Annotated in this window: 50 protein-coding genes, 1 pseudogene and 1 riboswitch (1 of these 52 running past the window's edge); of the genes and pseudogenes, 17 read left to right on the top strand and 34 right to left on the bottom strand. The window is 37.7% G+C overall.

Going from position 1 to position 57,671, the window contains the following annotated elements; genetic code table 11:
* Positions 1–496, bottom strand: partial view of an oxygen-insensitive NADPH nitroreductase gene (gene nfsA / locus BM000_RS15550; protein ID WP_091500139.1) — the 5' portion only. 242 nt of this gene lie to the left of the window's left edge; the window shows 496 of its 738 coding nt (coding positions 1–496); its start codon is at positions 494–496; the stop codon falls past the left edge of the window.
* Between the two features lie 455 nt (positions 497–951).
* Between nfsA and BM000_RS15545 the strand changes: the two genes are divergently transcribed.
* Positions 952–1,467, top strand: coding sequence for a nucleotidyltransferase family protein (locus tag BM000_RS15545; protein ID WP_091500157.1), 516 nt, complete (start codon positions 952–954; stop codon positions 1,465–1,467).
* Between the two features lie 239 nt (positions 1,468–1,706).
* On the opposite strand, the gene BM000_RS15540 is transcribed toward BM000_RS15545, so the two are convergent.
* The 13 genes from BM000_RS15540 to BM000_RS15480 form a co-directional block, all read right to left on the bottom strand.
* Positions 1,707–2,903 (bottom strand): MFS transporter, encoded by a 1,197-nt coding sequence (locus BM000_RS15540; protein ID WP_091500137.1) that lies wholly within the window; start codon positions 2,901–2,903, stop codon positions 1,707–1,709.
* Entirely contained in the window at positions 2,900–3,787 is an 888-nt protein-coding gene (locus tag BM000_RS15535) for a PRD domain-containing protein (protein ID WP_091500136.1), read from the bottom strand. The genes BM000_RS15540 and BM000_RS15535 overlap by 4 nt, the downstream gene beginning before the upstream one ends.
* Before the next feature lie 29 nt (positions 3,788–3,816).
* The gene (locus BM000_RS15530; protein ID WP_091500134.1) at positions 3,817–5,229 is read right to left on the bottom strand and encodes a glycoside hydrolase family 1 protein; all 1,413 of its coding nucleotides are present in this window, start codon (positions 5,227–5,229) and stop codon (positions 3,817–3,819) included.
* A gap of 26 nt (positions 5,230–5,255) precedes the next feature.
* A complete protein-coding gene (locus tag BM000_RS15525; RefSeq protein WP_091500133.1) occupies positions 5,256–7,130 on the bottom strand; it encodes a beta-glucoside-specific PTS transporter subunit IIABC in 1,875 nt (624 codons plus the stop codon).
* Between the two features lie 358 nt (positions 7,131–7,488).
* A complete protein-coding gene (locus BM000_RS15520) occupies positions 7,489–8,931 on the bottom strand; it encodes a glycoside hydrolase family 1 protein (protein WP_091500131.1) in 1,443 nt (480 codons plus the stop codon).
* The gene (locus BM000_RS15515) at positions 8,931–10,805 is read right to left on the bottom strand and encodes a beta-glucoside-specific PTS transporter subunit IIABC (protein ID WP_177178328.1); all 1,875 of its coding nucleotides are present in this window, start codon (positions 10,803–10,805) and stop codon (positions 8,931–8,933) included. The genes BM000_RS15520 and BM000_RS15515 overlap by 1 nt, the downstream gene beginning before the upstream one ends.
* Before the next feature lie 105 nt (positions 10,806–10,910).
* Positions 10,911–11,744 (bottom strand): BglG family transcription antiterminator LicT, encoded by an 834-nt coding sequence (licT, locus tag BM000_RS15510; protein ID WP_177178327.1) that lies wholly within the window; start codon positions 11,742–11,744, stop codon positions 10,911–10,913.
* A 291-nt stretch (positions 11,745–12,035) separates the two neighbouring features.
* A complete protein-coding gene (locus BM000_RS15505; RefSeq protein ID WP_091500126.1) occupies positions 12,036–12,674 on the bottom strand; it encodes a YesL family protein in 639 nt (212 codons plus the stop codon).
* 23 nt (positions 12,675–12,697) lie between these two features.
* Positions 12,698–13,579, bottom strand: coding sequence for a carbohydrate ABC transporter permease (locus BM000_RS15500; RefSeq protein WP_091500124.1), 882 nt, complete (start codon positions 13,577–13,579; stop codon positions 12,698–12,700).
* Positions 13,572–14,447 (bottom strand): carbohydrate ABC transporter permease, encoded by an 876-nt coding sequence (locus BM000_RS15495; RefSeq protein WP_091500123.1) that lies wholly within the window; start codon positions 14,445–14,447, stop codon positions 13,572–13,574. Before BM000_RS15495 ends, BM000_RS15500 begins: the two co-directional genes overlap by 8 nt.
* A 74-nt stretch (positions 14,448–14,521) precedes the next feature.
* Positions 14,522–15,853, bottom strand: coding sequence for an ABC transporter substrate-binding protein (locus tag BM000_RS15490; protein ID WP_091500121.1), 1,332 nt, complete (start codon positions 15,851–15,853; stop codon positions 14,522–14,524).
* Positions 15,854–15,876: 23 nt separating this feature from the next.
* Entirely contained in the window at positions 15,877–18,222 is a 2,346-nt protein-coding gene (locus BM000_RS15485) for a glycoside hydrolase family 2 TIM barrel-domain containing protein (RefSeq protein ID WP_091500119.1), read from the bottom strand.
* A gap of 94 nt (positions 18,223–18,316) precedes the next feature.
* Positions 18,317–19,339: a LacI family DNA-binding transcriptional regulator gene (locus tag BM000_RS15480; protein WP_091500118.1), complete on the bottom strand. Its 1,023-nt coding sequence runs from the start codon at positions 19,337–19,339 to the stop codon at positions 18,317–18,319.
* A gap of 254 nt (positions 19,340–19,593) precedes the next feature.
* Between BM000_RS15480 and BM000_RS15475 the strand changes: the two genes are divergently transcribed.
* Positions 19,594–20,094, top strand: a complete 501-nt coding sequence (locus tag BM000_RS15475) for a GNAT family N-acetyltransferase (RefSeq protein WP_091500116.1) — start codon at positions 19,594–19,596, stop codon at positions 20,092–20,094.
* A 41-nt stretch (positions 20,095–20,135) separates the two neighbouring features.
* Positions 20,136–20,366 (top strand): hypothetical protein, encoded by a 231-nt coding sequence (locus BM000_RS15470; protein WP_091500115.1) that lies wholly within the window; start codon positions 20,136–20,138, stop codon positions 20,364–20,366.
* Between the two features lie 416 nt (positions 20,367–20,782).
* On the opposite strand, the gene BM000_RS15465 is transcribed toward BM000_RS15470, so the two are convergent.
* From BM000_RS15465 to BM000_RS15435, 7 genes are read right to left on the bottom strand one after another with little or no spacing between them, the layout of a single operon-like run.
* Positions 20,783–21,625: a class II fructose-bisphosphate aldolase gene (locus BM000_RS15465; RefSeq protein WP_091500113.1), complete on the bottom strand. Its 843-nt coding sequence runs from the start codon at positions 21,623–21,625 to the stop codon at positions 20,783–20,785.
* Between the two features lie 14 nt (positions 21,626–21,639).
* Positions 21,640–22,026, bottom strand: coding sequence for a tetratricopeptide repeat protein (locus BM000_RS15460; RefSeq protein WP_091500111.1), 387 nt, complete (start codon positions 22,024–22,026; stop codon positions 21,640–21,642).
* 15 nt (positions 22,027–22,041) lie between these two features.
* Positions 22,042–23,325, bottom strand: coding sequence for a PTS sugar transporter subunit IIC (locus tag BM000_RS15455; RefSeq protein ID WP_091500109.1), 1,284 nt, complete (start codon positions 23,323–23,325; stop codon positions 22,042–22,044).
* A gap of 17 nt (positions 23,326–23,342) precedes the next feature.
* Positions 23,343–23,633 (bottom strand): PTS sugar transporter subunit IIB, encoded by a 291-nt coding sequence (locus BM000_RS15450; RefSeq protein WP_091500107.1) that lies wholly within the window; start codon positions 23,631–23,633, stop codon positions 23,343–23,345.
* Between the two features lie 4 nt (positions 23,634–23,637).
* Complete coding sequence (locus tag BM000_RS15445) at positions 23,638–24,639, bottom strand: 6-phosphofructokinase (RefSeq protein ID WP_091500105.1); 1,002 nt, start codon at positions 24,637–24,639, stop codon at positions 23,638–23,640.
* Positions 24,636–25,079, bottom strand: a complete 444-nt coding sequence (locus BM000_RS15440; protein ID WP_091500103.1) for a PTS sugar transporter subunit IIA — start codon at positions 25,077–25,079, stop codon at positions 24,636–24,638. The genes BM000_RS15445 and BM000_RS15440 overlap by 4 nt, the downstream gene beginning before the upstream one ends.
* Complete coding sequence (locus BM000_RS15435) at positions 25,076–27,025, bottom strand: BglG family transcription antiterminator (RefSeq protein WP_091500101.1); 1,950 nt, start codon at positions 27,023–27,025, stop codon at positions 25,076–25,078. The genes BM000_RS15440 and BM000_RS15435 overlap by 4 nt, the downstream gene beginning before the upstream one ends.
* A gap of 230 nt (positions 27,026–27,255) precedes the next feature.
* Positions 27,256–27,362, top strand: a riboswitch (TPP riboswitch).
* A gap of 77 nt (positions 27,363–27,439) precedes the next feature.
* Between BM000_RS15435 and BM000_RS15430 the strand changes: the two genes are divergently transcribed.
* The 3 genes from BM000_RS15430 to BM000_RS15420 all read left to right on the top strand — a co-directional run bounded on the left by BM000_RS15430 (position 27,440) and on the right by BM000_RS15420 (position 30,146).
* Entirely contained in the window at positions 27,440–28,039 is a 600-nt protein-coding gene (locus BM000_RS15430) for a YkoF family thiamine/hydroxymethylpyrimidine-binding protein (RefSeq protein ID WP_091500099.1), read from the top strand.
* Between the two features lie 161 nt (positions 28,040–28,200).
* Positions 28,201–29,481, top strand: coding sequence for a hypothetical protein (locus tag BM000_RS15425; protein ID WP_091500098.1), 1,281 nt, complete (start codon positions 28,201–28,203; stop codon positions 29,479–29,481).
* On the top strand, positions 29,478–30,146 hold the full coding sequence (locus BM000_RS15420; RefSeq protein ID WP_091500096.1) for a hypothetical protein: 669 nt from the start codon (positions 29,478–29,480) through the stop codon (positions 30,144–30,146). The genes BM000_RS15425 and BM000_RS15420 overlap by 4 nt, the downstream gene beginning before the upstream one ends.
* 59 nt (positions 30,147–30,205) lie before the next feature.
* Here the strand turns inward: BM000_RS15420 and BM000_RS15415 are convergent.
* The 3 genes and pseudogenes from BM000_RS15415 to BM000_RS15405 form a co-directional block, all read right to left on the bottom strand.
* Positions 30,206–31,421 (bottom strand): annotated as a pseudogene (locus BM000_RS15415) (IS3 family transposase).
* Between the two features lie 374 nt (positions 31,422–31,795).
* Complete coding sequence (locus BM000_RS15410; protein WP_091500095.1) at positions 31,796–34,054, bottom strand: ATP-binding protein; 2,259 nt, start codon at positions 34,052–34,054, stop codon at positions 31,796–31,798.
* On the bottom strand, positions 34,051–35,316 hold the full coding sequence (locus BM000_RS15405) for a TRM11 family methyltransferase (protein WP_091500093.1): 1,266 nt from the start codon (positions 35,314–35,316) through the stop codon (positions 34,051–34,053). Before BM000_RS15405 ends, BM000_RS15410 begins: the two co-directional genes overlap by 4 nt.
* 331 nt (positions 35,317–35,647) lie before the next feature.
* On the opposite strand from BM000_RS15405, the gene BM000_RS15400 reads away from it, so the two are divergent.
* From BM000_RS15400 to BM000_RS15390, 3 genes are read left to right on the top strand one after another with little or no spacing between them, the layout of a single operon-like run.
* Entirely contained in the window at positions 35,648–37,297 is a 1,650-nt protein-coding gene (locus BM000_RS15400) for a DUF2075 domain-containing protein (RefSeq protein ID WP_091500091.1), read from the top strand.
* The gene (locus BM000_RS15395) at positions 37,290–37,631 is read left to right on the top strand and encodes a nucleotide pyrophosphohydrolase (RefSeq protein WP_091500089.1); all 342 of its coding nucleotides are present in this window, start codon (positions 37,290–37,292) and stop codon (positions 37,629–37,631) included. Before BM000_RS15400 ends, BM000_RS15395 begins: the two co-directional genes overlap by 8 nt.
* A gap of 18 nt (positions 37,632–37,649) precedes the next feature.
* Entirely contained in the window at positions 37,650–38,369 is a 720-nt protein-coding gene (locus BM000_RS15390) for an HAD family hydrolase (RefSeq protein ID WP_091500087.1), read from the top strand.
* A 1,720-nt stretch (positions 38,370–40,089) separates the two neighbouring features.
* On the opposite strand, the gene BM000_RS15380 is transcribed toward BM000_RS15390, so the two are convergent.
* Complete coding sequence (locus tag BM000_RS15380) at positions 40,090–41,094, bottom strand: GTPase (protein WP_091500084.1); 1,005 nt, start codon at positions 41,092–41,094, stop codon at positions 40,090–40,092.
* A 450-nt stretch (positions 41,095–41,544) separates the two neighbouring features.
* Between BM000_RS15380 and BM000_RS15375 the strand changes: the two genes are divergently transcribed.
* Positions 41,545–42,378, top strand: a complete 834-nt coding sequence (locus BM000_RS15375; RefSeq protein WP_091500082.1) for a hypothetical protein — start codon at positions 41,545–41,547, stop codon at positions 42,376–42,378.
* A gap of 76 nt (positions 42,379–42,454) precedes the next feature.
* Here the strand turns inward: BM000_RS15375 and BM000_RS15370 are convergent, their stop codons facing one another.
* Positions 42,455–42,952: a hypothetical protein gene (locus BM000_RS15370; protein ID WP_091500080.1), complete on the bottom strand. Its 498-nt coding sequence runs from the start codon at positions 42,950–42,952 to the stop codon at positions 42,455–42,457.
* Positions 42,953–43,138: 186 nt separating this feature from the next.
* On the opposite strand from BM000_RS15370, the gene BM000_RS16885 reads away from it, so the two are divergent.
* A complete protein-coding gene (locus BM000_RS16885) occupies positions 43,139–43,288 on the top strand; it encodes a hypothetical protein (RefSeq protein WP_177178326.1) in 150 nt (49 codons plus the stop codon).
* Between the two features lie 192 nt (positions 43,289–43,480).
* Here the strand turns inward: BM000_RS16885 and BM000_RS15365 are convergent, their stop codons facing one another.
* The 4 genes from BM000_RS15365 to BM000_RS15350 form a co-directional block, all read right to left on the bottom strand.
* Complete coding sequence (locus BM000_RS15365; protein WP_091500078.1) at positions 43,481–44,233, bottom strand: ABC transporter permease; 753 nt, start codon at positions 44,231–44,233, stop codon at positions 43,481–43,483.
* Positions 44,226–45,152 carry an ABC transporter ATP-binding protein gene (locus tag BM000_RS15360; RefSeq protein WP_091500076.1) on the bottom strand — a complete coding sequence of 309 codons (927 nt, stop codon included), beginning with the start codon at positions 45,150–45,152 and terminating at the stop codon, positions 44,226–44,228. The genes BM000_RS15365 and BM000_RS15360 overlap by 8 nt, the downstream gene beginning before the upstream one ends.
* Positions 45,153–45,231: 79 nt before the next feature.
* On the bottom strand, positions 45,232–45,927 hold the full coding sequence (locus BM000_RS15355; RefSeq protein ID WP_091500074.1) for a response regulator transcription factor: 696 nt from the start codon (positions 45,925–45,927) through the stop codon (positions 45,232–45,234).
* Entirely contained in the window at positions 45,894–46,838 is a 945-nt protein-coding gene (locus tag BM000_RS15350) for a sensor histidine kinase (protein ID WP_091500073.1), read from the bottom strand. Before BM000_RS15350 ends, BM000_RS15355 begins: the two co-directional genes overlap by 34 nt.
* A gap of 176 nt (positions 46,839–47,014) precedes the next feature.
* On the opposite strand from BM000_RS15350, the gene BM000_RS15345 reads away from it, so the two are divergent.
* Positions 47,015–48,460: a DEAD/DEAH box helicase gene (locus tag BM000_RS15345; protein WP_091500071.1), complete on the top strand. Its 1,446-nt coding sequence runs from the start codon at positions 47,015–47,017 to the stop codon at positions 48,458–48,460.
* A gap of 327 nt (positions 48,461–48,787) precedes the next feature.
* Here the strand turns inward: BM000_RS15345 and BM000_RS15340 are convergent, their stop codons facing one another.
* Positions 48,788–48,997: a hypothetical protein gene (locus BM000_RS15340; protein WP_091500069.1), complete on the bottom strand. Its 210-nt coding sequence runs from the start codon at positions 48,995–48,997 to the stop codon at positions 48,788–48,790.
* A gap of 358 nt (positions 48,998–49,355) precedes the next feature.
* Between BM000_RS15340 and BM000_RS15335 the strand changes: the two genes are divergently transcribed.
* Complete coding sequence (locus BM000_RS15335; RefSeq protein ID WP_091500156.1) at positions 49,356–49,988, top strand: pentapeptide repeat-containing protein; 633 nt, start codon at positions 49,356–49,358, stop codon at positions 49,986–49,988.
* A gap of 142 nt (positions 49,989–50,130) precedes the next feature.
* Here the strand turns inward: BM000_RS15335 and hxlB are convergent, their stop codons facing one another.
* The 3 genes from hxlB to BM000_RS15320 form a co-directional block, all read right to left on the bottom strand.
* Entirely contained in the window at positions 50,131–50,694 is a 564-nt protein-coding gene (hxlB, locus tag BM000_RS15330; RefSeq protein ID WP_091500067.1) for a 6-phospho-3-hexuloisomerase, read from the bottom strand.
* Entirely contained in the window at positions 50,691–51,332 is a 642-nt protein-coding gene (gene hxlA, locus BM000_RS15325) for a 3-hexulose-6-phosphate synthase (RefSeq protein ID WP_091500066.1), read from the bottom strand. Before hxlA ends, hxlB begins: the two co-directional genes overlap by 4 nt.
* A gap of 70 nt (positions 51,333–51,402) precedes the next feature.
* Positions 51,403–52,155 (bottom strand): DeoR/GlpR family DNA-binding transcription regulator, encoded by a 753-nt coding sequence (locus BM000_RS15320; protein ID WP_091500064.1) that lies wholly within the window; start codon positions 52,153–52,155, stop codon positions 51,403–51,405.
* 288 nt (positions 52,156–52,443) lie between these two features.
* Between BM000_RS15320 and BM000_RS15315 the strand changes: the two genes are divergently transcribed.
* The 4 genes from BM000_RS15315 to BM000_RS15300 are packed head-to-tail and all read left to right on the top strand — an operon-like array spanning position 52,444 to position 57,018.
* Positions 52,444–53,247, top strand: coding sequence for a sorbitol-6-phosphate dehydrogenase subunit (locus BM000_RS15315; RefSeq protein WP_091500062.1), 804 nt, complete (start codon positions 52,444–52,446; stop codon positions 53,245–53,247).
* A 13-nt stretch (positions 53,248–53,260) separates the two neighbouring features.
* Positions 53,261–55,171: a PTS mannitol transporter subunit IICBA gene (locus tag BM000_RS15310; RefSeq protein WP_091500060.1), complete on the top strand. Its 1,911-nt coding sequence runs from the start codon at positions 53,261–53,263 to the stop codon at positions 55,169–55,171.
* Between the two features lie 24 nt (positions 55,172–55,195).
* Entirely contained in the window at positions 55,196–56,353 is a 1,158-nt protein-coding gene (locus tag BM000_RS15305) for a mannitol dehydrogenase family protein (protein ID WP_091500058.1), read from the top strand.
* Entirely contained in the window at positions 56,350–57,018 is a 669-nt protein-coding gene (locus BM000_RS15300) for an HAD family hydrolase (protein WP_091500056.1), read from the top strand. Before BM000_RS15305 ends, BM000_RS15300 begins: the two co-directional genes overlap by 4 nt.
* Positions 57,019–57,671 lie beyond the last annotated feature (653 nt).

Genomic DNA, 57,671 nt, shown 5'->3' with positions numbered 1-57,671 from the left:
GATCTGGGTAGCCAACCGTAAGACCAACAAGTGGAAAAACATATTTGGGAAGCTGCAGCAATTCACTGACTTGCTCAGGCTGATTACGTATACCACCAATCATGACGCCACCTAGACCTAATGACTCTGAGGCAAGCTGCATATTCTGCGCGACAAGTGCTGCATCAACAGCACCAACAAGTAATTGCTCAGCTCCACCAACATCAAAGGTTGTTTGATGCTTTTCGCTCGCATACTTGTGACGGGAATAGTCGACACAAATGACAAAAAAGACTGGACACTGTTCGACCCAGCTTTGCCCACCTGCTAGTTCGGCTAGACGCTTCTTTTTCTCCTGATTTCGAATGGTAATTACCGTATAAGCTTGAACATGATTTGACGTCGAAGCCCAGCGCGCCGCCGTTGTAATTTCTTCAATCTGCTGTTCTGAAAGCGCCTGATCTGTATAGGCACGAATCGAACGGTGGGCCGACATTTGGTTAATCACTTTATTCATTTGGATCGTCCTCCTTTTACAATAGCGTACTCAATATTTACTAAAAAGCAAGTGACTTGCTTTAAAAAAGTAACCATACACAGCAATTAACTGCTTTGCACTAAACATGCTTCCATTTGATTTTTCAAACTAGACACTGGCTATTATAAAAGATACAACTACTATCTATAACAACAGTTAAAGCAACAATACCGTTGTCCATTCAAAAGAAATAACCACCCATTTACTTCTTTTAATATAGTACAGCCTCAATTAGGGGGGCTTCCTTCTTTCCACTTACCATACTTAAATTACGCCGCTTATGCTTAAAGTACAGGTCTTCCAATCAGTTGTTCTGCGATAAATAAACAGTAGTTTATTTTATGCTAAAATAGCAGAGAAGCTTAAAAAAGGGGGAGAATCGTGTGCTTAGTAGTGAAAAGGATATTATTGATATCATTCAACAAGACGAAAGAATGATGGCCATTATCAACGCTGCTGATCAATTGGGTTTAACAGATTGGTCTGTTTGCGCTGGATTTGTCCGTTCAAAAATCTGGGATACTCAGCACAACCATAAGCAACCAACACCACTTCAGGATATTGATGTTGTCTATTTTAACCCAAACAATATAAGTGAGGCAGCTGAGAAAGCACTAGAAGATGCGTTGCGGCGAATTATTTCTGATGTGCCTTGGTCCGTTAAGAATCAAGCAAGAATGCATCTCAAGAATAATTTTCCACCTTACTGTTCAACTGAGGATGCCATCTCCAAATTTCCTGAAACAGCTACAGCATTAGGCATAACAATGGATGAATGTCATAAGCTTGTTCTTATTGCGCCTCATGGGATTGAAGATGCTATTGCGATGAAGCTACGGCCTACTCCACACTTTAGAACATCCGAATCACGCAAGGCTATCTTTTATAAGCGTGTCCACCAAAAGAATTGGCAAGCTCATTGGCCAATGGTCAGCATTGCTAATGAATAATTCTTGCCCATTAAGATATCTTTTAAGCAAGAATACCGGAAAAAATAAAGACTAAATGAATTAAGATAACTTTGGCAGTAATTAATGACTTACTAGACATAACCTAGAGAACGTCATTGTTATCCACTTCGAACAGCTTCTGAACAAATTGAGCTGTTACTGACTGTTAGGCTACGAAAAATAACAAACACCTAAGCTGTCACAATGTGCTTAGGTGTTTGTTATTAAAAATCGCCACTCTACTCGCTACCATTTACTATCCGTCCTTGCACGACAGCTATAGTCTGCCGCTTTTTATAAAAAATCGTCACCGCTAAACAGCCCACTAAGGCAATGCCTGCCAGAATCGTATAACCCACTACAATACTATAATGGGTAACAGCATAACCTGTGAACATTGGAAATAGTGACATCCCAAGCGCATAGAAAGCTTGGTAAAAACCCATTGCTGTTGATTTTTTTTCATCGGGTATTCCTTTCATTGCCTCCGAGGTAGCAAAGGAGAATAAAATGCCCGTGGACATACCAGGCAGAATTTGCAGAATGAAAATCAGCCAGATTGCATTCACTCTTGGAACAAAGAAACAATATAGCGAGACAACAATGAGTACCAATGGAATCCATATTCGCGGCCTTTTTTGACCACCAAATTTTGCTGAAGCAAAGGCAGAGAATAACACAGCAGCAATCATATAAATAGTTGATGCCAAACCAACCGCTAGACTTGTCGCCCCCAAATCTTTGAGAATCTGCGTCGTAAACGACATCGTTGTGGTAAGCTGAATGCCCTGCTGAATAAGGGCAATAAACGAGAACATCCACAGCCGCCTTATTGACAAAACTTTTACCAGTTCGCTAATTGCAACTGGCTGATGCGATACTGGCTCTTCCTTTAACCATAATCCCAGTCCAAACGCAAGAAGCCCTGCAAGCAAACTAAGTAGACAAATCCATTTCATCCCAAAATAATCAAAGGTTAGCATACTGATGATAAACCCTAGTAGCATACCAGCATTGTTAAACAAAATAATTCGACCTGTTGCAGCTTGCTGATCCTCATTTGCTCGCTGATTCATATAGAAAACCATAAAAGAAATCCACATAGAGGAAGCTAATCCTGATAACAAATTAGCCAGCAAAAAGCCTATTCCTCCAGATGGATAGATACGAAGCAAAGAAGCAAGTCCTGAGGCAAGAGCACCGATGAGAATAAACGGCTTGTGCACACCTGATCGATCGGCAAATAGACCGACCGGAAAGCGTAGAAGCAGCTGGGTAATACCGTATGCACCAATTACGACACCTGTAAAGCTACTTGAAACACCCGTTAGAGTCAAAAAGGTTGTCTGATAAGGAATGTAGACATATTGAGCAAACCAGAATAGGGTCACAATCGTGAAGAAAATAAGATCTTGCTGTTTTACAAACTTCTTCATAACGACTTACCGTCCGTTTTATTATTACAACCATCTTTCCGGTGCTTATTCTCTTCTAATACCCGATGAATATGAATAGTGAGATATAATTCCTCGGTTTGCGTCAGCTCTGTTGAAAACTTCTCAATAATGTATTTTTCAAGCTTGTTAACACATTTATATTCAGCCGGACAATTATTAATAATCTGTTCATAGAGAAAGTCATCACCTTGTTCAAACTTTTGTCGATCCGTTAACAGCCGCTGAGCAAATAACCTGAGATGCGTGGTAAACCTCGAATATGAAATGCTATCCTCATCATAAGTAAGGCTAAAATTATACTTCACAATATCAAGCATATCCTTTAAGCTTTCGGTAATAATTCGATTATTAACATTATAAGGATTGTTCTGCTGTGCATTAATAAAATGGAAAGCAATATTACCCGCCTCATCAATTGGGAGCTTAATCTTTAATCGTGCCTCTACCAATTCAAGGCCAAAAACACCGACCTGATACTCATTTGGGCTAAACTTCTTCATCTCAGCTACGTAGAAGTTCTCAATCACAATGCCTTGTTCCATCCGTTTCACAACAAACGATAAATGGTCGGTTAACGATAGATAAATATGCTCCATTAAATCCATATTGTACTGTTCAATCGCATAATCAATAATGGTTTTAGCTAGTTCAAAGAAAGTACTATCAATTTCAGAAGCGAGCTTAATAATATTACGCCCAATCGCTCGGTCCTTCATGACAAACACCTTTTGGACTTCTTGCTTTCTAAGTCGATAACCAATTGCTTTATTAAAGCCAATGCCTTTACCCATTAAGATCATCTCATGCCCCTGATCATCAAGTGCCAGTATTAATGAATTATTTAACACCTTTACGACTCGCATCCTAACACCTCTTGCTTTCTGTGCTTTGCTTATAAATCAGCTCCATTTGATTTAATAACCTGCTGATACCAGAAGAAGCTATCTTTTTTAATTCGCTCCAATTGCTTTAAATTATGATCATCGCGATCAATATAAATAAAGCCATACCGTTTCTTAAAGCCTTGATGTGAACTAAGAATATCCATCACTGCCCAAGGCGAGTAACCGAACAGCTCTACACCATCCTCAATCGCTAATGCACAGGCTTTAATGTGATCTCTAATATAATCAATTCGATAGTCATCATGGACTTTTTTATCCTCAGTCAACACATCGCCAGCACCTAAACCATTTTCAGTGACAATCATTGGTAACCGGTAACGCTGGTAGTATTCATTTAAAACAATCCGCAATCCCATCGGGTCAATCTGAGCACCATACTCGCTTGCCTCTAAGTGCGAGTTCTTGTCATCTTTAAAATAACCATATTGATCAAAATCAACTTGATTTGTCCGAAAAGCACGACTTCCAATTGGATGATCAGCATCTACTGGCAAATAGCTTGCCGATAGGGTCCGATAATAATTCACAGCGATATAGTCCATCTTTGCGCTTTTTAATAGGGCTTGATCGCCATCTTCCATAGTTGGGACAATATCCCGTTCCTGTAAATAACGCATATAGTAGCCCGGGTACTCACCAGTAAAGTGGATATCAAGGCAATAATTTGTTTTAAACCAATCATTGAGCTTGGCCGCCCACACATCCTCTGGCTTGTTGGTAGATGGATAGGTACAGGTTGACGATACCGCAGGACCTACCTTGCCATCAATCACTAAGTCATGACAGGCATTGACCGCTAGAGCGTGGGCTAAGAACATATGGTAATCCATTTGCGCCCGAATTTTGTCTGCCTTCCAAGGGTCTGTCTCAGTTATATTCATCCGCTCATCGACACGGATCATTAAGTTTTGTTCATTGTGCACCTGCCAATACTTGACCCTGTCACCGAACGCCTCAAAGCAGACCTTCGCATAACGTTCAAACGCATAAATACAAGCTCTTGCTTCCCAACCATTATACTTCTCAACAAGTGCATACGGTAAGTCAAAATGATAAAGTGTCACCATTGGCATAATATCATGTTTAATTAAACAGTCAATGACTTTATTATAAAAGTCAATTCCTTTTTGGTTAATATCACCATCGCCACCAGGAATAATCCGTGCCCACGAAATTGAGAAGCGATACACCTTAATCCCTAATTCTTTCATTAAAGCAATATCTTCTTGATAACGGTGGTAAAAGTCACTCGCTACCTTGCTGTCTGCCTGTAAATGCGACCGTTTAAATGCATTATGATCTGCAACAGTCTTACCTTTGCCATCTTCATCCCAAGCACCTTCAATTTGAAAGGCTGATGATGAAGCACCGAATAAGAAATGATCTGGAAAATTAGTCATGCTGATTGCCCCTTTTTTTGTTTTTATTATTTTTTAATTAAAATGACGTCACTCGTTAGATCAGCCCGAGCTGTAGCGGCGCCATCTACCTGTTGATAGTCTGCTGTGTTACTGACTACAATTGGGGTCACCGTATCAAAGCCCGCTTCATTAATTGCTTTTATATCAAAGGACAATAGCTTTGTCCCCTTCATAACATGCGTCCCTTCATCTACATGCTTTTCAAAAAAGCGGCCCGCTAAATTGACTGTATCGATCCCTACATGAATAATAAGTTCTACACCACTATCTAAGCGCAAGCCGAGTGCGTGTAGTGTTGGATAAATCATTAGCACGGTACAATCAGCAGGTGCAATAACTTCCCCTTTTTCAGGAATAACAGCAATCCCTTTGCCAAGCGCTTCTGACGCAAATACTTCATCACTTACATTAGCTAGCTGTACCGCTTCACCTGCTACTGGTGATGGAATGACAATGTCTGAATCACCGGTGAATGGAATTTTCATTTTGTTCTCAGCACGATCATTCGTTGCTTCGTTGGTTACAAGATCATCGAACCCAAGAACATACGTTAAAATAGCTGCACCGAAAAAGGCAACCCCGATACCAGCAAGATAGAATAAAAATTTAGTCAAACCAAAAGCAGCATAGGTCGCTAACGTTAACACCCCATTGTTAGCAAACGAATCGCCATAAACACCGCCAGCACCCATAATGGCGCCACCAATCGTACCACAAATAATCGCATAAACCATTGGCTTCTTTAAACGTAGGTTACAGCCATAAATAGCCGGCTCAGTAATCCCACAAATCGCTGCTGACAGCATGGAGGAAGCAGCAACCGTTTTCAAGTTCTTATCACGTGTACGCATCATCACACCTAGCGCTGCACCACCTTGCGAGAAGTTAGCCGCACCTGCAAATGCTAATAGATTCTGTTGGCCATAAAGCGCAACATCATTAATTCCAATCGGGAGTAACGCACGGTGCGCACCAAAGACGACAAATACGCACCACATACCACCAATAAAGGCTCCGCATAGGATAGGACTAATATTCATCATACCCGTATACAAAAAGCTAATACCGTTACCAATGTAAATACCAATTGGACCAAAAACCATAAATGTTGCTGGCACCATAACAAATAGTGATATACCTGGGACCACAACAATTTTTAAAACCTCAGGGGTGATCTTTTCAAGAAACTTTTGTACATATGACAGAATAAAAACACCAATAATAATCGGAATAACGGATGAGGCATAGTTTGCTTGGGTTAGACCAACACCAAACATCTGCACAGCTTCTTCACCAGTCATCAGCCCAACAATCGCCGGATAACACATCGTTCCACCCAGTGCCATTGCGATAAACTCATTTGCCTTAAATACCTTGGCACTTGTGTAGGCTAATATAATTGGCATGAAATAGAAAATAGCATCGGTAGCACCAAGTAAAATAATATACGTCTGATCACCAGTAATATCAATCCCACGGTCAGCTGCAATGATTCGAGCAACCGTTAAGAGACCTTTCATCAGTCCTGATGCCGCAATAGCTGGTACCATCGGCGTAAACATGGTTGAGATTGCAATTAAAATGCGATTCCAAATGTTTCCCTGTTCCTGAGGCTCTTCAGCAGCAGTCTCATCAATATCAACCAGTGGTGAAATAGCTTCAAACACCTTGGTTACTTTTGCTCCTAACACAACCTGAAGCTGCCCGCCACTCTCTACAACGGAAATAACACCCTCTAAGCGCTCTAGCACATCTTTGCTTGCCTTTTTCTTATCCTTCAGAACAAACCGTAACCTTGTAAAGCAATGTGTTAACCCTCTTACATTATTCGCTCCACCTACATGCTCAAGAATATCTTGAGCAATTTTTTGATAATCCATCTCTTTTACCTTCTTTCAATGAATTACGCCCTTCACCAATGGCCAATTAGCGAAAATAGCGCACAAAAAAAGATCCAACTGAAATACCGCCTTCACAAAGAGCTGACTCCTTGACAAAGTATTTCAATCCGATCTTGCCTGCATCACCAGTAACACGTCGACTTGTTATTTGATTAAGGTCATATTATCATGCTTTTTGTCGTTTTGCAATACCCTTTCATAAATTCAATCAATTCCAAATTTCATTGTCAATAAACGCTACATACTAGCTTCAGAATTCTTCATTTCTATGCTTCTTCATCAACTATCAAAAAATAACCAGCTATGAAAAATGGTCTTAGCTGGTTATTTTGCTATATTAGATTAACGCACCATTAGATTCAATTACTTTTTGATACCAAAAGAACGAATCCTTTTTTTGTCTGGCTAAAGTACCGTTTCCTTTATTATCTTTATCCACATAGATCATGCCATATCTTTTCTCCATTTCTCCAGTCGAAACACTCACTAAGTCAATACACCCCCATGGTGTATAGCAAATCAAGTCGACTCCTTCTTCGATCGCCTTACCCATTTCAACAATATGGTCTCTTAGATAAGCAATTCGATAATCGTCGTGAATACTGCCATCTGCCTCAACATTGTCCTTTGCACCAAGACCATTTTCAGTAACCATCACAGGAATTTGATAGCGATCATAGACGTGGTGCAGTGTCCAGCGTAGACCCATAGGGTCAATTTGCCAATCCCAATCTGATGTTTCAAGATATGGATTTTTGAATCCCCCCATAATATTACCATCAACCTTTTCTTCCTTACTTTCTTCACTTGTACATACAGACATATAATAGCTCAGTGAATAAAAATCTACTGTGCCCTCTTTGAGAATACGATCATCTTCTTCATTTGTTATGATATTAATACTATTCTCTTTAAAATATTTCTTAATATAGTAAGGATAGTTTCCAAAAACCTGTACATCTGAGCTAAATAAATTTAGAACATGATCTTCTTTTTGCGCTTTTAAAATATCCGCTGGGTTACAGGTCAGTGGATACGTCGTAATATAACAGATCATACAGCCCACTTGATAATGATCATCTATCTCGTGGGCAAGCTTGACCGCTTTTGCACTCGCGACAAACTGATGATGTAAAGCTTGGAACCTCATATTAACGTTATCTTTTTGATGAATGAAATACTCGGTACCTTCATGTATTATCGCACCGTGGTTCCAGTTCCCTAACGGACGCATCAAGGCATTAATTTCATTAAAAGTAATCCAATACTTTACTAAGCCTTTATAGCGCTTAAAGACTGTTTCACAATAGGTTGCAAAGAAATTAACTAACTCCCTTGAAGCCCAACCATTATAGGCTTTCACTAAGTTTAATGGTGTTTCATTATGCCAAAGTGTGACTAATGGTTCAATATTGTACTTTTTCAATTCTTTAAACAAGTCTTCGTAAAACTGTAATCCTTTTTCGTTTGGTTGCGCATCGTCTCCATTTGGAAAAATACGCGACCAGGCAATGGAAACACGCAATGTCTTAAAGCCCATTTCGGCAAACAGTGCTATATCTTCCTTGTATCGATGATAGAAATCAATTGCTTCATGCGTTGGATAGAACGCCCCTTCTTCTAAATCCATCGTAATTCTTCTTGGTGTGTGCTTATCACCTGCTGTCATAACATCCGCAGTTGATGCACCCTTTCCATCGATATTCCAAGCACCCTCACATTGATTGGCAGCTATTGCGCCACCCCACATAAAGTTTTTAGGAAATGTTATATTATTCATTAATTCGTCCCTCTTTCTATATTTATTTTCATAATAGGCTCTGCTCTACTCGTATTTACCGTGTCACTAATAAAGTGCTCAGGAAACGTCTTGCTATTGGTAACGACCATAATGGCTGTAGCAGCAAATCCTTCTTCTCTAATTTTGATATAATCATATTCACCAATTAGATCCCCCCTTTCAATTGTATCCCCTTCCTTCACCATTGTATTAAAGTACTTGCCGTCAAGTCTGACCGTATCAATGCCCAAATGAATTAAGATTTCTACTCCTTCATTGGTCTTTATTCCAATTGCATGCTGGGTCTTAAATACAAGTTCAACAACGCCTGAAGCTGGCGCATATACCTTATTACTGCTTGGTTCAATTGCGACACCATTTCCAATCGACTTTGATGAAAAGACTTGATCATTAACTTCTTCAATTGGAACGACCTTGCCCTCAACTGGAGAAGCTAATTCTATCCACTCATCACCAACAACGCCTAATTCTTCTTTTCTTTCTGACTTATGATCGTCAATAATTTCTTCGAAGCCCAATATGCAGGTAAGAATCGCTGCCACAATGAATGAAACGGTAAAAGCACCTGCAACGACAATTACATTGTATGGATTCGTGTCGCTAATAAACATTGGCAGGGTCACAAATGATGGCCCCCCAATTGCATATGCTTGTGCGCCAAATCCACCGGCAATTGCCCCACCAGTAGCAGCACCAATAGCCGCCGCTAAGAATGGGCGCTTTAATCTTAACGTCACACCGTAAACTGCTGGTTCGCTAATACCCAATAATGCCGAAATACTCGCACTGGCAGCAACTGATTTATTGCGAATATTTTTACTCTTCAACCATACTCCAAAAGAAGCGCCGGCTTGAGCGACATTGTTATTTCCTGAGATCGGTGAGTATAAGTTGTAGCCTGTCCGTGCAATTGCATCTATTTGTAATGGCAGAATACCATGCTGTAAGCCTGCGACGACGATAGTAGACTGGAGCCCACCATAAATAATTCCGGCAAGGATACCGCCTCTTTCCACTAGAAATTCAATTCCACCACTAATATAGTTACTTATATAAGTAGCCACAGGGCCGACAACCATTAACGTAATAGGTACGGCAATCAATAACGTAAACGCTGGAACGAAGACAATTTTAAAGGCATTCGGTACAAATTTATTGAAAAAGCGTTCCACATAAGACAAGAACCATACCCCAAAAACCGCCGGTAACACACTCGATGCATAGCTCATTAAATTAATAGGTAACCCAATAAAACTGAGTTGCGTTGTGCCTTCTGCCATTAGGTTGGTAAAACCGGGGTGCATTAATGCACCTGCCAGCGCCACCGCAACAAAGGTATTACATTTAAAAACTTTTGATGCTGAGTAAGCTAAAAGAATCGGCAAGAAATAAAATACTGCATCTGACACGGTATTAAGAATAAAGTAAGTCTCACTTTGATCAGATAGAATTCCTGTTAACCGGAAGATAACCAGAAAGGCTTTAAGCATCCCAGATCCCGCTAATGCTGGTACAACAGGATTAAAGATACTAGCAAGGTTATTTAGCCCTTTCTCTAACAAATTCCCTTTTGTTTTTGCTGAACTATTTTGAACAGCATTTTCATCAAACTGAATAAATTCTGTGAATTGGTTATATGTTTGTGCAATGTTATTTCCAATAATAATCTGCACTTGATTTCCTTTTAAAACTGCTCCCATACTACCTTCTAAATTATTTAGTGCCTCTAAATTTACCTTTTTGGTATCTTTCAAAGCAATTCTCAAACGTGTCATGCAATGAGCAACATCTGAGATATTTTCTTTACCGCCAATATTATCTAAAATATTTATATATAAACTTTGATTTTTCATGTTCATTTCCTCCCTTAATATTTATCGAAAAATAAAAAACACCTAGGAATAGCTATAGTTAATAGCCTTCATCTAGGTGTTGCCTGCATGACCAGTGACAATCCTCTAATTATTCGTATCGATTAATCTTTGAATATGGATCGTTAAATAAACTAATTCCTCTTCAGTTAACTTACAATCATATTTCTCTAACATGAACGCTTTGATCTGACACGAGCACGCAAAGGGCTCTACATAATTGCTGCGAATGACATCCAACAATATGTTTTCCTTATCACTGTATGGTGTACCATTTAGGACACGCTGAGCAAAAAATTTCAAATGGTTAACTAATCTTAAATAAAACAGACTATCTTTATCTAACTCGATTTTGAAGTAGTACTCAATAATCTTAACCACTTCATTAATAATGCGCGTCATGGATTCCATCATATCAATACCTACATTAAACTCTGCATTCATGACATGAACAGCAATGAAGGCGGCTTCTTCTTCCGTAAGTTGCACGTCATAGGTTTCATTTAATAACTGCACACCATATTTACCAATCTCAAACTCTTTTTTATACAATCTTTTAATATCCCACAATAACACATTTTTGATTTCCTGCTTTTTTCTATGTCGCTCGAGCGCAAAGGAAATGTGGTCGACCAGTGTGAAATAAATACCATTATTCAACTCTCTACCTATATCTTGCTCGGCTTTCTTCACTATCTTGACGACAATATCAATAATTTCTTCAGGGACATCTTCCATCTGTTGAATCGTTTGTTGGGCTAGAGTATTGTTAGCTGGGTAAAACTTATTCTGAATTTTACTTTCGTCAATCTCGTCGTTTTGTTTTTTCTTGAAACCAATACCAGTCCCAATGATAATGATCTCTTTTCCATCTACTAAAGAAGTAACAACATTATTGTTTAGTACTTGATATAGTTTCATTCTTCCCCTCCTAAAAAACATAAAAAGGCAACACAAAAAGTAATCATAAGCTGATTATTTTCAGTGTTGCCTGTTTCCAGTGACAATCCGAATTATGTTTTATTCATTTAATAATTACACAATAACGCTTTCAAAACTAATTGTCAACTAGATTTTTAAACCATTTTCACAAAAGTGCTGGTAGCTTATCATTGCGTTTTAGTTATAGGATTACTTAAATGGTTCGTTCGCCAACTCTTTTTATTATCTAGCTAATGAATTGCAATTATACATTTTTTGCTTCCAATAAGACTAAGTGTTTTCTAGTCGTTCATTTTGTATTGCACGCGTTTTAGCTATTGCTTTTTTCATGCGTAATACGACAACAAAGGTGATACCACTTCCTGAAAAAAAGAAAAGCAGCCCAGGCATAAACAACTGTATGATAATTAATCCTGCTGCCGTCACAGCAATAATAATCGAGTTTACCGGATAACCAACTACAAATAGAGCACTCGTTTTAAATAACGTCACAATACCAACATCATTATTGGTGTATAACGGAATGATGATGATACTCATTAACAGATGGATTACACCCATGGCTAGGGTGACGACACGGTAAAAAACAGGCAGATTATTTGCTTCAATAAACGCGTAATTGTAAACAAGCACACTCGCTATTAATGCTAAGCTCAAAAAAATCAGATTGGTCTTAAAGAAATACTTGCGAAAAACGCTAACAAAAACGCGTACAATAGAGAAGCTAATGTCACTATCTATCCAGCGACTAATGACCGCACTCATTGCCGCTGTGGCAGGGCCGATACCAAATAAACCTAAGCCTAGCACAGTAAAGCTGAGCCAAAGTAAGTTGACTGTTGCGAGGCGTGATATCCAGATTGCTAATGTGTACAGCTTTTGTAGGATCGGTTGATTTTCTAAATACATAAGTGTCGTCCCCCCTAATCAAATTATCCTTTGATGGAACCACCGATCTTTATTCCAGCCATCACGTGCTTCTGTAGGAAAACAAATAAAAACATTGGTGGGATAAGCGCAACAATTGAAGCGGCAAATAACATCCCAAAGTCAGTAATACCCTGGCGCCCGGCATCCAATGTATAAAGAGCAAGCTGTAATGGATACTTAGCCTGTGTACTTAAATAGATTAATGGTCCCATAAAGTCGTTCCAGTTACTATTAAAGGTAAACACACCAATGGTGATAATTACCGGCATACACAGTGGCACGATAATTTTTGTTAATATTTTAAATGAATTGGCTCCGTCCATATAGGCAGACTCATCTAAACTCCGCGGTATCCCCATAATAAACTGTCGCATGAGGAAAATGTTAAAGGCATTGCCAAATAAATTAGGCACAATTAACGGCAAATAGCTATCTACCCAGCCTAACTTGGAAAAAATTAAGAACTGGGGAATTAAGGTGACCTGTGGCGGAATCATCATGGTTGCTAGCACAAAAATAAACAATTTCTGATTCCATGGATGTCTAAAACGGGCAAAACCGTATGCAACAAGTAAGGACGAAATGATGGTAAAGACCATATTAAATCCAACTAAAACAAGGCTATTTAAAGCAAATCGAAAAAACGGAAAACGATCAAGTAAATTCGCATAATTCTCCCAGTGAAAGGTTGCTGGAATCCACTGAATTGGCAAAGTGAAAATCCGTCCTGACGGCTTAAACGAACCAGATAGTGTCCAAACCAAGGGAATTAAAAACACAATGGTTAATCCAATTAAAAAACCATACTTTAGCGCTATTAATAGTTTGACTTTCAGTGGTAATACTGATATTTCCTTCAAATTCTTTATTTGCTTATTATTCATAATGCACCCACTTCTTCCCTAACCCCAATTGGATAAGGGTGAAGAACATAATGATGACAAACATGACCCATGCTAAAGCAGAGGCATAGCCCATCCGATAATTCTCAAAGGCATTGCTATATAAATGGACCATTAACGTATCGGTCCACTGCCGATCAGCTCCGGGTAAAATCATGGGCTCATTAAACATTTTAAAGGTATTGATCATCCCCATTGTGAGCATAAAGAACAATGAGGGGCTTATTTGAGGAATAACGACTGAGAAGAACTTTCTAATTGATGACGCACCATCAATGTCTGCCGCTTCAAGCTGATCTTGCGGCACACTTGCTAGTGCTGGCAACAGAATCAGCATATTGCCACCCACACCCCATAGCTGCGTCATAATAATGGCGGGCTTTGCCCAATTTGGATCACTTAACCAGCCTGGTCCATCAATGCCAACCATTGCTAACAGGGCATTAATAACCCCAACATTTTCGCCCTGGAAGCCCGGCGCAAGCATGTAATTCCATAAGATTAAAATCGCAACACCACCAAAGATTGATGGTAGGTAAAAGGTTGTTCTAAAAAAAGATATTGCCGGGATGTTCCGATAGAGAACAAGTGCTACAATGAGTGATGCGACAACATTAATAGGTACACCTATGAATACATAGTAAAGCGTATTGCCAAATAGCGTCCAGAAGCGATCATTCTGAAACAGGCTTGTGTAGTTACCAATCCCGATCCACTCAGCAGAGGTCAGTACATCATAGCGGGTAAAGCTTAAGTAAATTGATGCAAGCATTGGTCCGAGTGTAAATAAAGTAAAGCCAATGATAAAAGGAGCGATATAGAGCCAAAACTTCTTTTTTTCATTATTCATAAGAAAAACCCTCCCTTGTGCAATTTAGCTAATTACTAGAGGTTATACCCCTAGTAATTAGCCATTCTCACGCTTTATTGAAAGCTTTCTAGTAGTCTTGCTTGTTCTTCAAGAATCGGTTCAACATCCCGTCTAAGCGCCTCCATTTCAGCGTCAACAGGCTCTTCCAAATTCACAATTCTCGATAACCGATTTTGCACCTCTTCGTTAATTTCACTCCACATTAATGAAGCCTCGGGCGGGAATGCACCTTCAACCGCAGCAAGAGTGGAAGCAAAGTTTTCCGGGCCGATATCACCAATGGCTAAGTAGGCATCTGATTCCGCCACTGAACGGCGCGATGGGGTCTCCGCATGCTCACTGGCTAGAATCTCCTGCGCTTCAGTTCCTGTCCAGAATTTGATAACCTCCCAGGCAGCATCCTTATTAGCCGATGCCTCGGCGATATGAAAAGCGTTTGAGAATGTTGGGGCAGTATCCGCAACACCAGTCATGGTTGGCGCACTTGTCATATCCCACTCAAAGTCCATGATGTTTGCTCGACTAGATAGAATATGCCATGGCCCATCAATTAAGAAGCCTTGTCGTCCACTGGTCCAAAGATCAATCCCCTCTGGAATTTGCGAGGTATTTGGCGCCACATTTAAATCGTTAACTAAATATTGCATTTTCTCAATTACTTCAATACCTGCTGGCGAATCTAATTGAAATTCTGTGAAATCCTCACTCAGCATTCTCACGCCATGGGAGCGGGTAAACTGACTTGTACTTGCCCACCAGCCACCTAATGGGTTCATACCAAATGTGCCCTCAGCTGGGTTGGTAATCGCTTCAGCCATTTCAATAATCTCTTCCCAGGTCGAATGCTCATCTGGATAAGCTAAGCCTTGTTGATCAAGTAAATCCTTGTTATAAAACATCATGACCGTCCCCAGCCGAAGCGGTAGCCCATATAACCGATCATTATGGGTATAGCCTTCAATCCCCACTTCATAGAAATCATCCAAATCAAAATTCGCATCTTCTTCAGCCCATGGTGTTAAATCCTCCAACACACCTCGAGCAGAGAAATAATAAGAATTTTCGGCAAGCTGAACAATGTCATAGACATCACCAGACGCAAAGCGGGTTAACAGGTGCTGGTCATATTCACCATCTGGAACATTGACGAGCTCGACATGAATCGTATCATTTTGTTCTTCAAAGGCAGCTTTAATCTTCTCCATCCGTTCTTGATCAAAGTCGCCCCCCCAATAAGAGAAACGAACAGTGGTTTTATCCCCACTCACATTGTCTGACCCATTGTCAGAAGTACCATCATCACCAATCGTAATATCATCATCCCCACACGCCACTAAAACAAACATAACCAGCAAAAGCAAGACCCAACCAATTTTCTTCAACATTACTAACGCCTCCCTTTTATCATTTAAACAATGGTAAACTTAACGTTTGTAGCTGTTGCACCTGTACTACTGATATGAACCGTGGCCTCACCAGGCTCCGTTTTACTCCGTACGTAAATCAAGACACGTCCATGATAAAATTTCCGATGTGCGGCAAAGTATGGTGTCAAATCAGTGAGGTCACCATTTTCAATGCCTAATACTTCAATTGGACCAGCAGTGCTCACTTCAATCTGTTCTTGATCTTTCTGCACTAGCCTCCCCTCGTGATCGGTAAGCACCACTTCTATATGAGAGATATCTTCACCATTCGCTACTAATCTTGTTTGATCACTTACGGCTTTTAGTAAGCATTGATCATGGCTTGGTGTGGCTATCACCTCCTCAAAGGACTCACCCGTTTCGCTTAAGACGATTAGCTTAACTTCTCCTGCTTGATAGCTTGTCTGCCACTCAGGCACTTCGCCAATTTGCCATCGTTGTTTAACTCCCAGCGATTGACCATTAACAAAGCACTCCGCTTTGGATGCATTGGTATAGCCTCGAATAATAACTTGATCGTTAGTGGCGTAATCCCACATGAATGCTTCTCGGTGACTCCCCAACTTCTCAACAGTCAATTTACCGAATAACATCTGTGACCATAAGCTTTTACGCAAATAGTAGCCCGGTTTTTCATAACCAGCCAAGTCAAGTAGACCAGCCATTGAACCCCTAATTGGCCACCCCTGCGCCTCGCCAAGAAAATCAATGCCAGTCCATAAGAATTGACCTGAAATGTAAGGACGATTGACCACCTCTAACCAATTGTCAACACTGTGGCTATTTTCACTACCGTAGATAACTTGGCTTGCCTTTCGCTCGTGATCCTGTTCATAGAGGTGTTCTTTGTAGTTATAGCCAACAATATCTAATGTATCTGACAGTCCAGTTAAGCTCGACAGCTCGGGATAAGCTAACGCTGCGGTGACCGGTCTGGTCTGATCAATTTCCTTAACATAACTGACTAGTTTTTTGGAAATGCTGACAAGCCGCTCTGCATTTGGCTTATTGGGATCGTACCTGCGCTCTTCAACTGGTTTATCCTTATCATTGTTACCGGTCATTTCCTTAAATGATGGGTGGCAATACGGATCATTGGGATAATCGATTTCATTACCAATACTCCATGCAATAATTGACGGGTGATTACGATCTCTTCGCACCCAGTCCTTCAAATCACGTTCACCCCAATCCGGAAAATGCTCAAAATAGCCATCATGCTTTGGAGGATAGACGTTATGCCCTGTTGACCATTTGTTTTTCGGGCCTTCCCATTCATCGAAAATTTCATCAATAACCAAGAAACCCAGTTCATCACATAAAGCCAATAGGTCTGGGGCCGGGGGATTGTGACTCATTCGAATCGCATTGGCACCAAGGTCTTTAAACTTTTCCAGTCGCCGACGCCATACCGCCTTAGGCACAGCAGCACCTAACGTACCGGCATCATGATGGACACATACCCCTTTTAATAGTGTTGGCTGCTTATTTAAGAAAAAGCCCGTTTCCGCATCAAACTTAATGGTCCTAATTCCAACTGGGATTGTTTGCTCATCAACGAGTGCTTCCCCTTGAAACACACAGGTCTTTAATTGATACAAGTACGGCGTGTCAGGCGACCATAACTGAGGCTGTTTAACAGCTAACTCGAATGCCAACTGTTCCGTCACACCAGCCTGCAAAGTCACAATCTGAGAGCTTTCAGCTTTCAGCTGCCCTGTTTCACTGTATAGAGCGCTTACAATTTCAAGGTCCCTCTGCTGAGCAGTCGCATTTTCAACTACTGTTTCGATTGCAACGGTTGCACTATTTTTGTCAGCAGCTTCTGTATAGTAGAAGGTGCTTTCTGGTACAATCCGTGTTTGAGCTTGAACCGTTAAGTAAACATTGCGATAAATACCAGAGCCGGTAAACCAGCGTGAGTCACTTGTTGATGGGTGATCCAATCTAATCGCAAGCACATTGTCTCCCGCTGTAATAAAATCAGAAATATCATAGCTGAACGTGCTGTAACCATAGGGGCGATAGCCTAAGTAATAGCTATTAACCCACAGCTTTGCGTTCTGATAAGCACCTTCGACTGTCAACGTGACTTTTTTATCTTCAATGCCCTCTGGTAATAGAAATGACTTGCGATACCAACCAAGCCCACCTGGTAAATAGCCCGTTCCACTTGAATGCGCCTTTGAGAAGGGGGATTCCACCGACCAATCATGCGGGAGCTGGACATGGCGCCAATGCTGATCATCAAACCCTTTATACCAAGCCTTTTTCTCTTCCCCTTGTAAAAAACGCCAATCAAGGTTCATGTTGTCCTTATTTGTCATGTTAATCACCTTTCTTATGTAGTAACCAGCAGCCATAGTAACCGGTTACTATAATAGTAAAATTAACTACGAAGTTTACTTCGCGAGGAAATTTTTATACTCTATTTATCGATTTTACCGTTGACTCCTTAACGACCAATGATGGTGCGAGCATGACATGCTGCGCCTTCGCATTCGCTTCCATCATCTCAATTGCGCGCTTCCCTAGCTCCTCATAAGGATGACGAACACTCGTCAGCTCTGGTGAAGATGTCTGAGCTAAGCTTGTGTCATCAAAACCAACAAAAGCAAAGTGCTGATTCGGATAACGCTTAGAAGCTTTAATCATCCCAACCCCAACCATGTCATTAATACCAATTAAAGCTGTGGGTACCTCTTTGTTCAAGCTCATTAATTGTTTAAAACCATCCTCTCCGCCTTCAATACTGTATTCACTGTAACACTGCCACGATTTTCTGAAAATTAACTGATGTTTCTTGAGCTCTGCTTTAAAGGTGCTCACCTTAATATCTGTTGTTGTGATGCCTTTAACACCACCAATCAAGCCAATTTTTCGGTGGCCTTGCCTTACTAAATGGTCAATGATTAGTCGCATGCCCGCAGCTTCATCTGTACTGATTGAGCAATTACCCATCCCCTCAACACTGCCATTAATCATCACTAGCTTGGTGCGTTTCTGTATCGCAATGAGTTCCTGTACCCGCTCTAGATCTGGATTGCTATCATTAATCAACCCCCCTAATAGAATAATGCCCTCGGCCTGTTGCTCCAAAAGCATGCGAATATAGCGCGCCTCGATCTCGCGGTCATTCAGCGAATTGCCAAGCAAAACGGAATAGCCTTTTTCTAGTGCAGATTTCTCCACCTCGACAAACACCTGTGAAAAAAATGGATTAGTAATTGCAGGCGTAATAAAGCCAATTAACTTTGACTTTTTATTACTGAGGGTTCTCGCAAGCGCATTGGGGTGGTAATTATAATGATCAATAATTTGCTGTACTTTCTCGCGCGTTCCTTGACTAACTGGATAATTACCAGCAATGACACGGGAAACCGTAGCAGTGGAAACACCTGCCTCTCTTGCTAAATCGTAGATTGTTACTTTTTTATGCTCCATTCAGATCGACTACCTTTGTTTGTATTAACCGTTAATAAGTAACCGGTTACCTTACTTTGGATTTTAAATGAAAGCGCTATCTTTGTCAATGCATTTTTAGTAAAAGTTTATTATTTTTTACCTGTTAATATTTTAGGTTTTCATCAGTGGGAAGCTAGTGATGGTATTGATTTCGTTCATGGGTACACACATACAAGCTGGATACTGTATAATATAGCAAAATAGCTTTTACCTAGAAGGGCAGGCTCGACGTTATGGAAATTAGACAACTCAAATCAAATGATGCTGAAAGCTATTTAGCTATTAGACTAGAAGCACTCCAAAATAGTCACGAAGCATTTGCCACTAGCTACGGGGAAGAGAAAAATCAGACTGAAAATAGCTATCACGATCGCCTTTCTTCTGAAACTACTTTTACCTTTGGGGCATTTATTGATAAACAGCTAGTTGGCGTTATTACCTTAGTCAGGGAGACCTTAGTCAAGCTAAGTCATCGTGCTAACCTTGTTGCGATGTATATAAAACCAGAAGCACGAGGTAAAGGGATCGGAAAGCTGCTTGTTAACAGTGCAATCGGACAAGCTGCTCAACTCGATGGATTAGAACAAATCTATTTATCTGTGGTAACGACTAACCAATCAGCTAAGCAGTTGTATCTAGCAACTGGTTTTGAGGTGGTCGGCAAGCAACTGCGAGCATTAAAATGGCAAGATAGATATTATGATGAGGAGCAAATGGTTTATTATTTGAAGTAAATAGTTTAATTTTAATAAAAGGCTTTATAGGAGGTGACTAAATGAAGAGGGTTATCATTGTAAATATAATTGTAAGCTTCATCATCATTGCCTGCGCTATTGGTTACGTATTGTCTTTGTTCTTTCAATTGGGTATTCTTGAAAGTATGACAGTATATGGCGGATGGGTTTTGTTAGCAGTGAATCTCGGTTGCTTCGTTAACCTGCTCAGCGCAAGTAAGAAACTTAGCTTTTTTCAAAAAATAAAAATTAGGGGACTTACTTCACTATAAGTTCTTATTAGTACTTACATTTTACTTTTTTCAATTTCTAGAACAATAACACTCTCAACGCTTGCCTTGGATTTAACTGAGGACGGAGCAACATTTTCATTCACTTTAGTTGAACCAGATGAGTTTCTAAACACTACACTTAATAATAAATCAGGATCGGATCAAGCAATTATCTTCGCACAAGAACTCATTCAGGATTATAATTCAGACGAGCAATTTTTTGTACATTTAACATACATTGACCTTGAGCTGTTTGGGTTTTACTACAAGGTTCACTATGTTCTCTAGTACGGAAAAATAGCCATGATAAAGCCAGATAAGATGAGAATGGTTCTCCTCATCTTATCTAACCCTTCTTATGGTAACTCTCTTTATCTTACACTGTAAATTTATTAATTTTTATAGTATAATACTCCTTACATAAGTTGGAACAGCCTTGATTTCTCTATAACAATATCTTTTATTCTATTATTTGCAGGTAATAGAAGTTTACGCAATGAGGTCAACGGTGTTGCTGAAGAAAATGTCCCGTTGACTTCTTCAATATAAGATTTATTCAATTCTGTTCCAACGTTTACTTTTTTCATACCTTGAGCGACACAATTGCGCATATCCTCATCTGAGACCCCTGTACCACCGTGTAATACCAGCCCGACATCCTGAAGGTTAGCTGAGAGTTCTGTCAATAGATTAAAATTAATCTTGGCTTTTGATTTGTATTGGCCGTGGGTTGTCCCGATGGCTACTGCTATTGCGTCTACTTTTGTTTCCCTAACGAATCGATAAGCATCTTCTGGATGTGTGTAACTAGCATCTTCTGCAACTACAACCAAACCATCCTCTGCGCCACCAATCGTTCCTACTTCACCTTCTACTGAAACCTGTTTCGATCTTGCATAATTGGTCACGATTCTTGTGTTCTTAATATTCTCTTCCAGATCTAAGCTAGAGCCATCATACATAACTGAAGTATAGCCGGCATCAATCGCTTCCTTCAAGAACTCGATTGATTTACAGTGGTCCATATGCAAACAGGCACTAATCCCCAACCGTTCCACTAACGTGTTCATGCTAGAAACCAATAGGTCCAAGCCGATATATTCCGCTGTCCCAGGAGATGTTTGAATGATAATTGGCGCATCAAGCTCCTTTGCCCCTTCTAACATAGCTGGTAACATTTCCAAGCAATGGACATTGAAAGAGCCAATTGCCCGCTTACCTTCATTCTCTTTAAATAACTGATCTAAACTTTTTAACATGATTGTATCCCCTCTCACATGTTTTCTCTAATCGAATCTTTGGTTAACTTCATTAATTCATCAGATTTCTGTAAATAATATTGCACTGCTTGATGATCCTTTGCGTTGGATGCTTGTTTTCGCTTAACATTGTACAGTTTTACCAAATCAGTAAACGCCTTGCCAATTGCTTTTTTTTGCTCAATGCTTTGCTCATAAAAATGAATAGCTTGATCATAATCTTCAAGTTCAAAATAGAGACTACCTAGCATATTGAACAACGGAACACTATCTTCATTATCACCATTTGCTAGCCTGTTTTGATAGGTTTCGATTTCTTCCAAGAGATGCTCTTTTTTTACCGTTTGTTGTTCTTCTGTCTTTGGCTGCTGTTCTTGTTTTTTTCGTTTAAAAAATGGCACTGGCTCCCTCCTCAATTAGCCGAATAAACTCATGAACGGCTGAATTAACCATTCAAATAACAACCCTGCTGTTACCGTATCAACATCAGTAGCGGTTGTGTTGACAAAACCCAAGCTATTAAAGCTAGGAACAAGCAATGCTGGAAGTAATGTAATAAAGAAGCCATGCGTAATACCTCCAATTAACACCCCTCTTCTACCACCTACAGCGTTCATGAAGATACCAGCAGTTCCACCAGCAAAGAAATTCGTTAACATACCTGGTAAAATCATAGCTAGCCCGAACCATGGTAGGACGAACATCGCGATCACGGTTCCGATAGTTGTCGTAATGAAACCAGCAGTGACAGCGTTAGGAGCATATGGGAATAGGACTGGGCAGTCTAAAGCAGGCTTCGCATCAGGAACAACCTTAAGCGCAATTCCTCTAAAAGCAGGGACAATCTCACCTAGTAACAGCCGAACTCCAGACAGTAAAACATAGACACCCACAACAAATTGAACCGCCTGTAAGAAAGCAAACACGATGTAATTGACATCACCTGATAGTGCGGTACCAAACTCTCCTCCCGCAAACGCTGCTGTTATGACATATAAAGGCACCATAACAATTGCAACAGAAAGGTAGGTATCAGATAAGAATCCTAGCCCTTTCGGAAATTTAATATTTTCGGTAGAGTCGGAATTTTTACCAACTAATTTAGCCACACCAGCTGCGAACAGGTAACCAATGGTACAGAAATGGCCTAATGCAATATCATCGCTACCCGTTATTTTCTTAACAATCGGCTGTGCAATGGCCGGCATTGCTACTGCAAAGATGCCACCGACAAGGCCACCAATTAAGATAAGACCTATTCCTGTGAAACCGGCTGCGCTGCCGAATACGGTGGTAATGGTAGCCATCCAAAGCAGAGCTTGTCCTGTTAAGAAGATATATTTCCATTTAGTCAGCCTAGCTAATAAAATGTTAAAAATAAAGATAGCTAGAAATGTCAAGGCAATTTGATTGGCTAAGCCTAATTCATTCATGGCCTGACCATTAATCGCCTCAATTGAAGGAACAATCCCCTCCATGCCAAAGCCTTCAGAGAATATTTCACCAAAGTAAAGCAAGGAACCGACAATAATTGATGATCCTGCTGATAGGACAAGGAAACCAAGCATTGTTTTAAAACTACCTGACATCACCTCACCAAAAGGTCTCCGTTGCAATAAGAGCCCGGCAAAAGCAATTAATGCAATCGTAATTGAAGCCTGCGTTAAGATGCTATTAATAATAAAATCAATAAACCCCATTTTATTACCTCCTTAATTTAGAGCGCTCCCTTTGCTTTTAACACTGGAACGAGCTTTTCTTCTATTTCTGTCTTGTCCACTAGTCGGTCTAAAAAGATTAAATCCATGGGTAAATCATAACGTTGGAATTGCGATTCGAAATTTTTGCCTGAAATAATAATATCTGCTCTAGTGCCAGCTGCCGATGCAATATCTGAGTGATCTAAATCGGCTTCCACGCCAATATCCTGCAAGACACTCTCTACACTCATCTGACAGGCAAAGCTACTCCCTAATCCTGCACCACAAACAACTAATATCTTCAACACATGCTCACCTCCCCTCACTTATGACCTGATGATGGTACTTAGCAACTTCAACGGTTTGCGCACTAAGCGTGATTAATGACTCGGTTATATCCTGATAGGCTTGTGCTATTATTTGATCACCAGTCACACCAACCATGTGGCCAAATCGTTCTTTTAGAATGCACTGGGCAGCTTTTGAGCCTATTTTTGCACCTAGCGAAGCATCTCGAAATGAGGGCCGACCAGCTCTCAGATAAAAGCCAGCAATTGACTTTCTTACTCTAATACCAGTAGCCGCTTCAATTGCATGAGCTATTTCAAAAGAAACGCCTTGCTGACCTGACTGGTAATCCTTGTTCTCATAAGCTGATTCTGAGCAAACAATAATTAGCGACTTTTGCTTAGCTAGCTTTTGTTGGACAACACGAGTAATGTCGCTCATTTTCGTTGAATATTCCGGTACAATAGCTAAATCTGCCGCACCAGCAATCGTACTTTCCAATGCCAGATTGCCCGAATTCCCTCCTAGTACCTCAATAAGAAAGATCCGCCCTGGCATATTGGCCGCCGTATCATGGAAACCGTATAACAGCTGAATTAATTGATTTAATGCAGTGTCATAGCCAATGCTATAATCGCTTCCAATTACATCATTATCGACGGTCATTGGAATAAACAGTGTCGGCATCCCCTCATCATGTAATAGCCGCGCAGCTCTCTGCGAGCCATTACCACCGCATACAATTAAACACTCAAACTCTTCTGACTGAAGCTTACGTATTAATTTACTTCTTCCTTCCTGTGTATAGGGAAGATCACTCCTACCTGTCTGTACATAATGCACACCACCGAGAGCCTGGTGTTGAGCCACCTCTCTGGTTAGTGGGACAGGCTCACTAGTAAGAATGCCTTGATAGCCACCATTAAAGCCAAACAAATTAATGTCTGGATGACTGGCGATGATATGAATGACGGCATTAATGCCCGCACCATCTCCTCCACTGGTAATTAAAGCAACCTTTTTCATGGCTGTTCACCTCTTATTAAATCATTTAAATCAAACAGTGAATTTATTTGAGAAATCTGGTCAATTAGGCCTTTCTCAACAATTTTTACAATAATTTTAATAATATTGAGATGCTTCTCACTATCCGTAGCAGAGAAACTAATTAGCACCTTAACCGGAGCGGATGTGTCGTTAAAGTAGACGGGTCTCTTTAATGTTATCAGGCTCATCCCTACCTTTAAGGCACCATTCTCTGGCCTCGTATGGGGAATCGCTATCCCAGGTGCTAACACGATATACGGGCCGTACTCCTTCACATTGTTGACAACTTCTTGTGCATAATGCTCATTGACTAATCCATTCTTCTTCAGCAACGCCACACTTTTATAGATTGCGTCCTCCCAATCTATAGCTTCTACATTAAATGCAACATTTTCCTCGGTAAAATAGATTTCTTTCATAAATTTTTCTCCTTATACTTACTTAAATTTTTGATAAAGTCATTGTAGGAATACGTTGATATTAACTTCGTAATACCAAACTCTTCTATCAAAAAGAGATACAATTGTCTAAATAAAGTCTCCCACGTCTTTTGTTGATGCTTCGGTACACTTAAGACAACGACAACCTGAACCTTTTCTCGATCCCAAGTAATGGGCTTTGCTAGCACACACACCGCAATACTCGGCTCGGTCATACTATTATCGAGCGGATGGGGAATAGCAAGCAAGTTACTAAGCTCTGTCGAAGCCATCGTCTCTCTGTCATAGATTGATTGCTTGGTATATGCATCAATGTAGCCTTTGGCAGCCATCAGGTTTGTTACATAGTGCAGGACATCATCCTTTGAGGATAGCTGCACATCTTTGACAAACAAGTCCTGCTTAAAAATAGAATAAAAATTAGCAACGTCTGGCATATGGTTGCCCGCTAATAGTTTTCGTTTAAGTGTTTTTAAATCTTCTGAGCTTAACACAGGGCTGATCGTAAATATCTTATTTGATTCGATCGGAATAGGGACTGTCGTCACTATCATATCTACTTTGTCAATTAGCTCCTTCTGAAATTCGGTAAAACGAATGGTTTCTACCACACTCACCTGTGCACCATAGCTATTTAATAATCGCTCTCTAATTAAGGACGCTGTAGCAAGACCTGATCCACAGACAATGATGATTTTTTTTAGCTCTTGTTGGTTTAATCCTTTTTTCTCTAGAGCAACACCAAAATGAATTGCAATAAAACCAATCTCATTCACATTAATATTGAGTTTGGTCAGCTCACTAATCTTGTTACTAGCAATTGCTGCAAGCTGAAACGCTAATGGATAGTTATTTTTGATACTGCTCAGTACTTCATTCCTAATATTCATCTGATATTCAATGCGCTTAAGCGCTACGCTTAAATGAACAATTAACCCATCAATCAGCTTCTGATCATCCGATAAATCTATTGACGTCTTTTCGCTTATTTCCCAGAAAACTTTATTAAGCAGAGACACCATTTTGCTGTATTCTTCTCTATTAATATCCTTCATATAGAGCCGGCCACTGGCCAGTAAATGCTGAGTAAGATAAAAGATCTCACTTTCAATATTAATCTTCAGTACTTCTTTTATTTGTTCAATTAGTTCACTAGCAACTTTATATTCCTTGGTACTCTTCAACTGCTCGGTGACATGCACATGATAATCTGACAACCTATTATTTAAGTATCGTCTAATCGTTATTTCAATATGAATAATTAAGTTTTCTAAAGCGACATCTGTTAATTGCAGCTGATTACTTAGCAGGACATGTAACGTCAAATCTTTAATTCGTTTAATTTCATTATCAGGAAATATGTCATTATAAACCCCGATACTCTGATGATTAAAGAGATATTGGGATATACAGAACCTGATCTTATCTTCATTACCGGTTACCTTAATTCCATGTAATCTGTCTGTGGCCAACACCAACCCATATGTCGCTATTTTTTCTCTAACTGAAGCAAGATAGCTTTTTAATGCCGACAAACTAATAAACAGCTCTTCCGCTAACTCTTCCTGATAGATACTGGTATCGGTTAAACAGTTCATTAATATCTTTTTAATAATCTGGTTCTCTAGTTCATTTTCAGATTGGGTTTCCGTAATCGCTTTACGGTCTTGGATAAGCGCTACATGACTACTATATAATTGCTGAAAAGCATCCCCCTCTCTTATCTCCAACTCATAGCCTTTTCCTCTATATGAGACGATTTCTGCATCATATTTGGAGATAGTTATATTTAACCTTTTGACATCATTTCTAATTGTCCGTGTTGTGACACCCAACAAAAGAGCAAGACTTTTTCCTGTTTGCAAGTCCTTACTGTTTCGTAACAAATGAAGAATTTCTACTTCTCTTTTCGTTAGTAGTTTCATTTTTCATTTGCTCCTTTCTATTTATAGTATAAGAAAGCACTTACATTTTATTAAGCTGTTCTTTTTCCTATGAAGCGGAAACTGTATTACTTCTAAATTATACGCTAGTTATGAGCCAGAACGAAAACGACAGATAGCTGCTGATCTCTATTATTAGATTTATCTAGTATGCATAACCCTTTACAATCAAGAAAGATTGATTTACGATGAAGCTAATCAAAAAAATAGCGAACATGCACTAGGGGTGCCTACCAAACGGCTGAGAGGAACTATCGTGTTCTAACCCTTTGAACCTGATCTAGATAATACTAGCGTGGGGAAGTGTAGTCGAACCGGTGTGTTTTTCATAGTTATCCATTCGGCTGCATCTCCTTGGGGGTGCAGCTTTTTCGCGTCTTTATGGAGGTAATAGTTATGACTAACTTTGTATGTGGAAGTAATCGGATTGCAGGGTGTAGCTTTTCAATCCACCCAATGAGCGATGACTTTATTAATATCATCCTAGGAGCATTAAAAGAAGTCGACACTTCGAAGGTCTGGATGGAGACCGATGATGTGACCACCTTAGTGAGGGGGAGAATTCCACATATCTTCGATATCACGAAAGCCATTCTTCTTCATGCTGCAAAAACTGGCGTTCATGTTGCCTTTGAGGCTACTTATTCAATTGGCTGTCCAGGTGATACTGCCGGTGATGTCTATCTGGCTGAGGACGATCATGTACTAAACAAGGAAAAAGTTGACGTAATTAAGCAAAAAGCCGCCACTAAATTCGCCTTATACCCATTAGGTGGGGGCGATTATATGGAGCAAATTTATGCCCAAATTGAAGCAATGAAGGGTCGGGGTGTTGCGGTTAGCAGTACGCATTATGCCACCCGTTTAGATGGCGAAGTGGTCAATATCTTTAACGGATTAGAACAGGTATTTATTGATATGGAGGAGAGCGGGTCTTCTCATACGGTGATGACTGTGTCAATGTCGGTTAATAGTCCTTTAAAGAGCATGAAATAGTTTTATTAATCTATATTTTTTTCTAGAACTTTCATAAAATATATTTAGATAGAGCATTTTTTTATTTTTCACAGAATCTTTCTGCCTAGTTCAAATTAATTATTTACATTCAAATTCCTAAAATGTAAGATAAATGTATAATAATTACTGGAGGGATAACCTTGAAAAAATTGTTGTTGTTTTTGCTTTTTTTATATTTAATATCGATAGACACACTAATTGCTGCGGAGCCATCCTTGAATAATTTTTCTCTAGAAAATGTATCACTTGAAAATTTTACTGAAAACGTTGAAGATGAAATTAATTCGAATCTTACTTCATCTTCCTTAGTAGATTTTGAAATTATAATTAATGAAGATTCTTATGGAAATGATACTATTCAGGTAAGCGGTAACCTTAGAGAAAAATCTGGTATGAGCAAATTCGAGTACACAGGTGAGTTAGAGAAAAAAATTGTAGAAAATGGTTATTTTTACGAAGGACCTTTAGAAGGCTACATTATCAAGGATAACAATAAAAAATTCTCTCTTTTAGGACTCTTATATGACCCTGAATTAAACGAAGCAACTGTTACATTGACTATTGGAAAATTAGGTGAAGATTTCGAAGGTATTTATTTTTTTGGAGAGATTTCTAATGACCTCAAAGAACGCATTGATACTTATTCTTCAAAAACATATATAGATGCTATACAAAATCATACACTTTCCAATAACCTTGTAAATAATATAGAAGGACCATATACCTTTTTGGGACAAACTCAAACAGGGCTAATGATTGACGAGGAAGACCTCGGCTTTGGTGGTCGTTTTGTAACTGATATTCTGCATGCAACAGACTGGTTTCTGTTAGATGAGGGTCAAGAAAATAAAAAGGTTAGAGGTAGAATGTTTACTAATACCAGTCTAGTAGAAGAATACATTGATGAGGTCATCGGAATTGAAAATTTTTCAACAGCTTCAGTCACTAAAGTACTATTCGATGTTTCCGGCTCTGTAAACATTGATATAAATGATCAGAGAGTTTATCCACAAGAAGACGTTGTAGAGCACTCTGGTTGGATAATAAAGTTCTTAGCAAATGGGACGCCTTTGGATAAACCTATAACTATACTATCTAATTTCATTAGTATTGAGAGTAGAAATATTGAACATAACTTTAATTCAAACTCTACTGGTAATGTTAATCAATATGAGATTATTTTCAATAAAAATTTTGGGAAAGAACTAGATTATGACGGGAGATTAGAGAGAGGTACTAGAACTTACGATTTGGAGGGGGGGCTTACTGTACACCTGCCCTTCTATATCTACCCTACTGAATCCATTCTTGGAACAAGTATATATTTAGATCAATCTGTTACTTATGGAGTTTCAGCGCTACCCTACTATCATGGATATGTCAGATCAAGCACTAGTTGGTTGCGGGTTCCTTTCAGATGATTCGAATTACTATTACTATTTTATCACTTTTATTAATAGTTTTTACAAGTTTGATAATATGGGGTCATGTTCAATCAAATCAGCATAAAGAGTTAATAGATCAATTGAGAACTAAGCAGGATTATCAATTTATTCTATCAATACATGATGCAAATCCAGAAGTTGTTATTAAGATAATTGAAAAATTTAAAAGTGACTCAAGCTCAATCTCAGCAGCAGAAGAAATGGAATACAACGAATGGAAGAAAAAAGTATACAATAGCTTTTACGCTGCAGATACTTATGAAAATTACGAAACGCTTCAAACTAGTTCTATTTTCTCAGATCTTTCTATTCCATTAGCTTCAAAGGAACAGGCTTTACTTTTTGGTGAGTTCTATAGCTTCACACTCATTGTTGATCAGCTCCTTGATAAAGATAGTACATTAGACAATACAGGTAATTACTTACTATCCGAATTAAAAGAAGAATTAGAATTGTTAGATGCTAATGTATCAAATTTAAATAATCTGTATACTCCTTATCGCTTTTTAAATTTAGACATTGAATATAAAAATAATACAAAGCAGGAATGGATAGAGATTTGGGAGCAAAGTTTGGAAAATATGCTTAATTTATTTGATGCTGAAACCACGGAAAATGTTTCACGAAAAATAAACAAATAAAGTGACTAAATCAAGTGTGCACTGACCCCTGTCAAGTAGATAACTAAAAAAAGAGTAAATCAAGCTGCGGCTTTTTCCCGATATTCTATCGGGGAAAGGCCGTTATGTTTTTCTTGCAACCGTTCTGTGTTGTAGAAAAAGATGTATGCTTCAATCATTTGAGCAGCTTGTGCATAATTTTTTGGGTGCTCCAAATAAAGCTTCTCCGTTTTCAAATGGGAAAAGAAACTCTCTATACACGCATTATCATGGCAATTGCCCCGTCTGGAATGACTGCCATTCAAACGCATTTCACTCAAGCGTTTCGCGTAAGTGTTCGTGGTGTACTGAAAACCCTGATCAGAGTGAAGCAGGGTGCCTTTATAAAGCGGTTGACTCTCTAATTTCGTCAGCGTATTCAGTACTAAGTCCAAATCATTTCTTTCGGATAAATGCCATGCCACAATCTCATTATTATGCAAATCCATAACAGCGGATAAATACACAAATTGCTCATTTATGCGCACATATGTAACGTCCGTCACAAGCTTTTGATACATTTTTTCTGCGTAGAAATTCCGATTCAATACATTTCTGAAAATCACGGATCCTCTTCTGCCTTAGAAAGGGCGTTTCTTACGAATGACCGATCGGATCCCTAAATCACGCATCATCCTTCTAGTGCGCTTATGATTTACAAGTAACCCTTCTTTTCGTAAGACTCGTGTGACCTTCTAGTGCGCTTATGATTTACAAGTAACCCTTCTTTGCGTAAGACTCGTGTGACACGCTTGTATCCATAATAAGGGTACTCCTTATGAATGGTGAGAATGTGTTCTTTAAGGAGCGCTTCTGCTTCCTGACGTTGTATCCGCGCTGGATGGCACAGTAGCCATTTATAGTAACCTGCCTTAGATACTTCCGCTATGCTGAACAGCCATTTTAAAGGGTGTTTGGAACTAATCTGGTGAATCACTTCGAATCTTTTAGCCTTTGAGATTTCTCCTCTCCGTGTAGATTTGGATTTTGCTTTTTTAGATAATCCACCTGCGCTTTCAAATACGCATTTTCTTCTTCGAGACTGGAGAACGTTTTCCGATTCCAAAGTCCGCGCTGATCTTCAAAAGACATGCCCATTTGCGTCTTTTTCACCCATTCTGCAATTTGTGCGTCGCTTTTAATGCCAAACCTTTCTCTAAGTTGTCTGTACGTCCAGCCTTCCTCTCGTTTCAACCGAACAACTTCCTGTTTTAGTTCGGGTGTATATTGTGTAAAGTGCTGCCCTTTCTTTGCCATAGAAAAATCCCCTCCAAGTAAGACTGTTAAGAACATGATAACATGTTCTCTTTTTTTATCAGTCTACTTAAAGGGGATACTACCAGTTTGCGAATTAGTTTAGTCACTTTATTACGATAAAATAATAGCAAAATTCACTAGGGGTGTTTTACAAAAACTGAAAGAAACGATTGTATTCTTACTCTTTAATAATGCCTTAGATAATACCAGCGTGGAGAAGTGCAATCGCTATTTAAGAATTGTAACCTTTTTTACAGTATCTTAAAAGTATTAAACAAATTCTTTTTCACCATGGGATTGAAGCAGAACTAATACTTTAGATTATAAGAGTAAGAGGGTTAATTATCTATAAAAGTTAAATTGCACTTAAATCATCAATCCTTCGATAAATAATTTAAAAACTCTAAAAGCAATCTAATTTCGGTACTTTTAAGTTCTACTTGTTTCTTAGTTATAATTCTCGCACTGCCATGAGTACTAAGGTTTAGGAAAGCAATAAAACCATCTCTGTCTCTCTGAGTATTAATTGTACGAAATATGTTTGTAATAACTTGTTTATCTTTAGCATTTGCAATTTCTTGAATAAATTCACTATAAAGACTGTAAACTGTTCTATAGTTTTCTGCTAATGATTCTTGCTTTTCAATTTCTTTTTTATCAAGAATATCATTTACTATGAGTTCTACTAGAGTTCTAACCGAAGAAACAAAGGTATAATTATAGTTAACTTCCTTACATAACAAATTAAGTTCATTTATATATTCTGCTATGCTTGATGAAAAATATACTGAACTAGAGACAGCCATTTCAATAAAATCAGAACTTCCTTCTGAAGTATCAAGAATTTTTTTTGACGGATTAATTACTCGAAAATAAAATTCACCTAAGTATTCAAGTTGCGTTTTTTTATCAATTACTTTTACTACTAATTTGGCTTCTCTAACTGTGCTGAAAGTGATTTCCATATTCTTGTCTTCAATATCAGCACCTCCGTCATTCTGCAACTCTGGTTTTACTCCTTTATCCTTTTCTCCAAAGCTATTTTTAATTAAAAATAGTTCATCGTATTTATATGCTTGATGTATATTTAAGTCAGTAATTAATTGCTCAACTTTTGGCTTTTGAGGATTAACAATTTTAATTACATATTCTTTTATTTCACTATCACTTTCCTCAGTAACTTTCCATATACCCGGTACATTTTCATTAAACCCTAATTCTGTATTCCCATTCAATGTTACTATGTTATTAGAATTATATATACTTTTCAAATCACTTTTAGGCTTATTTCCTAACTTCAATTCGATTATCTTCTCTATTCTCTTTTTTTCTTTAGGAATAATTCTAACAATTCTTTTATTATCAAATAATGTATAGGTTATTTCTTGTTCAGTTACAGAGTGAGCAACTAATTTTTTTAGCAAAAAACCCTTAATAAGCAAACTTTCTTCCTTGAAATCTTTTGTAATATTTTCTTCGCAAATTTTGTTTGAAGTTAAAAAATTGTAATTAAAATTTAACTCCCGTTTTAATTGTGATCCGATTTCTTGTATTTTTTTGTTTATTGATTCTAAAAAATTAACAATTCTATCCGTTAAATTATTTTGAGAGAATTGAGTTCTATCTGAGTTAAAGCTTATCTCTTTATCACTACTTTTTATACATATGTATCCTATCATCTGGGGTAAAACACGTTCATATTTTACTGCTTTCATAACTTCTGGATTAAAAATGGAATAGTTATTAAATAAGTTATTATTCACGTATAATAATGGAGTTAGTTGACCTTCACTTGACTTGTGGAATAAAGGATTAATATTGATTCTTCTCCCACCTGTTAAATCATAAATTTGTATATCAATATTCAAAAAATACCTTTGTTGCCCATCAAATGCATAACCTACTTCATGAACCATCCTATTCTTATAGTAAAAAACAATTTTCTCATCAGCATCATTATATCTAACTCTTAACAATTGTTTTTCCTTATATTCCTTATCTAAATCAAGAGAAGTGTCTGTAGAGTATTTTTCTCCGTCAATATTCAAATGAATAAGGAAATTTTTATCTATAAAAGAATTTAAAATTTTATTCAGATTTACCTTTTTAGATAAATATTCAACTAAAGATCTTAAGGAATAATCATTCATTTCTATAATGATCCTTGTTCCATTATCATTTTTCTTTGGTGAATGCTTGATAGGTAGAGAATATTTTGTAATATCATCTTTTTTTAATAAATCAGAAAAAACAATTGAGAACTCTAAATTCTCATACTTTGTAGTTACCCACCTTACTTTATCTCCAAATTTAAATACAGATAAAAACCCCAATCCTTTTGATCCTTGAGTCAACCTTTTATATCCGTTAACAGTAATTTCTTCACCGTATTTTTTTTCACTTGATGATATATGAAAAAGTCTTTCAATATCATCCTTATCCATCCCAACACCGTTATCAATTATTTCAAGCGTCTTGCTCTCTGAATTAAGAACTATTCTTACCATTGGTGCTCCAGCATCGTAAGCATTTTTTATTAATTCGTTTAATGCTATAATATTTGTTGGAATTTTTTCTGATAACTCACTAATAATATTACCACTAACTTTAATTTGCGAATGTGTTAAGTTCATTTGTTTGCTCCTTTTCTCAGTATCAATATGTATTCTACATTCATAGAACTAACAGACTGATTATTTACTTTAGAAACTTTCCGAGGCATTTTCTTGTTAGGTATATTTCTCTGGATTTCTGATACAACTTCAAAACCATCTATGGATAAAAATTGTTTTGTAATTTCGGTCAAAGGTAACACTTTATTATCTACCCTTCGATTACCTAATGTTAAAATTAAATATTTACCATCCTTTAAGACCACAGCTAATTTCTCTAATACTTCCAAATAATCAATTACAAACCTCTTTACTTTTTTTTGCTTAGCTTCACAAATTTCCTTTAAATAATTGTTCAATACTATTGATTTATAATTACTATCTTTTAAATTACTCCTAATCCCACCTAAACTAGCAGAGTCTATGCTTGAATAGTTCTCCAATAAAGTCTCCTCAAAAACACCTAAATCTTTTTTATCAATCCAGTAAAGCGGAAGCATAGAAAATTGTCCGTATGTTACTGTTGTTCCATTATCTCCATAAGGTGGTGAAGTACAAATTAGGTCTATGCTTTCTTCTTTGACTCTCCCTAACAACTTCTTACTATCACCAATTAATAAATCAATTTTTTTACTTCGTGAATAGTCAGGGATAAATTCATAATTAGAATCTATAGATTTTAGAAATTCGTCAATTACCTTGTTATTCATTGAATTTATATCTTCAGCAATTTTTATATGTAATTTAAAAGTTGAACTTCTGGTATTGCTATATTTTTTTATTATATCTATTAAGCAAACCCAATAATATTGTCTTATATTCTTACATGTTTCGCTTTGAATCGCAGATCTAATTTGACTTAGACTTTTAATTACATCACTTCTAAACCACTTATTTATATTGTTAAAATAGTGAATTGAATAATCTTGATTCGAGTAATAAAGAAATTTTCTTATCTTTTTATTTGAATAAGCAATTTTATTTTTGTTTATCCCTTGTAGCTTTACTCGTGTCATTAGATTAGCCAATGGATTAATATCGAATCCAATTGGTGTTAAACCTAAACTTTCACCTTCAACCAAAGTTACACCTGATCCATGAAAAGGATCTAAAATATTTTTGACTGATTTATCTCCATCAATTACAATTTCTATCAGCTCTTTTTGCATGTCTGGCACCATTGTAGCAGGATAAGAACAGATCTTATGTATGCCTTTTCCCCTGGTATTTGTAAAATCCCAATATCCTTTACTTTTACTGTTTAATACTGTGTTAATTGTCAAATTATCACCCCTTAAGAAATATGACTTTATAATTACGACTAAATTTCTACTTAATATTCTTCTAATCTTACCTTATAATTTTTTTACACTACTAGAAAATTAAATATTTTAATATATTATACAACAATTTGTCAAATTTTTGTTGCTTGAATTGAAATTTTTAAAGTGAGAATTAAACTTTAACAAATTGGTTTAGAGCGATCTCCATAATTCTTTAAACTTATCTACTGTTACCCTTTCTAATTTTTTGGATATTCCATATAATTCACCCAGTCCCCACCCCAATTATGCTATGATAGTCTTGACAATACTTGGTTAGGAGCTTTCAATCATGTCAGATATTATTTTTAAAGAGCAACCTTTCACTCAAGCGGCAATTGATCAGATTAAAGGGACGTTTATTGACGATTACCCTGTTGTCTACATTATTTATAACAATGACCAAAAACCAATGGCTTATATCGGACAGACGGTCCATGCTAAGCAACGGATTCAGCAACACTTGAAGGATCAGCAACGGAAAAAACTAAAGGCTACTTTAATTATTGGCTATCAGAAATTTAACCAATCTGCTACCTACAATATTGAAACAAATCTTATAAACTACTTTATCGCAGACAGCAAATATCAGCTCCAAAATGTCAGCCAAACAACCAAAAATCAAGTACATAATTACTATGAGAAACCCTATTTTCATCGTAAGATTTTTAGTGAAATCTGGGCTGGGCTACAAACTAGAGGAATTGTTAAAGAAGATATTGATATTCTTGAAAACAAAGATGTTTTTAAACTATCACCCTATAAATCGTTATCAGATAGTCAGCTACAGGTTAAACAAGATATTATTGACTATTGCAATAAACACATTCACAAAGATGGTCGGCATGTATTCTTAATTAAAGGCGAGGCCGGTACGGGCAAAAGTGTCGTGCTCAGCTCCTTGTTTAATACCTTACAGGATTATACGAAGGACACGAGCTCGCCACTTTATAAAACAAGCAACTACTTATTAGTTAATCATGGGGAAATGATTAAAACCTATCAGAGTATCGCGAGTAGTTTGCCTAATCTGAAAAAGAGTCATTTTCTAAAGCCCACATCATTTATTAATAAAATTGATAAGGGGGCAATTAAAGCGGCTGATGTCGTCTTAGTTGATGAGGCACATCTGCTGTTAAGTAAGGAAGATAGCTATAACAGTTTTCACTACAAAAATCACCTCGAGGAAATTATTAAACGGAGTAAGGTTACCGTGATTATTTTTGACCCAAAGCAATTTCTTAAACTAAAAAGTTACTGGAACGAAGCTACGATTAGAGAAATGACCAAGCAGCACAGAACAACCGTCTATCACTTAACCGACCAATTTAGAATTCAGGCTAGTGAGGCGGTGCCAAATTGGATTGATGCATTTGTCGACAGTAAGCTGTTGCCTATCCCTAACGAATTAGGTGGTTTTGAACTAAAGGTATTTGAAAGCAGTGAAGCTATTAAACGGGCTATTTTCCAACAAAATGAAGTGCACGGCTTATCAAGGCTTGTTTCTACCTTTGATTATTTGCATAAGAAGGACGGTAATAGCTATTTAGTTGATGAAGGCGGGATTCATTTACCATGGAACAGCACCAGCGATAAAACGACTTGGGCTGAGGAAGCAGCTACAGTTAAAGAGGTTGGTTCGATCTATACAGTCCAAGGCTTTGACCTGAATTATGTTGGGGTTATTATTGGCCCATCAATTAGCTATGACCCGCTAACTGATCAGCTTGTAATTGATACTAAAAAATATCAGGATACAGAAGCCTATCGTAAAAGACAGGACTTAACTGATGAAGAAAATGAGCATTTAAAGATTAAAATTATTTTAAATTCGCTTAATGTGTTAATGAAGCGCGGCATACACGGGCTATACATCTATGCGACTGACAATAATTTAAGAAAAAAATTGCTAGAACTTCAACAGGAGGGCCAACATGTCTGATATCGATTCATTAATTAAAGAAGTCAATGCATTCAGAGAGGCACGGGATTGGCGGCAATTTCATAACTCAAAAGATCTTGCTCTATCCCTGTCACTAGAAGCAGCTGAATTACTTGAAAATTTTCAATGGAAAACAAGCGAAGAAGCCGTAGCTAGCAATTTGTCTGGAATTAAGGATGAGCTTGCAGATGTCCTTATTTATGCACTCATGCTTTGTTCAGACTTAGCACTTGATCCAAAGGCGGTTATTAAAGACAAGCTTGAAAAAAATAATGACAAATATCCCATTGATAAAGCTAAAGGTAGAAAAGATAAGTATAGTGATTTATCTTAATTCGGAAAGGACACAGCTATGAAAACGATTATCTTTGATGTTGACGATACCTTATACGATCAAGCGCTATCCTTTCACAAGACATTTAAAAGTTTGATTGACCCCACCTATAGCTATACCGATATTGATACCATCTATCGAACTAGTCGACAATACAGTGAAATTTTATTTGATCAAAGTGAAGCTGGCGAAATTTCAGTTTTGGAGTGGCAAGTAGGTCGCATTTCCAAAGCGTTAGCCGATTATGACATTCAGATTAATGATGAACAGGCACTTGCTTTCCATGCACAATACAAGGATGCTCAAGCTAATATTAGCTTGTTTCCTGAAGTGAAGGAGCTACTTAATCACCTTGCACAGCAAGACATACAGCTTGCTATCCTAACAAATGGTGAAGAATCTCATCAACTCATGAAAATAAACCAGCTCAAATTAACCAACTGGATTCCAATGGAAAATATCTTTGTCTCAGGAACATATGGAATCGCAAAGCCCAAGGCAGGTATTTTTAAAATTGTTGAAGATAAACTACAATGTGAACCAGGTCAGACCGTTTATGTTGGTGATTCGTTTGAGAAGGACATTGTTGGGGCAAAGCAAGTTGGGTGGCATGTATTGTGGATGAATCATCGTAAGCATGAACAACCTTCTAATAGTAGCATTAAGCCTGATAAGGTTGTGGATAGTGCGGCTGAGCTACTAAGATATTTTAAGGAAACTAGTTTTCGGAGGGTATAATACTTACAGGAGGGATATGATTGGAGTTTTGGTAATCTAAGTTAGGTAAGTAATAGTGGTTTCCTCAATAAGAGGTTATTATACCTTAATAACTTTTGCGGTATAGTAATGGTTATTATTACAAATTTGATAACATTTCAACTTATACGACAAACTAGAATAACTTAATTAACACCGTTACGGATATAACGTAGCTACAATTAGTAGATATTAAGCCTCCTTTATCTATACCACTGTTACTTTAATGATCGTTGCTTTAAAATTCATAATCATATAATCATCAAGCTTACTAAATTGCAATGATAGCATAAAAAATCATTACTGTTGGTGTAAATAATAGATTACTCTAAGAGCTAGATGCTAAGGATGGAATATTTTTTTAAACAAACTCTTGTTAAAAATTTTTATGTTTGGCATGCTTATCGGCATCTTATATACTGATAAATATTTTGTGTTTGCAAATGTTTTTTAATAATTTCATTCAATGTCACATAGGCACGCCAAATATTATGAAGATTAGAATAAGACATAACTCAATACATATAAGATGCATTTATAACAATGTACATGTTGGCATTTTGTCTAACAACAAATTTAAAACAATTTTTATCCGTACATTATTCATGTTGTTAAATTAATTTTTTTAGAAAGGTTGTTTATATGGGAGTTTTTATCGCTATAGTAATTTCTATTATTATTATTACTTATCTAGGTTTCACTTTTTTGTGTTTTAAATACCTAAAGTTTGCTCTCCATTGGGCTGTTGACTCTTTAAATCCGCTTTTTTTAATTGCTTTAAATGTACTTTACGTCTATATTAAAATAAAAATAACTGATGATTATAATTACATTATTTTTATTATATACTGTGTTCCAATTATAGTTTTAGTAAGTATAGCACTTACATTTAGTAAGATCATTGTGCTCTTTTTTTTAAAACTGAGACCCGCTAAATAGGCAGTAAAATACACACTTCTTAAAAATGATAGTCGATGATGTATAAAACCTAAACTGTAATAATAAGCTATGAGAGATGGACGTATGTTATTTAATTCTGCTCCACTTTGAACAACTTAAGTATGGTGCTTAAACTGCCGTATTTTATTTTGGTACTTACTTTAATAGTTCTCGACAGGCTCAGAATTAATTATTTGATTAACCCCTAATAATACTGCTTATGGCTGTATTTGTTTCTTCTTCTCCCCATAAATGTTTCATAAATTAATTTTAATCCATTTTTATCGAGATCAATTCCATACTTGTAAGCATATGACATCTAGTGTTCTACACTCAATGTCATAAAGTGGTTCGATTCAAACTCTTTCAAATATGGTTAAAAGTTTGTAACTCATAACAGGCCTCTGTGTACGTGTTTGTGTCGTTACTTACATTTAGCACGAAGCTGTTATAAGTTACTTTCTCTTCTGCTTTTTTAGGTGTTGCAATTAATATTACAATTCGTCAAATAAAAAAACATAAATTCAATTGGAAAAATAACCATATTCAAAAGTGCGCACTGGTTATAAACCGGCTTCTTCCATCCATTGTAAATTCAAATGGATACGTCACTCAAATCTTTGAAAATAATTAATTTAATTAAAGATATAAAAAAAGGAGCATAAACAACAGTTCACTAAAAATTCTTCTTTAAAAAATGGATTATTAGAGACCACAAATTGAGCGGAAATACAATAAATTACCTTAGTAAAATAATATTAATTTATGACTCCAACTGTTTCTGTTTATCCCGCATAAACAAAGCATAAATAGATTTTAATCCATTCGTATCTAAATCAATATTATTCTCATAGGCATATTTAATTGAGTGTCCTAAACCCAAGGTCATACTACCAGCAATACTAGCGCCTGCAATTGATCCCGCACCTGGAATGAACTTCGTTACTTGCCGAAATACACCTCTACCGATATTACCTGTAAAAGTTGCAATTGCTAATTCCTTGGCGCGATCCTTTGTCATTGGCTTTTCATATAAGGTAGCTAGCTTTACCATTAACCCTACTTGAATGCCAGTTAGCGGAATAATGTCTGCTCCAGGCAATGGTGCCGCTCCGACTGCTGTTGCTGAGACTGCCGCTGCATTTATCCATTTGTTAGCTACTGTCGCTTTTTCTTTTAAATATTTTGCGAACAAAACGTCTTTTTTTTTGCTTTTCAAAACAGCTAAAATATGAATAGCTAAGATATCAATATTTTCCCCAGTTCTAGAAGAAACCGGTGTTACTTTATATTTAGCTTTGGTATGCGCTTGAATATAATTAACCAAGTCAGGAATATTGTCAGCAGCATCTATTTTATTTAAAACAATAATAATATTTTTATTAACTGCCTCTATTTTTTCTAAAGCCTGCTTCTCCCCATCCGAAAAAACCGTTCCGGCGGCATTTAGAAAAAAGAGCACAATATCTGCTTCTTTATAGAAAGCGAGCGTTTCCTTTGAATGTGCTTGATTAATATCATCTAAGCCTGGTGTATCTGCAAAGATAATCTTGTCTTTGTAGTTATACTTTTTTATGCCTCTTGTTTCACCAGGCTGCGCTCCCACCCTCGCAACATCGTCACCCATTAATTGATTAATTGTTGAAGACTTTCCAGAGTTAACATCACCAATTAATGCCAAGACAATCTCTTGCTCAAGCTGTTCATTAATAGCATTTATTTCTTGCTCATAGATGTGATCGAATTCTTTATCATCAAAGGTTGTCATTGCACGATACCTCGCTCTCTGAAAAATACCTTACCTCTATAGTTTACAACTGATTTGACAATTTTCATATAGTTAAGCTTAAGTATGTCCCTATGGTTAATATTTTTAATCAAGCTATTCTTACCCGTTCTAGAATGTAAACAGGTCTTGTACTCCTTGAGGCTTGAGATCTACTACTGTTTGCCTTTATGGTTTAGGAATAATGAGTTCTGAATCAACTATTTCATGACGAGATTTCCGTAGTGATAGGCAATCTGTATTTCCCAGTACATTCATTTGGCCAGGGGCATTTGCCAATGTGCAAAACTATCCCTCACAAAAAAAGTTATTGTGTTCACCTTAACATTATTATACATTTAATTAAAGCCTTTTCATTTTGCATGTATGTAATAGGCAGAATCACTTTAGATCTAGAAAAGGTACTTAAACAAGGAGTTGGTCAGACAATGTGTGGGATTGGGAACTAAACATGGAATAAGAGATTTAGCGCTACCAAAAAGTCGAAACTTGATTATCAAAGCTATTAATGAGGATTTATTACAAGACCCTAACATTCTAGGTCTGTTTTATGGCGGATCTATTGGCAACGACACTACCGATCTGTACTCGGATATTGACCTCCGTCTGATTATAGCAGATGCGTTTTATGAGTCATATCGACTCAATAAAAAGCAACGGGCTACCAATTGGGGCGAAGTGCTATTTTTTGAAGACGTACCTTCGGCTTCTTATAGCACTGCGCATTTCAAAACATTTGTTAAAGTAGACACGTTTTATTATCAGACCAGAGATATTCACCCCTCTATTTGGTTAAAAAACATTAAAATCATTCACGATACTAACGGCTTTTTAGCAACAGCATTGGAGAAATCTAAGCTTTTAAGCTACGAACTACGCGAAGATAAGTTTGAAATGTGGAGGAGCAAATTTTTTGCATATTTACACGAGGGATATCGGCGCTTGAAGAGAAAAGAAAACTATTATGCACTTCAATGTCTGGATCGGATGCGCTTATTAATGGTTGCCGGGTGGTATATGGATGCTGGCATTGAACCTAATTCACCTACAGATTGGGCCAAGCTTGAAGGTGAACGAAGCCAGCTACTTGATTGGCAACTGGAGCTCCTAACGCACTGGGATAGCGGGAGAGATGCACGTCAAATAACGTGTGTCATTCAATCCATTATCCCTGAATTTAGACATGTGCAGCAAAAATTATCTGACAAACTAAACTTAGCAGAGAACCCGAACGATATAGACGAGATTATTAAGCTAGTTTTTTAGCACCTCAGCAGTGGTAGGCGGCAGGTGTGTTTAGTCTTGCTACTGCTAGAGCTTGCTCTTGAGAGCTGGCTTCGGTTTACATGAGTTCATAGAAAGACGCTTTGCCTAAATGCGGCGCGTATTCATGAACCAACTCACCTAAATCAGCAGAACTATCTAAATCTATCCAGTCATCAATACTCCCAAGATAACAAAAGCGTTCAACCGTAAAAATCCGGGCCTCACTGTCTACCAAACGAAAACGCAATTGTGTTCCATAATGCCATTTTTGTACTGGTACGATAGATTCTAACTTGCCATTTTCATTTGTGTAAATATCAACACTTTCCTTTTTTACATCTAACTTAAAGTCTTCAATTTCACAAAAACGAAGCATGCCATCATTCACAACAGCAATCTCTTCCGGCGTTATGAGCGTTGTTACTTTCTTCCTCGCATATACCTTACCGTTAGGTTCTTCATATATTTCATAGCCAGCGGGCATAATGTCCCAGCAACTATCGATATTCAATTTTTTCGAGAAGTAATAGCGTAATTTACCCGCTTTTGTGTTGGTCGCATGTAAGTAATACATGTCCCACGGAAATTCTCATAGCTAACAATCATTTAAATTACCCTTTCTCTACTTTATAGATACTGTAACATTTTTTATGAACGTTAAACCGGTTTATTTAACTCTCCTACTTTTATCTTCTTGATAATATATTTCATAGAAATATGTTAAACTTAATAAAAGTATTCGGAAGCGAGCTGATAAATAATGAATGATACAGTCATGATTATTTTACCAATGGTTGGTGTTCTTCTGTATTTTCTACTAGACAAAACGAAGGAACTGAAACGATTGGAACAGAAAATTGACAAACTTACTGAGATGATTAAGGACATGAAGCAAACCAATCAAAAATAAGTTAGCACCAATGACTCGAGTGGTAAGATCCAAGCATCCGATTCTTATCATCTGTTCCTAGTCTGAAATTATTATTATGTCAATCCACTTAATTCTTCGGCAATCATAATGATAGAATTGGTTAAAATTACTAGTAATCGTTTAGTATTATCATTCTAAAAATTGTCCATTCACACCTCACCAGCTGCGGTTCTACTTTAGATCTTCCCTCTGCTTATAAAAGAATGCAACCGCCCCAAAGCCCAACAAATAAACAAGCCCAACTGCGATAACATGACTAACATCTGACAGCTTAGCAAAATCCTTTATAGTCATCGCCGTATTAATCAACAAGTAGGATGCTAAATCTGTATCGCTAATAAGCGCTTCAATTGAGCCAATGATCATACCAAAGACATTTAAAGATAGCAGAATTCCAATAATTATACAGGTGATCGTATTTTTTATCATAATTGTCATGCAGAGCACCAGCACTGCAGCCGCCCAATGGAGCAGGAACTGACCCATAATTAATCGACTGAAATAGCCCCAGTCGCCAATTGAGGTGTTATTAAAAAATAAGCCTCTGCCAATTAAATCGGCAATCATTAAGCTGATAAACATTAGTCCGGTGAATAGACCTAAAATAATTATTTTTGAAAAAACGGTATTTCTTCTGGCGTTCGGCAAGGATAAATAATTCTTATAAAATCCGGAGTTATACTCGCTCATATAGAAATAGACGGTGAAAACAGCGATATAAATAAGTATCCATAGGGGTGCTTGGGCCAATACGATTTGAATGTATGCACTGCCATTTAAGCTACTGACAGGCAGTTCCGGCTGTTCGTATTGTTTCTGCATAAACGTGCCAAAGATTTGAAAAGCCATAAAGATTAAAATTAAGAGATACATCAGTTTATTTGAAAAGAAACGATGAAAATCCATTTTGAGTAAATTAATCATCTTGCTCACCGATCCTTTCAATCCGTTCTAGAAAATAGTGCTCCAAGCTTTGGCTCTGGTTCTTAATCGCGTGGACAAAGAGGTTCTCGTCCGCTAATGCTTTTACAATTTGCTGACTTTTGATCTGCTGCTCATAGATATGAATCACACGCTCACTGATTACCTTATACCGTTTAATACCAAGCCACTCTTCTAAAATTGGCACAGCCACTTTTGCTTGGTCGACCTCCACTTCAATTCGATCCTCGCACTTTAACAGCAGCTCATCCTTCGACATCGTTTCAATAATCTTCCCCTGATTGATAATCGCATATTGAGTGGCTACCTTTGATAGCTCTTCAAGGATATGACTTGATATAATAATGGTCAAGCCAGCTTTATTTAGTTCCAAAATAAGCTGCCTTATGCTGGCAATACCTTGCGGGTCTAAGCCATTGGTTGGCTCATCGAGAATAAGTACATCTGGACTACCTAATAAGGCCATCGCAATGCCTAACCGTTGCTTCATCCCCATCGAATAGTCTTTAACCTTTGTCTTGCTAGCTGACGACAAGTCAACCATATTTAACAGGTTAGTTATCTCTGCTTTGCGATTCTTGAAACCATAAGCAAGGGCAATTAAATCTAAGTTTTTGTAACCGGTATATTGCGGAAATACACCGACCTGTTCGATTAAAATCCCCATCCGTTCATAATAGCCTGGGTTAGCTTGTGCGTTATGGTTAAATAAAATAATATCCCCTGCTGTTGGGTGAATGAACCCGGCCAGCATTTTAAGCAAGGTTGACTTACCAGCGCCATTCGGGCCAATTAAGCCAAAGATGTCACCTTTTCTTATCGTCAGATCCACATGATCGACTGCTAGCTGTGATTTAAATGTTTTGGTTAACTGTCTCATTTCAATTAATTCATTAGCCATCGTCAATTACCTCCTTAACCTCATAATGAAGGGTAAAAGCTAACATAACGTCAAGAAAAGGTTAAGACTTTTCAAAGCTTTACTTACTTAACCTAAACCCGATTCCCCAGACTGTCTCAATGTATTGCGCTTCATCATGCGTTTTAATCTTATGACGAATATTGCTAATATGCACAGTAATTGTTTTATCCTCTCCCATGTAGTGATCGCCCCATGCAAGCTGATAGAGATCATCTTTCGTGAAAACACGAGTTGGATTTTTGACCAAGAGCTCGAGAATTTTGTACTCCTGTCTCGTTAGGGTCAATTCGTTGTTTTTTACTGTAACGGTTCGGGTATGACAATTCATGTTCAGTTCTTTATGTTTATATGTTAATTCACTAGCTCTTTCTGCACTTCTTCTAATATGAACGTGGACTCTGGCTAATAATTCTTTCACTTCAAAGGGCTTGGTCACATAATCATTAGCACCTAATTCAAACAAATTCAATTTATAATCAAGCTGATCCTTAGCAGAAAGAACAATGACGGGCGTTTGGTGTCTTAATTCGGTCCTTAATTCTGACATTAATACTTCCCCCTGAATACCTGGGAGCATCAAATCAAGAATAATGAGCGCATACTCCTGTTGGTTAAGTAGTAGCTTTGCTTCACTACCTGAAAAAGCCTGGGTACACTGGAAATTTTCTTTCGTTAGCACATCAAAGATAATCGTATTGATATGTTGGTCATCTTCAATAATTAGAATGGTCGATTCGCTGAATTTTGTAGCCACTTTTCCACTTCCTCTCCTGCTTTCGTGAAAACAAGCACTAAGCAAAACCGATCGTGCTCGAGCGCCGCATTAACCTGACCACCCATTTTCTCGACTAATGTTTTGACAATCGAGAGCCCGAGCCCCGAAGAATAATGCTGGCGAGACGAATCACCTTTATAGAACCGGGTGAAAATCTTCTCCAAATTGATTCGTTCACTTTCCTTTACCGCATTAACAAAGGAAAGAGTGAGACTATCGTTCTTTTCCTCAAAATAAATCTCTAAATCACCATTACCATGGATGAGATAGTTTTGAATGATATTATCATAGACACGCTCAAGGGCTAGTGTGTTTCCACTTACAAAGATCGCTTGATCAGGCAAGCTAATACTTGGTTCAGAGCCTTTCTCGGTGAAGGCATCAATAAATCTTAACGCACTTCTTTTTAAACAATTCACCATATCGAGTTGCTCAACTGCTAATATGTAATCTTGATTTTGTAATTTAGTATACAACAAAAGCTCATCAACTAGTGTGATCGTTTGCTTCATTCTGCTTCGGGCCAGCTTTAAGTAATGATGGCTTTCCTTAAGGTCATTGGCTCGATCGGCAAGCTGCAAATAACCGTCTAAAGATGTAAGTGGCGTGCGGATATCATGAGATAAATTCACAATTGTTGTACTAATTTCTTCACTTTTCACTGCGAGTTCCTGCTTCTGTTCTCTTTGTTGACGCAGAAGTTGATTGCAAAACTCAGTAAGCTGGTAAATCTCTGTTGGTTTGAGCTGAGTTTGGAGCAACTTGAGCGAATCGTGCTTCGAAATAAAGGTTAATTGCTGGCCAATCTCTCTTATTTGGCTTCGATAGTAAAGGATATAGCTCATTTGTAAGAAACAGATAATGGATAGAATAATAACAGCAATAAGCACCTTGTCACGTCCTTTTTAGTTAAACTAAAATAATTTTACCATATAACTGCACGAGCAATACGGATTGAATAAGCAATTGCATTTGTCATGCCACTCAGGTATATTGAAGCTTTAAAGTATTGCATCGTTAACGAGATAGTATTCTATTTAAATAATAAAAAAAAAGAGGTTGAAAAATGAGTGAAAAAAGTTTTGTCGATTATCCAATTAGTGACGAAATAAAGCGAGCACTAACGGTATTAAAGTACGACACGCCCACAGAAGTTCAAAGCAAAGTACTTCCATTAGCTTTAGAAAATAACGATCTTGTAGTTCAGGCGCAGACAGGGAGCGGAAAAACAGCATCCTTCGGTATTCCTATTACCGATATGATTGAGTGGCTGGAAAATAAACCACAGGCTCTGATTCTAACCCCGACGCGAGAACTTGCCGTTCAAGTTCGTGAGGATGTGACGAATATTGGAAGATTTAAACGCATCAAAGCATTAGCCATCTATGGAAGAGAACCGTTTAGACCACAGCAGGATGCGTTAAAGCAAAAGATCCATGTCGTTGTCGGGACGCCTGGACGTGTACTTGATCATATTGATCGCGGGACAATCGCATTAGATCAAATAAAGTATCTTATTATTGATGAAGCCGATGAAATGCTTAATCGCGGGTTTATTGAGCAAGTCGAAGCAATCATTGACGAGCTTCCGACCAATCGCGTTACCATGGTTTTTTCAGCGACATTCCCTAAAGATATTGAGAAGCTTTGCCATAAGTATATGCATGAGCCGACCCATATTGAGATTGCAACAACTGGAATAACTGCTAATACCATTGAGCACGGCTTAATTGAAGTTCGAGAGGAAGGCAAGATTCCACTCCTCAAAGACTTAACAGTTATTGAAAATCCAGACAGTTGCCTAATCTTCTGCCGAACAAAAGACAACGTTGATACAGTATATAGCGAACTGGATCAAGCCGGCTATCCTTGTCAAAGACTTCATGGGGGGCTAGAGCAGGAGACGCGTTTTGCTGTTATGGACGGCTTCAAATCCGGGAACTTTCGCTATCTTGTCGCAACCGATGTCGCTGCTAGAGGAATCGATATTGATAATGTGACCCTCGTTGTGAACTATGATGTTCCACTGGAGACCGATGCCTATGTGCACAGAACCGGAAGAACGGGCCGGGCCGGCAATAAAGGCAAGGCAATCACGCTTGCAACACCATACGAAGGCAAGTTCGTTAAAGAAATTGAGAACTATATTGGCTTTACAATACCTACGATGGAAGCACCAGCTAATTCAGAAGTGACGAGCGGACAAGCTGCTTTTGAAGAGAAGCAGGGCAGCAAACGGATTGTAAAAAATAGTAAAACAGCCCGCATGAATCAGGATATATTGAAGCTTCATTTCAACGGTGGGAAAAAGAAAAAACTCCGCGCGGTAGATTTTGTCGGAACAATTGCTAAAATCCCTGGTATTACTGCCGATGATATCGGTATTATCACCATTCATGAGCAAATGACCTATGTTGATATTTTGAACGGAAAAGGATCAATTGTCATGCAAGCGATGGCGAATACGACGATTAAAGGAAAGCAGTTGAGAGTGAGTAAGGCGCGGAAATAGTTGATAAACATTAATGGGGGAGAATAATATGATGACTTTAGATTACTTTTTAGTATTTTTCTCTGTGATTACTTTTTATATGCTTTACTAATCGAAAGTAAAGTTCAGAAGAATGGTAAGGCTTTGGCTGACTTGAATAAAGAAATTGAATTACTGTGATCGAAATTAAATGAAGAAGACTAATTTTTCAATAGTGTCTCCCCACTCCCTTTGCGGCTTGTTGTCAACAGCCATTATATAAGGAGTGGGGAGTTTCTAATTTTTTGAAATTTTTTAACCTCATGTTTTTTAAAAGATATCAAGTAGTGTACAGCTAACCTTATCCCTTTATCGCGATGCCTTTGGCGGTTGGCATTCGTCACACTTTCGTTGGTGTTTATTTTTGAATTTCGTCAAGTTTTTTTCGAAATTGTTACCACAAGCACATCTAAATTGTAATTTTTGCGAAAAGCCGTGATATTCCGTTGTCAATAACTTACTTGTCGAATTTTCCTCAACAAATTTTTTAATTTCATCAATGGTCCATCGTTTATTCATTCACCTATACCTCCATATTTTATCAAATTTTATTTAGGGCTTTATTTTTTGAGTGAAAGTGTAATAATCCTAAGTGGTTAATTATATCATGAGCTTGAATAATTCGTTATCTTTGATTTTTACTTCGTTGTTTCGAATTTGCTCAATATTATATTTAATAACCTTACAATCTATCAAGACTCAATTACCTATAAATAAAAACAATTATATAGTGATGTTGCTGTAAGGAGCTGAAAAATGTCTAAGAGGAGGTATTACTGCTATTTTTCAATTCGGAAACAACTCCTTAACACTTGACAAGGGAATGGTACAATAGATAAAGAGGTTGCTCTAATCTTAATAGAAACAGGTGATCATGATTAAAATTGATAAACCAAAACTACCACAAACCCTACCTTTAGGAAGCTTTCATGCTATTTTTGATGATATTGACCCCTATTTAGAAGGGATTGAAATTGAACGTGCTGACTTTGATAACGAGTCATTGAGTAACGTGCGTTTGTATCAAATGATCGTTAAACATGCGACGTTTAGGCAAACAGCCTTGCCAAACATTGATATCACAGACGTTCAGTTCGAGAATTGTGATTTTTCAAATGCTGACTTGAGCAGAGCCAGTATTCATCGGGTTACCTTTAAAAATTGCAAGCTATTGGGTGTAAAGCTTGTTGAGGGCAGGCTCGGTAATGTTTTATTTGACAATTGTTTGCTGTCAATGAGCAGCTTTGGTGATTCAAAGCTAGATAAGGTACGGTTTAGCTCATCCACCTTAGAAAGCGCGGATTTCTTTAGTTGCAAGTTAACAAAAACCGTTTTTAATGACTGTAATCTTAATGGCGTTAATTTTGACCAAACGAAATTAAAGGGCATTGATATTAGTCGTTCACGCTTTGAATCACTCACGGTTTCGCCAGATGAACTGAAGGGCTGTATCGTATCGGAAGAACAAGCTCTTGCTTTTGCTCAGATGCTTGGCTTAGTTATTAAATAATCAGTGGACTTTTATTCAACAATGCTTCTGGCCATTTCCAATATCCCTGTTGCTATGAGCATCTATAACTTAGCTTCGTATTCTAGCATAAAGTAACTTGCCCTCAATCAGAGTTTGACTTTAATTGAGGACAAGTTATATCTTATTCTAAATCCGCATGGCGAGGAAACATGGATTCTGTCGTTTCATCTAAATGTTCCATCAGTTCTAATATAATACCATCATAGGTTAAAAACGACATTTGTTCAAAAGCTGATCCCATCGGTTGAATAGAAGTAATTGTTATACCGGCATTCTTTAATTTAGGGGACACACCAGGCAGCGTTACAATTACTTCAGCCAGTTGGCCAATCTTTGATTTTTCATCCATTGTCACTAAGGCTATTTTCACCCCAGCTTTGTTAGCTTTGTTGGCAATGGAAACAAGACTGTCTGTTTCTCCAGAGCCAGAGCCAATAATTAATAAATCATTTGAGTCACTGTGGGGATTCGATACATCTCCAACAATGCTAACTGACTTACCCAAGTGCATGAGACGGTTAGCAAATCCTCGGATGGCGATACCAGATCGTCCTGATCCGGCTAAAAAAATATGATTTGCTTCTTTAATTGCAGCAATGAGTTTATCTAGCTGTGCATCATTTAAATGTGTAACATTACTTGCTAATTCTTTTAGTATTTGTTCTGTGTATTTTTTTACACTCAAACTGAATTCACTCCTTTTAATTGATTAGCTAAATTCTTCGCCGCTTCAACTGGATTATCTGCATGGATAATACCACCGCCAACAATCAGAATGTCCGGTCTATATGTCAGGTAGTCCTTTATCGATTGTTGATTAATACCACCCGCTACAGCAATGGGTGTTTTTTTGACATATTTACTTAGCACTTTTAAATCATCTAGCGGGGTCCGTCCTGCTGCTTGTTGGTCGACACCAGTATGAACAGCGATCGCATCAACATTTAGCTCTTCTAATCGTTGACTACGTTCCTTCAAGTCCTTTACACAGATCATATCAACCATGACTTTTCCAGCATGAGCTCTTGCTGCACGGACCACCTCCTCAATCGTTAAATCGTCCGTCACACCTAAAACAGTCACATAATCAGCTCCTGCTTCAAAGGTGAGTTGTGCTTCGTAGCTACCAGCATCCATGATCTTAGCATCACACAACACCTCTATTGTCGAAAAGGATTGCTTAATTGACCGGACACCTTCCATACCATACTCCATCATAAAGGGCGTACCGACCTCTACAATATCAATGTAAGGCTCTATAGCTTTCAACAAGCTTAAAGCATCATTTAGCGTAATGTCATCTAGTGCTAATTGTAATTTCATAGCTTACCTCTCCTCTCTTTACATTTAGATGTTACAATTGCTCCGTAACAAGGATCACATTAGTTCTTGCCTAGGCATTAATAATGGATACACCTCTTTTTACAAACTCCTGCAACAATACTTCGTCAACTGCATTCGTGATTAAATAGTCAACCTGGTCTGTCTCTATACATATATAGTTGTCATGCACACCTAATTTGTCTGCTGTAGCAATACCAATTACTTCATCAGATACTTCGGCCATCTTTCGTTTCATTTGTGCCTCAAGTTGATTGTGCACTGTGATACCGACAGTAGGGTCAAAGTTGTATACGCCCATTAAATACGTATCGACCTTAATTTTTGTAAGCTCCTGCATTGCCTCGAATCCAAGACTGACAGCTGCTCGCTTAGCAAATGTTCCACCAAGTAAAATGGTCTCAATATTCTTCTTTTGCATTAGCGCAATTGCTATAAAAGGGCTATTTGTAATAATAGTTGCTTTAAAATCAGGCGATAAAGCTTCAACCAATCTTAGATTTGACGTACTCCCATCCACTAAAATAACACTATTTTCTCTAAATAACGGAAGTGCTCCTAGCGCTAATTGGTTTTTTAGCTCTGTATCAATTTGTTGGCGCTGTTCAAAATTGGTTACAGCTGGCCCATTACTAATCGCCCCACTATGGACCCTTTTCAATTGCCCTTTTTGATCCATCTCTCTTAAATCTCTTCTAACCGTGTCCTCAGAAACATCCAAGCGTTGACTCAATTCTTTAGCAATTACCCTATTTTCCACCGTTAATATCTGTAATATTTTTTTTTGACGTTCTCTTTTTAGCACGATAACACCTCCTAATTGGTCCTTAATGTAACTAAGTTTAACATAAATAACTAAATACTAGTATTATTTTTTCTTGAACATGCAAAAAAAATAATTAAAAGCGCATAAAAGGGTTGATTTATACTTGTTTTGCAATTACAATGACCTTAATAGCACAAACAATTAATATTTTTGCTTGTTTATGCTCGTGTTAGCGTTTTATTTGTCTGCGTCAGGAGGGGGTTTTTCGCAAAGAAGGTTTAGAGATTAGTTAAATGAAAAAAATAATTAACATGAGGTGAAGATAAAATGAGTTCAAAATGGTTAGATTTATCAGGTAAGGTCGTAATTGTCACAGGTGGTAGTATGGGACTTGGCGAAAAGATGGTCGATAATTTAACTGCAAATGGTGCATTTGTTATTTCTGTAGATTTAGTCGAGAATGATGCTCAAAAAGAAAATGTAAGCGTTGACTTTATCAAATGTGATATTTCAAATAAAAAAGATGTTGAGCAGATGGTAGATAAAGTCTTTCAAAAGCATGGAAGAATTGACGGTTTAGTTAATAATGCCGGGGTAAGTCGACCACGTATGTTAGTCGACTACTATGGTGAAAAGCCTGAGTATGAGCTAAGTGAAGATGACTTTGACTTTATGGTTCGGATTAACCAAAAAGGTGTATTCCTTTGTTCACAGGCGGTTGCACGTGTCATGATCAAACAGCAAAGTGGCGTAATCCTAAATATGTCTTCTGAAGCTGGCATTGAAGGTTCGAAAGGGCAGAGTTGTTATGCCGGTACAAAAGCAGCTGTGCATGCATTTGCACTATCTTGGGCTAAAGAACTTGGTCCTTATAATATTAGAGTAGTCGGAGTAGAGCCAGGCATAAATGTCCGTACACCAATGAATAACGATGAGGCATTTAAAGCCCTTGCCTACACAAGAGGGCAAGATCCAAATAATATCTCGGCAAATTATGAAACAGTTATTCCATTGGGACGACCAGGTGAAATAGAAGAGATTGCTGACTTAATTTCTTATTTAATATCTGATCATTCAAGTTATATAACTGGGACAACCATTAATATTACGGGTGGAAAATCTAAAGGATAAAGGAGCAACCAAGATGGAACATGCTGTTAAAAAAAGTAATGGTGTAATTTTAGCACGAATCCGTAAATTTGGTGGCCACATGAGTGGAATGGTTATGCCTAATCTAGGTGCGTTTGTAGGTTGGGGCTTAATAGCAGCATTATTTATCCCAAATGGGTGGTTTCCAAATGAACAAATTAATGAGATCGTTGGTCCTATTCTTAATTTCTTATTTCCACTATTAATTGGTTATACCGCTGGTTATAACATTCACGGACAGCGCGGTGGCGTAATTGGCGCCTTTGCAACTATGGGGGTTATTATTGGGTCAGATGTAACAATGATCAGTGGAGCTATGGTTATGGGCCCACTTTCTGCATGGGTATTAAAGAAATTCGACCAAGCTGTGCAGGATAGAATAAAACCTGGTTTTGAAATGTTTGTTAATAATTTCAGCTTAGGCATTATCGGTGCAGTTCTGACTATACTGGCTTTCATGTCAGTTGGTCCGTTTATTCAACTGCTAATTTCTGGATTAACTGCAGGCGTTCGATGGACAACTGAAAATCAACTTATCCCATTACTATCCGTTTTTATGGCACCAGCTCAAGTTTTATTCTTGAACAACGTTGTGAATCATGGAATTCTGGCACCAATTGGCTATGCTCAAGCAGCCGAACTAGGCAAATCCATTATGTTCCTTGTTGATACAAATAATGGTCCCCTATTAGGAACCCTGTTATCGATCGCAATCTTTGGAAAGGGGAGAGCTAAAAATACAGCTCCAATGGCCATGTTTATAGCAGGGATCGCCGGCATCGGAGAAGTATACTTCCCATTTGTATTAGCCAACCCAATTTTATTATTTGCAACTATGGGTGGATTATCCGTCTCACTATTTTTACAGGTTTTATTGGGTGGTGGATTAATTGGCGTTGCTTCACCTGGTAGTTTAATTGCCATCGCCATGATGACCCCTAAGGATGCTATTTGGGCAAACCTCATTTCAATATTAGCCGGATTCATTGTGTCCGCTGTTATTGGTGCCTTTCTATTAAAGATTTTTGGTTCTGGTGAAGAGAAAGCCGATCCCTCACTTGATTTTAATGTAGGAGGTAGAAGCGTTAAGACTGTCGATAATTTTAAGGCTAATGTAGCGTCTACTAATCTTATTAAGAAGATCATTGTTGCGTGTGATTCTGGAATGGGTTCAAGCGCTATGGGAGCTTCTGTATTAAGAAATCGATTAAAAAAAGAAGGATTAGAAGGAATAACAGTTACAAACGCTTCTGCTAATAAAATTGGATCTGATACTGATTTAGTCATTACACTGGATTCTCTAATTGAACGCGCTAGACTAAACAATAAAAATGAAGATACCTTCTACCTTTCAATAAACAATTTCTTAAAAGAGGATCATTACGATGAAGCAATTGATTTAATAAAGAGCAGAAACCAAGATTCTATTGATTCGTCTCCAGTAGATGTTGATGATCAGGAACAGACAGTCCTGCCTGTGACGCTCAAAGAAAAAGATATCATACTTAATGCTAAATTCACAACTCAAGAGGAAGCCATCAGATCTGCCGGGAAAATCCTGGTTGAGCAAAATTATGTACAGCCCGAGTATATTGATCAGATGGTTGAACGGAATCAAAGGTTGTCTGTTTACATTGGTAACCATGTTGCCATCCCACATGGACTAGAGGATTCAGATCAATTAATTATAGAATCTGGCATTTCAATCATTCAAGTTCCTGATGGTGTCGAATTTGACGGTGAGATTGCATATGTCGTAATCGGTATTGCAGGTAAAGATAATTCACATTTGCAAATCCTTAGCAATATTTCTTTAACGTTAATGGATGAAGAGAATGTAAACAAAATTAGATATGCAAAATCGCGACAAGAAATACTTGCTTTATTTACGGACAGAGAAGAATAGACAGAAATTTTGGAGGCGTTCTAATTGAAAAATGTATTAATTGTTGGAGCAGGTAGACTAGGAAAAGGATTTGTAGGAGAAACTTTTTTTAATGCAGGCTGGAACATTAGTTTTTTAGATAAAGACCCTAAAGTAATTAAAGAACTATTGAAAAACGGTAACTATAAGGTACGTGTCCATAAAACAGATACTGTAGTTGATAATGTGATCTCTGGTTATCAGGCTTTTACAACGGATAAACAGCATTCTGTATCTGAGGCATTCTTAAGCTCTGATCTATTGATGCTCCCTCTATACCCTGAAGATTTTAAAGAAGCAGCTCATTATTTAGGTGAATTATTTGAACAACAGTTTAAGCAGAATCCTAATAGTAAAAAGACTTTGATTTGTTTAACAAATAAAAATCATATTATTCCTGAGATTACAGCTTATTTTAGGGATAACCTTACGAATCAAGAAACAAAAGATTGGTTTGACAGTCATGTTGCCATTCGTGACTCGATTGTAAGAAGATCGACTGATGCCGAAACCAATTATTCAACTAACTTGGTTACAACTGCTGTAGCATCACTTATTATTCAAGAGCCTGTCTACTCAGATTTTTCGGATGTACAATGGTTAGATGTCCGTAAAAATGTTGCCATGCTAAAGGATATCAAAGTTTTTACCATTAATGGTCCTCATGCAGCCACGGCCTACTATGGCTATCTAAAAGGCTTTGATGATATTCCAACAGCAGCTCAGGAGGAAGATATCGCAGCATTAATAAAAGGTGTACATGACGCAACCGTTCAAGCCGTCCTAAAAGAATACCCGGTAACAAGAGATGAAATCCGGGAATTAGAATACTTACCCGAGGCAAAAAACGAAATGCCTGATACCATTTTCCGCGTCGGGTATGATCCTATTCGAAAAGTGGGGCCAAAAGATCGCTTTATGGGTGTAGTAGCACTTTGTGAAAAATACGACATTAATTATGACGCTATTACGAAAGCAATTGCTTGTGCTTTTGCCTATACTGAACCACAGGATGCAAATGCAATAAAACTCCAGGATGACATTGAACAGAATGGCTTGCAGAATACTGTGGCGAGCCATATAGGAAGAGATCAAAATAGTGAAGTAGTCGCAAAAATAGTAGACGAATATAATAAGCTTGCCCAGTTAGGATTAATTGGATGAAAATTAAAGCGATAATATTTGATATGGATGGTGTTCTGGTTGATACAGAACCCATCCAGTTCTTAAGACAGCAGAATTATTTACAAAGTCTAGGTATCACTATCCCTGATGAAGAACTTAAAAAAATAGTTGGGGGAAATAAGCCGATGACGTGGCAAATTATATCTAAATACTATCATAAGCCTACAAATCATCAAGAGTACTTTGAGGCCTTCAACACCTATTATCAAGATGATCCTATTCCTTTTGAAACATTACTAAACAATGGTGTTATACAAATACTAGATTGGCTTCAGAAAAGTGGCTACAGACTCGCACTAGCATCTTCGGCGAGCCCAGACAAGATAGAAGCTATTCTAACCACCTGTCAAATAAAACCGTACTTCGAGCTGGTTATAAGTGGTGATATGTTTGCGATGTCTAAGCCACATCCTGAAATCTATCAAACAACAGCACAACAGTTAGGTTTTGAGCCTGCTCAATGTCTTGCTGTTGAAGATTCAAATTATGGAATAGAATCTGCCAAAAGAGCTGGTATGTATACCGTTGCAAAAAAGGAGACACGCTTTCCTTTTTCCCAAGAGCATGCTGATGAAATGATTGAATCACTTGCTGATTTAAAGGATCTCCTCACCCAGCTAAACACGGGTGAGCTAGATGGCTAGGTTTTTCAGGGAATTTAATAAGCATTTGTATATGATTGTCTTATTAATCTTTTTTGCACCTGTAGGATTATATCTCATGTTTAGAAAGAGTTATTGGAATTCAGGCACTCGATTAGCTGTTTGTATTATATATGCGATTGGCATATTCGTAAATATACTTACACTAACTTAAAACATATAGACCATATTTATATGGTCGGTAAGGGTTGGGGTGGCACGCTGCACCCTAGCGCTTCCTCTTTCTTGGGAAACTCACTTGCTAGTGAAGTAAAAAAGGGGCTGAGACAAAAGCTTAATTAGATAAGGAAAATCCGAACATTATGTCTGAAAGCATATGGCGCTTCGGTAAAACACTTCGCTTTCCGTGGGCACGGCTTCGGCTAACTGTGTGAAGAAAGACACTTCACACAGTGGATCCTCAGCTCGTGCTGTTCCCACAGGAGTCTACGTATCTTACCTACGCTTAATCAGAATGTTCGGATACCCTGTTTCAATATTTAGTTATGTCCCAGCTTCTTCTAAAAAAAACATTTGAGACTTATAGTTATAACCTTAGTTAAATAAAGATAAAAATTGCAAATCAAAAGTTGAGTTCTTATGTTTTTGAGAATAAGTGCCTTTAATGGTCTCGTTAGCGTTAATCAACTACAACA

The sequence above is a fragment of the Amphibacillus marinus genome, assembly GCF_900110345.1.
In the GTDB taxonomy this organism is placed as follows: Bacteria; Bacillota; Bacilli; order Bacillales; family Amphibacillaceae; genus Amphibacillus_D; species Amphibacillus_D marinus.
Note: the sequence above shows the minus strand (reverse complement) of the source record. Positions and strands in the feature narration are given on the sequence as shown.

Bases quoted from the DNA above. Each gene is read 5' to 3' on its own strand.
- BM000_RS15455 (WP_091500109.1), bottom strand. From the start codon at position 23,325: ATGGGGTTTATTGATTTTATTATTAATAGCATCTTAACGCAGGCTTCA.
- BM000_RS15475 (WP_091500116.1), top strand. From the start codon at position 19,594: ATGGAAATTAGACAACTCAAATCAAATGATGCTGAAAGCTATTTAGCT.
- BM000_RS15535 (WP_091500136.1), bottom strand. From the start codon at position 3,787: ATGCGAGTCGTAAAGGTGTTAAATAATTCATTAATACTGGCACTTGAT.
- BM000_RS15525 (WP_091500133.1), bottom strand. From the start codon at position 7,130: ATGGATTATCAAAAAATTGCTCAAGATATTCTTGAGCATGTAGGTGGA.
- BM000_RS15370 (WP_091500080.1), bottom strand. From the start codon at position 42,952: ATGTATTACTTACATGCGACCAACACAAAAGCGGGTAAATTACGCTAT.
- BM000_RS15430 (WP_091500099.1), top strand. From the start codon at position 27,440: ATGACTAACTTTGTATGTGGAAGTAATCGGATTGCAGGGTGTAGCTTT.
- BM000_RS15530 (WP_091500134.1), bottom strand. From the start codon at position 5,229: ATGACTAATTTTCCAGATCATTTCTTATTCGGTGCTTCATCATCAGCC.
- licT (WP_177178327.1), bottom strand. From the start codon at position 11,744: ATGAAACTATATCAAGTACTAAACAATAATGTTGTTACTTCTTTAGTA.
- BM000_RS15440 (WP_091500103.1), bottom strand. From the start codon at position 25,079: ATGAAAGAAATCTATTTTACCGAGGAAAATGTTGCATTTAATGTAGAA.
- BM000_RS15420 (WP_091500096.1), top strand. From the start codon at position 29,478: ATGATTCGAATTACTATTACTATTTTATCACTTTTATTAATAGTTTTT.
- BM000_RS15315 (WP_091500062.1), top strand. From the start codon at position 52,444: ATGAGTTCAAAATGGTTAGATTTATCAGGTAAGGTCGTAATTGTCACA.
- BM000_RS15395 (WP_091500089.1), top strand. From the start codon at position 37,290: ATGTCTGATATCGATTCATTAATTAAAGAAGTCAATGCATTCAGAGAG.
- BM000_RS15495 (WP_091500123.1), bottom strand. From the start codon at position 14,447: ATGAATAATGAAAAAAAGAAGTTTTGGCTCTATATCGCTCCTTTTATC.
- BM000_RS16885 (WP_177178326.1), top strand. From the start codon at position 43,139: ATGAATGATACAGTCATGATTATTTTACCAATGGTTGGTGTTCTTCTG.
- BM000_RS15500 (WP_091500124.1), bottom strand. From the start codon at position 13,579: ATGAATAATAAGCAAATAAAGAATTTGAAGGAAATATCAGTATTACCA.
- BM000_RS15540 (WP_091500137.1), bottom strand. From the start codon at position 2,903: ATGAAGAAGTTTGTAAAACAGCAAGATCTTATTTTCTTCACGATTGTG.
- BM000_RS15365 (WP_091500078.1), bottom strand. From the start codon at position 44,233: ATGATTAATTTACTCAAAATGGATTTTCATCGTTTCTTTTCAAATAAA.
- BM000_RS15390 (WP_091500087.1), top strand. From the start codon at position 37,650: ATGAAAACGATTATCTTTGATGTTGACGATACCTTATACGATCAAGCG.
- BM000_RS15545 (WP_091500157.1), top strand. From the start codon at position 952: ATGATGGCCATTATCAACGCTGCTGATCAATTGGGTTTAACAGATTGG.
- BM000_RS15345 (WP_091500071.1), top strand. From the start codon at position 47,015: ATGAGTGAAAAAAGTTTTGTCGATTATCCAATTAGTGACGAAATAAAG.
- BM000_RS15310 (WP_091500060.1), top strand. From the start codon at position 53,261: ATGGAACATGCTGTTAAAAAAAGTAATGGTGTAATTTTAGCACGAATC.
- hxlA (WP_091500066.1), bottom strand. From the start codon at position 51,332: ATGAAATTACAATTAGCACTAGATGACATTACGCTAAATGATGCTTTA.
- BM000_RS15445 (WP_091500105.1), bottom strand. From the start codon at position 24,639: ATGAAAAAGGTTGCTTTAATTACCAGTGGAGGAGATGGTGCGGGCATT.
- BM000_RS15340 (WP_091500069.1), bottom strand. From the start codon at position 48,997: ATGAATAAACGATGGACCATTGATGAAATTAAAAAATTTGTTGAGGAA.
- BM000_RS15380 (WP_091500084.1), bottom strand. From the start codon at position 41,094: ATGACAACCTTTGATGATAAAGAATTCGATCACATCTATGAGCAAGAA.
- BM000_RS15515 (WP_177178328.1), bottom strand. From the start codon at position 10,805: ATGAAAAATCAAAGTTTATATATAAATATTTTAGATAATATTGGCGGT.
- BM000_RS15505 (WP_091500126.1), bottom strand. From the start codon at position 12,674: ATGTATTTAGAAAATCAACCGATCCTACAAAAGCTGTACACATTAGCA.
- BM000_RS15400 (WP_091500091.1), top strand. From the start codon at position 35,648: ATGTCAGATATTATTTTTAAAGAGCAACCTTTCACTCAAGCGGCAATT.
- BM000_RS15490 (WP_091500121.1), bottom strand. From the start codon at position 15,853: ATGTTGAAGAAAATTGGTTGGGTCTTGCTTTTGCTGGTTATGTTTGTT.
- BM000_RS15470 (WP_091500115.1), top strand. From the start codon at position 20,136: ATGAAGAGGGTTATCATTGTAAATATAATTGTAAGCTTCATCATCATT.
- BM000_RS15435 (WP_091500101.1), bottom strand. From the start codon at position 27,025: ATGAAACTACTAACGAAAAGAGAAGTAGAAATTCTTCATTTGTTACGA.
- BM000_RS15300 (WP_091500056.1), top strand. From the start codon at position 56,350: ATGAAAATTAAAGCGATAATATTTGATATGGATGGTGTTCTGGTTGAT.
- BM000_RS15520 (WP_091500131.1), bottom strand. From the start codon at position 8,931: ATGAATAATATAACATTTCCTAAAAACTTTATGTGGGGTGGCGCAATA.
- BM000_RS15465 (WP_091500113.1), bottom strand. From the start codon at position 21,625: ATGTTAAAAAGTTTAGATCAGTTATTTAAAGAGAATGAAGGTAAGCGG.
- BM000_RS15410 (WP_091500095.1), bottom strand. From the start codon at position 34,054: ATGAACTTAACACATTCGCAAATTAAAGTTAGTGGTAATATTATTAGT.
- BM000_RS15480 (WP_091500118.1), bottom strand. From the start codon at position 19,339: ATGGAGCATAAAAAAGTAACAATCTACGATTTAGCAAGAGAGGCAGGT.
- BM000_RS15485 (WP_091500119.1), bottom strand. From the start codon at position 18,222: ATGACAAATAAGGACAACATGAACCTTGATTGGCGTTTTTTACAAGGG.
- BM000_RS15360 (WP_091500076.1), bottom strand. From the start codon at position 45,152: ATGGCTAATGAATTAATTGAAATGAGACAGTTAACCAAAACATTTAAA.